Here is a 57,671-nt window from a genome sequence, read left to right as displayed (position 1 = left end):
ATTTGTATCTTAATTAAAAACACCGCGCTTTAAAACAAAAAACCAGCAAATTGCTGGTTTTTTTATAAGTTTAATTATTAACTCATAGCCATCATCATTGCCGATGGACTTTCTAGGTACGATTTCCACAAGTTATTAAAGCGCGCAATTGTACCGCCATCAATAACGCGGTGATCGCCTGACCAACTCACTTGCATAATAGCTTTACTCACAACTTGCCCGCTTTCATCAAAGCGCGGTAAGTGTTGTAACTTCCCTAATGCTACAATTGCAACTTCTGGCTTATTAATAATCGGGGTCGCAATAGTGCCGCCAATTGCCCCAATATTTGAAATGCTAATGGTGCCCCCTTTTAAGTCATCTGGTGCTACGCGTCCCTCGCGTGCTGCATCAGTTAAGCGTGTTAAACTGTTTGCAACTTCAACAATACTCTTAGATTGGCACGATTTAATATTAGGCACTAGCAAACCCACTTTTGAATCCACTGCTACCCCAATATTATGATCGTCAAAGTAGGTAAGCTCAGTGCAATCATCATTTACTTTAGAATTAAGCACTGGGTACTCTTTCATCGCAAGCGATAACGCTTTGATAAAAAATGGCATCATAGTGAGCTTTACACCTTGCGCTTTATATTGCTCTTTTAAACTCGCTCGCAGGGCAATTAATTGCGTTAAGTCTATCTCGTCACTAAAGGTAAAGTGAGGGATTGTAGAGACCGAGGCCATCATTTGCTTCGCCATAGCCGCTTTAATGCCTTTAATTGGCTCTGCACGCATACCACCGCTTTGTGTTTGTGGCGATTGTGGCTCTTTACTTTGAGTAACGCTGCTTTTAGTAGTAGCACTACTAAGTGGTGATGTATCTATTGTGTTAGGTACCTCACCTTTAATAAATTCTTCTATGTCTTGTTTATAAATGCGGCCATTTTTACCGCTGCCCGGTACGCACGTTAAATCAACATCAAGCTCTCGCGCTTTGCGCCTTACAGCCGGTGAGGCAACCGCTTTTTTATTAACAACTTTATTTGCTGTTGTTTGCTGCGTTGCTATAGATTTATCTGCCGCTTTACTTTGTGCTTTTACAACGGCGTCGTTTACATCTACATTGGGTTTTGCTGTACTGCCGGCTATGCTCATTTGAAATAACGGGCTATGTACCTGAGCAATTTCACCTTTTTGATAGTAAAGCTTTTGCACTGTCCCTGTGTATTTAGCCGGAATTTGTACCAGCGCTTTGTCGGTCATTACATCACACACAGCCTGATCTTCTTGTATTTCATCGCCTTCGGCCACTAGCCAATCAACAATTTCACACTCAACAATCCCCTCGCCAATATCTGGAAGAATAAAATCTTCTAAATGCTCTGACGATGCGTTGTCGCTTTGTGTATTTTGCACTTGCTCTGTGTGTGTTTCATCGCTTTGGCTTTGCTCATCGGCTACATTCATAGCAAACAAGGGTGCATGAACCTGCGCTATCTCCCCTTTTTGATAATACAATTTAGTGATTACGCCATCGTGCACAGCCGGTATTTGCACTAGGGCTTTATCGGTCATCACGTCACAAATGGGTTGATCTTCTTTTACTGTGTCACCCTCTTGTATTAGCCATTCAACCACTTCGCACTCAACAATGCCTTCACCAATATCGGGTAATATAAAATCTTTAGCCATGGTATCCCCTAAAAATCCATTGATTGTTTAATTGCGGCCATTACTTTTAGCGCATCAGGCACATATTCTTTTTCAAGTGCTAATGGGTAAGGTGTATCTAACCCACATACTCGCATAATAGGTGACTCAAGGTGTAAAAAGCACTCTTGCTGAATAGTCGCCGCAATTTCTGCACCAAAGCCATTGGTAATAGGCGCTTCGTGGCTTATCACTAAACGTCCTGTTTTAGTAACCGACTTAGCAATTGTCTCAACATCCCAAGGTAATATGCTTCTAAGGTCAATCACCTCACAACTAATGCCTTGTTCATTGGCTTGTTTTGCTGCGTTTTCAACAATTTCCATTTGCGCGCCCCACGCAAGTACAGTGATATCTTTACCTTCTTGTACTACTTCTGCTTTACCCAGCTCAATGCTGTAATCACCCTCTGGTACTTCGCCGGTAGAAGCGCGGTATAAACGTTTAGGCTCGAAGAAAATAACGGGGTTATCGTCTTTAATACTTGCTCGTAGTAACCCTTTTGCTTGGTACGGGTTACGCGGTACCACTATTTTTAACCCTGGCGTATGGGCAAAATATGCCTCTGGCGATTGTGAGTGATATAAGCCCCCCGCAATACCGCCACCATACGGTGTTCGTATCGTTAAATTGCCCACGTTAAATTCATTACCACTGCGGTATCTAAACTTGGCAGACTCATTAACTATTTGATCAAATGCCGGAAAAATATAATCAGCAAATTGTATTTCAGCAAGTGCAGGCGCGCCAAACGCGGCTAAGCCATTGGCAAAACCTAAAATACCTTGCTCTGTAAGCGGTGTGTTAAATACGCGGTGTTTACCGTACTTTTCTTGCAAACCTGAGGTCGCCCTAAAAACACCACCAAAATAGCCAACATCTTCACCAAAAATACACGCCTGAGGGTGCTCATTCATGGTGATATCGAGCGCAGAATTAATTGCGTGTAGCATGTTCATTTTAGCCATTACTTAATTCTCCCTGCTGTGATTGGGTACGCATCTGGGTGCTGCTTTATATGTGCTTTTAAATCGTTATATTGACGCTCAAGTGAAGGAATTGGCGTATCGTAAACATCTGATATTAGCTCTTCAAGCGCTGGCTTTTGCACTTTTTCAGCACGTTTAAGGGCGGCTAAAATATCTTCACGAATAGTGTCTTTCGCTTTAGCATCGTCCTCTTCGTTTAACCACTCTTGCTTGATCAACCATTTTTTAAATTTATCAATTGGGCAAACTTTATGCGTGGCCTCTTCATCTTTTGAGCGATAACCACTTGGGTCATCTGAGGTTGAGTGAGCGCCTAATCTGTACGCTATTGACTCAATTAATACCGGCTCGCCCTGCGTTGCTGCAATTTCGCGGGCCTTTTGTGTTGCTGCAAACACGGCTAATGCATCTGAGCCATCAACACGTATGGTTTTAATGCCATACCCTACGCCTCGCGACGCTATACCATCGCCTTTAAATTGCTCATCTGCAGGCGTTGATATTGCATACCCGTTATTACGTGCAAAAAATATAACAGGGGCTTTGTGTACCGCAGCCATATTTAAACCCGCATGAAAGTCACCTTCAGATGCTGCGCCCTCACCAAAGTAACAAATCGTCACATTATCTATGGTGCTTGCAAGCTCGCCGGTTTTTGCGTCAATGTGTTTTACTTTTTGCCCGTAGGCATAACCCGTAGCTTGAGGAATTTGCGTACCAAGGGGCGATGATATGGTCATATAATTTAATTCTTTTGAACCATAATGAATCGGCATTTGGCGCCCTTTTCCTAAATCTAACTCATTAGAAAACATTTGATTCATAAATTGGTCAAGCGTAAATCCGCGGTAATGCAAAGCGGCTTGCTCGCGGTATTGCGCCATAATCATGTCATCTTGATCAAGTGCAGCAGCAGAGGCAGTAACAGCGGCTTCTTCACCTAAACATTGCATATAAAAGCTTACGCGGCCTTGGCGCTGCGCCCCTTGCATCCGCTCATCAAGTAGGCGAATAAAACGCATTGTTTCGTATAGTTTAATCGCTGTGTGTTTAGAAATAGTCGGTGCGGTAGCACTAGGATGAATGTCGCCGTCCTCAGTTAAAATACTAAGGGTTGGAATAGTTAGCGCATGACCGTCTATAAACTCGAGGTCGTGGTTAATATTCAGCGATACGTTATTTGGATTACTCATAACCTACCTTCTCTTGTTGTCTGTGATACAGCACCCCTTTTAAGTTTTTATTATGGGTGAGGCTTGCGAATAAACTTTGCAGCATCTGCGCTGTATTTAATTAAAGCTGCCACCACCTTACGTTAACGTAAGATGTTATTCAACAAGTGTAAGACGAAACAAAAGTAAAATACGATTAAAAATATGGAAAGTTAACTGTACGCATTTATTAAACTAATAAAAACATACAGTTAAATATTTAAGGTGAGTGGTCTGATGAGTTTTATTAGACGAAATTACTATCTACTTGCATAGGAATAACGGTAAGCAATGCCCTTTGCCCAAGCGCAACGTGCGCATTTGGAAAAATAATAGCTTCCCCTTCCACATCGGCATAATAAGGGGTATCGCCGTCTGTTGCTAGCAACTCACCTTTAGCAAACCCTGTGAAATTTTCTGCATCATCAGAAAACGGAAAGCTAAAGTCCTGCTGCGTTCTATTAATTGTGCGATGCACGGCAAACAGCTCAAAGTCACTTGCATTAAATTGAGGGTATTGCACTTCTTTTTGGCTAATTAATGCAGTTAGCGTTTGCTTGGTTTTTGCAAAGCGAGCCATGTCGTTTTCACCAAACGGTTTAACTTGACCCAGTTCAACGGTAAATGAATCAGCGCCATGAACAAACGAAGAATAGTAACTGAATGTGGTTGCCGGTGATTTCATCATCAATACGGTATTTACACCGCAGCTAAGTAAAAATTGTAACTGCGATTTTTTCCATGGTTTACCATGAAGATAAGGATACACAGCAAATTTTTCATTTTTTGAGCCACGTATAGCGGTATGCAAATCATAATGATAACGTGCACTGCCTTGCTCGCCCCGTGCAAAAAAGTCAGTTACATACTCTTCTAGGTTTGCAGCGCGTTTGCGCTCATCGTTCATTGGCACACCCTCAACAGTGTGGTGGCCGTTAAACAAACGGTTTAGGTTTTCTTCTACAAAACGCAGGCCAATATTTATTGATTTTGGATTACCAAATATAAAGAGCACACGCTGATTTAATGCAAGCTCACCTTTTATTATGGTTTTTATTAGCTCGTCACAAATTTCTATAGGTGCTGTTTCGTTACCGTGTACAGCGCTTGAAAGCACAACATCTTTTGTTGTTGTACCCTGAGGTTGAAATTCAATAACGCCTGTATCGTGAACGGTTACGCGCGTGCCATTTTCTAAAGCAAATTCACTTGCCTCTAAATGCCATTCATTGTCGCGACTGAGTGTTAAAAAATCGCCGCTATTTATTAGTTCATTTAAATAATCTGGTTTGGCTAACATGATAAGCCCTTTTATAGTGTGAGAGATACAAACAAAAACGGCTGAATAAATCAGCCGTTTTTAAATAGTGTAAGCCGTGTTAGCTGATCACAGAATCAACTAATTGCTTCGCTTCTTTTTCTAGTAGTGCTAAATGCTCTTCACCCTTGAAAGACTCAAGATAAATTTTATAAATATCTTCAGTACCAGAAGGACGTGCTGCAAACCAGCCGTTTTCAGTCACTACTTTTAAGCCGCCAATGGCCGCATCATTGCCAGGTGCATGCGTCAGTTTTTGTAAAATAGGTTCGCCAGCTAATGTATCGGCTTTAACATCGCTTGCACTAAGTGCTTTTAAACGTGACTTTTGCGCACTGCTAGCAGGGGCATCTAAACGCTTATATAGTGGAGAGCCAAATTCTTGCTCTAGCTCTTTATAAAGTGCTGATGGTGTTTTACCTGTTACTGCGAGTATTTCAGCTGCAAGTAACCCCATAATAAAGCCGTCTTTGTCGGTACACCATACGCTGCCATCAAATCGTAAAAACGCAGCACCCGCACTTTCTTCGCCACCAAAGGCAAGCTTGCCTTTGTTTAAGCCATCTACAAACCATTTAAAGCCAACCGGCACTTCTTTAACTTTACGCTCATTACGAGCTACTACGCGGTCAATCATTGAGCTAGAAACCAGCGTTTTGCCAATTTCTACACTGCTGTCCCAGTCGCGGTGTTTTAATAAATAATCAATCGCTACAGCTAAAAAGTGATTAGGATTCATTAATCCATCTGGGGTAACAATACCGTGGCGGTCGTAATCTGGGTCGTTGCCAATAGCAATATCAAAGTCGTCTTTTAATTTAATTAAATTAGCCATTGAGTAAGGTGATGAGCAGTCCATACGGATTTTGCCATCTTTATCAAGGGGCATAAATGCAAAACGCGGATCAACACTGTCGTTTACTACGGTTAAATCTAAATTATATTTTTGCGCTATTAATGGCCAAAAGTTAATACCAGAGCCACCAAGCGGGTCAATACCTACTTTAATACCCGCATCGCTAACGGCTTTTAAATTAACTATATTTTCTAAGTCGTTAATGTATGGCGTCATTAGGTCTTCGTATTTAATAAACCCTGAACGCGATGCTTTAGCAAATGGAAACAGCTCCACTTCTACTAAATCTTCTAATAGTAATTGATTTGCTCTGTCTTCAATCCATTTAGTTACGTCGGTATCTGCTGGGCCGCCGTTAGGTGGATTGTATTTAAAGCCACCGTCTTCTGGCGGGTTATGTGAAGGCGTTACCACAATACCGTCGGCTAATTCGTTAGGATTTAATTTGTTATGGCAAACAATAGCATGGCTAATGACAGGAGTTGGCGTGTAGTCGTGATTTTGCTGGGTGATTACTTGCACCTCATTAGCCACTAATACTTCTATGGCAGAGTTAAAAGCAGCTTCACTTAATGCATGTGTATCTTTACCTAAAAAAAGCGGACCAAAAATGTCGTTTTGCTTTCTGTAGTCACAAATAGCTTGTGTAATGGCTAAAATATGAGATTCGTTAAACTTAACATCGTAAGAGCAACCACGGTGACCCGACGTACCAAAAGCAACACAATGCTCTGGGTTTTGCTCTAAGTCTGGCTCATTTAAGTAATAAGCCGATACCAGTTTTGGTACGTTAACTAAAGTTGAATGTGGCGCAGTTTTCCCAGCACCTGAATGAATAGCCATGTTTATTTCCTTACAAGTAATCGCGAATTTCTTCTGCTTGCTCTGCTGAATAACCTAAGCACAGCGCAACCTCGTGTAGCATCATTTTTTTACGTGTCGTGTTCGAATTTGTCATTACCCAGTACTCACTGTCGGTAATGTTTTTAGGGTTCATACTACTGCCGCTATTAACTAAGTCTTCTTTGCTGGTTGCAAAGTAAACGCGGTCGCGCCCTTTTATATCAAGCACAGCACTAAACTCTTTTTTATGCGTTCTATAAAAAGCACTTAAAATAAATAAAAACCTGCCTACCACCCCTTTTTGCATTGCTAGTTCTTCTTTATTTAGAATATTAAATACATTAGCGTTTGTTTGCTTCACGGGTGTGACAGCCTCTTGCTCTTGGCTGTCGTTAGTAGCTGGCGTGTCGTCAATTGGGGCTTGAGTAGCTGTTTGATTGTTTTGATTGTTCTTAGCAACGGGAGTGTTGTCATCACCGTTTAGATTTAATAAACGACGTAAAATAGTGGATGCGCTTTCGCCAATACTTTGTGTATTGCTAGCAATATACTGATATAACTCGTCGTCTATGTCGATTTGTTTCATGTTGTTCCTGTCATTACGGGCCACATTTTTTCTTTCCCCGTGATTATACCCAAACCAAATATAAATGCGAGTTACAACAAGCACTCGCACAAACATATCCTATAAACACGCTAATAAAGGTGTGTTGATTATTTGCCTATAAACCCAATGTAGTAATTAACAGCTTTTAAAAATACTACCCATATTTTTATCTCCATTAGGCTGGTAACACCAAATAGCCCACAGCTGGCGTAAAAATAAACGGTGTTACCCCATAAAAGGCGCGTGCAGAGCAGTTAACCGTTATATCTTTTGCTTTTTAGGGCAATGCTCGGCAAACTAAGCCAAAATTTTAGGAGGCGGTCATGCTATTAAACTATAAACAATACGGTGAAGGTCCGGATGTAGTGATCATTCATGGTTTATTTGGCTCTTTAGAAAACCTAAATGTTATTGCAAAACCTTTGAGCGAGCACTTTAGGGTAACGAATGTAGATTTGCGTAACCATGGCGCTTCACCGCACAGTAATGAAATGAACTACCCTGCAATGGCCGCAGATATTGTTGAGCTAATGAACGCGTTAAATATTAACAATGCGCACCTGATTGGCCATTCAATGGGCGGTAAAGTGGCTATGGAAGTGGCGCTAATGCATAGCCAAAAAGTAAATAAGCTGGTGGTACTAGATATTGCCCCTGTGAGTTACCCTGCCCGCCACACACAAATTATTAATGCACTAAAAAAAGTGGCAACTAGCCAGGTTACTGATAGAAAACAAGCTGATGCTATTATGAGCGAGTACATTAATGAGCGAGGTGTTAGGCAGTTTTTACTAAAAAGCTTAGCTAAAAACGACGATGGACAGTACAAATGGCGATTTAATTTAGATGTACTTGATGAAAAATATTCGACAATCACCGCCAATGTTAATGAAAACAATTCTTGTTTGTGCGATACTTTATTTATCAAAGGAAACGATTCTGATTACATACTGCCAGAATACCGCGATGAAATAACAAAGCGCTTTAAAAATACACGAGCAAAAATTATACACGGTGCAGGACATTGGCTTCATGCACAAAAACCCGCTGCAGTTAATAAAGCAATAAATGACTTTTTAACAGGGCTTTAATGCAATTTTAATCATGTGTTTTTGGTTATCCGTACTAAATTAATGCATATTTATATGCTATAGTACGCGCCGTTTAATTTAAAGGTTATACGTTGATGGTCAGTCAGTTTATTAACGAATTTGATACCCTAGGGTTGTACTTTGGCTTAGCCGGTATTTTTGTATTCATCGGCCTGGCAATTAAAGACGTACTTAATAGTGGTAACGTACCTAAGTTTGGTCGCTACATTGTGTGGGGCGTCCTCTTTTTAGGGTGTTCTGGCTTTATTGCGAAAGGACTTATACAAGTTTTTTGGCAAGGTGCAGGTGTAGGTTAGGCATGGCGAAGTCAGAAACAGATAGAACAACTCCCGATTTATTTGAATACGAAAAGCGCCCAGGCAGGCCTAAAACGAACCCTTTACCAAGGGATATGCAGTTAAAGGTTAATAAACGTAATCAAATAAAACGAGATAAAGCACGCGGTTTAAAGCGTGTAGAATTTAAAGTTTCATCACAGTTATATCAGGCACTGAGTGATATGGCAGATGCACAAAATATTAGCCGTAGTGCGCTGATTGAAACAATTTTACAAGAAAGATTGGCTATTGATAGATAAAAGGTTTGAAGTCCATGGCAAGTGTAGGCATTTTTTTCGGAAGTGACACAGGTAATACAGAACACGTAGCAAAAATGATCCAAAAAGAATTGGGTAAAAAGCTTGTGGCTGTACACGACATTGCAAAAAGCTCTAAAGAAGAGATTGCAGAGTTCGATTTAATCTTATTCGGTATTCCTACTTGGTACTACGGTGAAGCACAATGTGATTGGGATGACTTTTTCCCTGAGCTTGAAGAAGTAGACTTTGAAGGTAAGTTAGTGGCTATTTTTGGTTGTGGAGACCAAGAAGACTACGCAGAATACTTTTTAGACGCTATGGGTATGATCAACGATATCGTTACCGAGCGCGGTGCTATTGTGGTTGGCCATTGGTCTAGTGAAGGCTACGACTTTGAAGCATCTAAAGGTATGGCTGATGACACGCACTTTGTAGGCTTAGGTATTGATGAAGACCGCCAACCTGAATTAACAGAGCAACGTGTTAAAGCATGGTGCGCACAAGTATATGATGAAATGTGCTTAAGCGAACTAGCAGACTAACCTCCCCCCCCCCCTTTTATCGCTAACTGTTTAAATAATTATCAAACAGTTAGCGACTTTAGAATTAATAGCAAAATTGATCAATTGTTCTTTGCACTCAGTGCTTAGGCGCGTTATCCTTGTTATTGCTAATGTGTCGTGTGCATCTGTAAGAGATGTCTAGTATAACCAAACAAATTTGAGACAGATTTAATGACTGATCATAACTTGGAACTTAAAAAAGCCGGTTTAAAAGTAACTTTACCGCGTATTAAAATCTTAGAAATTCTACAATCTCCAGATAACCAACACATCAGCGCTGAAGATGTATACAAAATTCTTTTAGATTTAGGTGAAGAAATTGGTCTTGCGACTGTTTACCGCGTATTAAACCAATTTGATGACGCAGGTATTGTAAGCCGTCACCATTTTGAAGGCGGAAAGTCAGTATTTGAACTTTCTGGCAGCACTCACCACGACCACCTAGTGTGTTTAAAATGTGGCAAAGTTGTTGAATTTGAAGATGACTTAATTGAACGTCGCCAGTTAGAAATAGCCGAAGAAAACGGTATTACACTAACAAATCACTCTTTATACCTATACGGTGAGTGTCAAGACAAAGCAGCGTGTAAAGCATTTAGCGATTCAAATAGCTAATAACGCGCTATAGTAATAAAAAAACCTGCTATTGCAGGTTTTTTTGTTTTTAAAATTAAGCATTTAAACTGTGTTTAATACCAATTTGCAATAATAATATATTATGCAAATTGGTATTTTAAAGCGTTACTGCTTCTCGATTTTAGCCCATGAATCTCTAAGACCAACCGTTTGGTTGAATACTAAATTTTCTGACTTTGTATCACGTGAGAAATAGCCAGTACGCTCAAACTGGAAGCCTTGTGCTGGTTCAGCTTTAGCAAGCGATGCTTCTAGTTTTGCATTTTCTAATACAACTAACGAATCTGGATTAAGTGTCGATTCGAACTCTTCAGCTGCACCTGGGTTTGGTACATTAAATAAACGGTCATACAATCTAACTTCTGCATTAACCGACTCAGGCGCAGAAACCCAATGAATAACCCCTTTTACTTTACGACCGTCACTTGGGTTTTTACCTAGTGTTTCGTTGTCGTAAGTACAGTAAATAGTGGTAATTTCACCATTTTCATCTTTTTCTACACGCTGGGCTTTAATTACATAAGCACCACGTAAGCGTACTTCTTTATCAAGTACTAAGCGTTTAAATTTATTATTCGCTTCTTCGCGGAAGTCTTCACGCTCAATGAAAAGCTCACGAGTAAACGGTACTTCACGACGCCCCATTTCTTCTTTATTAGGGTGATTAGCTACCGACAATGTTTCTACTTTATCTGCATCAAAGTTTTCTATTACCACTTTAACTGGGTCGAGTACTGCCATTGCACGTGGTGCGTTTTCATTTAAGTCTTCACGGATACACGCTTCAAGCATGCCCATTTCAACCATATTTTCTTGCTTAGTCACACCGATACGTAAACAGAACTCACGTATTGAAGCCGGTGTATAACCACGACGACGTAAACCAGCAATAGTTGGCATACGTGGGTCATCCCACCCTTCTACATAGTTATTTACAACTAAGTCGTTTAGCTTACGCTTAGACATAATTGTGTATTCAAGATTTAAGCGCGAAAACTCAATTTGCTGTGGGTGGCATTCAAGGCTGATGTTATCAAGTACCCAGTCGTATAAACGGCGGTTATCTTGAAACTCAAGTGTACACAATGAATGGGTTATGCCCTCAAGCGCATCAGAAATACAATGTGTGAAGTCATACATTGGGTAAATGCACCACTTGTCACCTGTTTGATGGTGATGAGCAAAACGAACGCGATAAATAATTGGATCGCGAAGCACCATAAATGAGCTTGCCATATCAATTTTAGCGCGTAGAACACACTCACCTTCTTTGAATTCACCCGCGCGCATTTTTTCAAACAATGCGAGGTTTTCTTCTACAGAGGTGTCTCTGTATGGGCTGTTTTTACCCGGCTCTTTTAACGTACCGCGATACTCGCGTGCTTGATCGGCCGTTAAAAAACAAACGTACGCTAAGCCTTTTTCAATAAGCTCTACTGCATAGCCGTATAGGGTATCAAAATAGTTTGACGAATATTTTATCTCACCACTCCAGTTGAAGCCTAACCACTGCACGTCTTCTTTGATTGAATTAACGTAGTTAATATCTTCTTTTTCTGGGTTTGTATCATCAAAACGTAGGTTACATAAACCATCGTAATCTTTTGCAATGCCAAAATTCAAACAAATTGATTTTGCATGGCCAATATGTAAAAAGCCATTTGGTTCAGGTGGAAAACGTGTATGCGTAGTTGCATGTTTGCCACTTGCTAAATCTTCATCAATTCGAGTTCTTATAAAGTTACTTGGGCGATTCTCAATTTCCGCCATAGGAGTGCGATCCTCTGAATATTCGTGATAACAAAACTAATGCATTATTACAAAAACAAACACTAACATACAGCACTAGATGCGGGTTTATTCTAGTTATTATGGCAATGGTGCATTAGTTTATTACTTAAATTTGTTTTAGCGCAATATTTGAGTCATGAAAGGCATTTATAGTACCTAAACTTAAGCTCCTTAAAAGGATTCAAAGATGGCCAGTTCTACACAACACAGAGTTTATATACCAACAAATGCGCGAGCTAATCACTATTTACTCGCTGAAATTACACCCACTGATGACTTTTACACTAGTTTTAGCGATATCGATAGTTGCTATACCCGCATTGCCAAGCAACTATTTGCAAGCTGTGATGAATACGAGCTACATAATGTACATCTACTCGCTAACGACAAATTACCCGTCGTCAGATTTCATGATGAGTCGTATCAATTAGAAACAGCAAAGCAAATGTTGTTTTTTTACAACCCGCGTTACCACGAAGCGCACAAACTACACTACACCCCTACTTTTAAAAGTAAAAAAATTCGCTTGTTATTTTTAGCTACCGGTGATGATTTACGCGCAAGCTCGGCACAATTTCACAGCAGGGTGCAAAAAGTGTTAGATAATTTACAAACACAATTATTTATTGAACAACCCCAGTTTAAGCTTCGCGATCATCAGCATTTAACCTATGACTTATTTGCCAAGAGCAAAGGCTGTAACCAAAGTTACGGCTACAAACTTAGAAGCCTATACCCTCGTTATTTAGCTCGCCAATGTAAAATACCCGCCGAGCATGCAGAAATGACCTATGCAACGTTTTCTATACCGGTTTCACGCGGCATTAAAACGCAATTTCAAAGCTTAATAAATAAAAATAATTACACTGAGTTTTATAACTACTTCGCCCAATCATTTAAAGGGTGCTGCGAGCGATACGAATTATCTCACGGCGCTATGGTTGCTAATGGTGCAAGGCCCATAGTGCGTAATAGCCAAATAGATAAAAATGATGGGAATGCAGAATTACAAAAAATAAGTTTTGATGTGAATGGCACAGCCACGCAAATACATTTTTTTTTCAATGCTGAAAAGTTAGTTGAGTCACTACATTTTGTGATTATTGCCACCCATAAAGATAAACATGAAATGGGCTACGGCCGCTTTATGAATCAAGTAGAAAAAACAATACACGCTATGTGCTCAGAGCTGGCAATAAATAAAGAACGACAAGATTTATCAGTACGGTTTTTTCAACACATTAGTTACCCATACTAATTTTTAAGCCAATAACAAAAAGGCTCGCAAATGCGAGCCTTTTTAAAGATTAAGCAAACTGATTACCAGCCTGTTTTCTCTTTAAGTGCTTTACCGATATCAGCAAGTGAACGTACAGTTTGTACGCCAGCAGCTTCTAGTGCAGCAAATTTCTCATCAGCAGTACCTTTACCGCCTGCGATGATTGCGCCAGCGTGACCCATGCGCTTACCTTCTGGTGCAGTTACACCAGCAATGTAAGAAACAACAGGCTTAGTTACGTTAGCTTTAATGTACTCTGCAGCTTCTTCTTCTGCAGTACCACCAATTTCACCAATCATTACGATTGCTTCAGTTTGTGGATCTTTTTCGAACATTTCTAGCACGTCGATAAAGTTAGTACCTGGGATTGGGTCGCCACCAATACCAACACACGTAGACTGACCAAAACCAGCGTCTGTAGTTTGTTTAACCGCTTCGTACGTTAAAGTACCAGAGCGAGAAACAATACCTACTTTACCAGGCTTGTGGATGTGACCAGGCATGATACCAATCTTAGTCTCACCAGGAGTGATAACACCTGGACAGTTAGGACCGATCATACGAACACCAGAGTTATCAAGCTTAACTTTAACGTCAACCATGTCTAGTGTTGGGATACCTTCAGTGATACAAACAATTAGCTCGATGCCCGCATCGATAGCTTCTAAGATTGCATCTTTACAGAACGGTGCTGGTACGTAAATAACTGACGCTGTTGCGCCTGTTTCTTTAACTGCATCGCGTACTGTGTTGAATACTGGAAGACCAAGGTGCGTTTGACCGCCTTTACCTGGGCTTACACCACCAACCATTTGTGTACCGTACTCAAGCGCTTGCTCAGAGTGGAAAGTACCTTGGCCACCAGTGAAACCTTGACAGATAACTTTTGTATCTTTATTGATTAATACAGACATTATTTGCCCTCCGCAGCAGCTACAACTTTCTCAGCAGCGTCTGTTAGTGATTCAGCAGCGATGATATCTAGGCCAGAGTTCTTAAGAACGTCACGACCTAATTCAGCGTTAGTACCTTCTAAACGTACAACTACAGGCACGTTTACACCTACTTCTTTAACTGCGCCAATGATACCTTCAGCAATCATGTCACAACGTACGATACCACCAAAGATGTTAACTAAAACAGCTTTTACGTTATCGTCAGAAAGGATGATTTTGAATGCTTCAGAAACACGCTCTTTAGTCGCGCCGCCACCAACATCTAGGAAGTTAGCTGGCTTGCCGCCGTGTAGGTTTACGATGTCCATAGTACCCATCGCTAGGCCTGCACCGTTAACCATACAACCTACGTTACCATCTAGTGCTACGTAGTTAAGCTCGAAGCTTGCTGCGTGAGCTTCACGTGCATCTTCTTGAGATGGATCGTGCATTTCACGGATTTTTGGTTGACGGTAAAGTGCATTACCATCGATACCGATTTTGCCGTCAAGACAGTGAAGGTTACCTTCGTCTGTGATTACTAACGGGTTGATTTCAAGAAGAGCGAAATCAAAATCGTTGAACATGTTGCCAAGACCCATAAAGATCTTAACGAACTGCTTCATTTGTGTAGGGTTAAGACCCAGTTTAAAACCTAACTCACGTGCTTGGTAAGCTTGAGGACCCACTAATGGATCGATCTCTGCTTTGTGGATAAGCTCTGGAGTTTCTTCAGCAACAGTTTCAATTTCAACACCGCCTTCAGTAGACGCCATGAAAACAACTTTGCGAGAAGCACGGTCAACAACTGCACCTAAGTACAATTCGTTAGCGATATCTGTACAGCTTTCTACTAAAATTTTAGCAACAGGCTGACCATTTTCGTCTGTTTGGTAAGTAACTAAGTTTTTACCTAACCAGTTTGCAGCGAATTCTTTTACTTCTTCGATTGTTTTAACTAGCTTAACACCGCCAGCTTTACCACGGCCACCTGCGTGAACCTGAGTTTTAACAACCCACATATCACCGCCAATTTTTTCGGCAGCTGCTGCAGCTTCTTCAGGTGTATCGCAAGCGAAACCTTGAGAAACTGGTAAACCATATTCGGCAAAAAGTTGTTTTGCCTGATACTCATGCAAATTCATGATGCTTTATCCAATTTTTTATACTAAAAGAGCTGAATATTTATGCAAATAAACAGCTATCCCAAATTGCGCACCTAGTATAGATCCCAAGGCTTAACATGAAAACCCCAGTAACACCAAAGGCGCAAAAAAAAAGCTGTGAATTGTCATTCACAGCTTATATTTCATACTACTCGATTAAACATCCAGTAATAAGCGAGTTGGATCTTCAAGTAACTCTTTAATAGTCACTAAGAAACCAACAGATTCTTTACCATCGATTTGGCGGTGATCGTAAGATAGTGCCAAATACATCATAGGAAGAATTTCAACTTTACCATTTACAGCCATAGGACGCTCTTGGATTTTGTGCATACCCAAGATTGATGACTGTGGTAAGTTAATAATAGGCGTAGAAAGTAACGAACCAAATACACCACCGTTAGTAATGGTAAAGTTACCACCTGTCATATCGTCAAGTGTTAGTTTACCGTCACGGCCTTTAAGGGCTAATTCACGAATACCTTTCTCGATTTCAGCAACAGATAGTTTGTCGCAATCTTTAAGTACTGGTGTAACTAAACCACGTGGTGTAGATACAGCGATGCTGATATCAAAGTAATTGTGGTAAACAATATCGTCACCATCAATTGATGCATTTACGTCAGGGAAACGCTTAAGTGCTTCAGTTACGGCTTTCACGTAGAAAGACATAAAGCCTAAACGAATACCGTGACGCTTCTCGAATACTTCTTGGTATTGCTTACGAAGGTCCATGATAGGTTTCATGTTTACTTCGTTAAATGTAGTTAACATTGCTGTTGAGTTTTTCGCTTCTAATAAACGATTAGCAATGGTTTTACGTAAGCGCGTCATTGGTACACGTTTTTGTGTACGGTCACCCATCGGTGCAGCAGGTGCTGAAGCGGCTTCTTTTTTAGCAGCTGGAGCAGGTGCTTTTAAGAAAGTATCAACGTCTTCTTTAGTTACACGGCCATTTTTACCTGTGCCTTTAATTTTAGACGCATCAAGCCCTTTTTCAGCGATTAAACGACGTACAGACGGCGTTAACACATCTGAGCTATCGTTAGACTCACTTGCAGCAGGCGCTTCTTCTGCTTTAGCTGCAGGTGCTGCTGGAGCGCCGCCCGCTTTAACGTTACCAATAACTTGTTCGCCAAGTACAGTATCGCCTTCTGCGTTTAGTTGCTCGCCCATGATACCGTCTTCTTGAGCTACTACTTCAAGAACAACTTTATCAGTTTCAATATCTACCAAGTTTTGGTCGCGAGTTACCGCTTCACCTGGTTGTACATGCCATGTAGCAATTGTTGCGTCTGCAACTGATTCTGGAAGTACAGGTACTTTAATGTCCACTTCTTTACCTTCTGATGCTGGAGCTGATTGCGCCGCAGGCGCGTCTTCTGATTTTTCAGGTGCGGCTTCTTCTTTAGCCGGAGCACTGTCACTTGCTGGTGCTGCATCAGCATCACCAAGTAAACCGATAACTTGGTCGCCAAGTACCGTTGCACCTTCTTCTTGTGATATTTCAGTAATTACACCGTCATTTTGTGCAACCACTTCTAAAACCACTTTATCTGTTTCAATGTCTACTAAGTTTTGGTCACGGCTTACTTTGTCGCCTACACTTACATGCCATGTAGCAACGGTAGCATCTGCAACCGACTCAGGAAGAACAGGAACTTTAATTTCTGTGCTCATTGCTTATCCTTTCTTTTGTATAGTAAGCGCGTCTGCAACGAGCGCTTGTTGTTCTTTAGTATGTACTGACATGTAACCACACGCTGGAGATGCCGACGCCTTACGACCTGCGTAAGTCAATTTAGCACCCTGTGGGATTGCATCAATAAAGTGATGTTGCGAACAGTACCAAGCACCTTGGTTTTGTGGCTCTTCTTGACACCAAACAAAATCAGTAACGTGTTGGTAACGTTCCATAATCGTGTCCATTTCTGCATGTGGGAACGGGTATAACTGCTCCACACGTACAATAGCAATGTTGTCTTGCTCAAGCTTACGACGCTCTTGTAATAGTTCGTAGTAAACTTTACCACTACAAAATACTACGCGTTCTACTTTCTCAGGGTTAATATCATCGATTTCGTCGATCATATTATGGAATACACCTTGTGAAAGTTCTTCAAGTGAAGATACCGCAAGTGGGTGACGAAGTAGTGATTTTGGTGTCATTACAATCAATGGGCGACGAAGTGGTCTAACTGATTGACGACGTAGCATAGCGTAAACTTGTGCAGGTGTTGAAGGAACACACACTTGCATGTTGTGATCGGCACAAAGCTGTAAAAAACGCTCTAAACGTGCAGAACTATGCTCTGGGCCTTGACCTTCATAACCATGCGGAAGCAAACATGTTAAGCCACATAAACGGCCCCACTTTTGCTCACCAGAGCTTAAGAACTGATCAAATACGACTTGAGCACCATTTGCGAAGTCACCAAACTGGGCTTCCCAAAGGACTAATGATGTAGGTTCAGCTGTTGCATAACCATATTCAAAAGCAAGTACCGCTTCTTCTGATAAAACCGAATCAAATACTTCAAAAGTACCTTGGTCTTCACTTAAATTTTGAAGAGGGAGGTAAGTTGAACCATCCGACTGGCTATGTACTACAGCATGGCGGTGGAAGAAAGTACCACGCCCTGAGTCTTGGCCAGTTAAACGTATATCTGTGCCTTCAGAGGCAATTGTTGCATAAGCAAGTGTTTCTGCCATACCCCAATCTAGTGGTTTTTCGCCACTTGCCATAAGCTTACGGTCATCGTAAATCTTTTTAACACGAGACTGTGCTTTATATTGCTCAGGGAACTGCGCAACTTGTTCGCCAAGTGCTTTTAGCTTATCTACCGGTACGCTTGCGTCGTACTCAACATTCCACTCATGGCCAACATATTTTGCCCAATCAGATGAGTGCGAAGTTTCTGGCTGAATTTCTTCAACAACACAGTTACCTTCATCTAAACCGTTACGGTATTCATCAGCTAATGCTTTAATTTCACTCTCAGTGAATGAGCCTTCAGACATAAGTTGATCAGCGTAAATTAAACGCGGAACCGCATGCTTTTTAATTTTTTGGTACATAAGAGGCTGTGTTGCATTAGGCTCATCAGCTTCGTTATGACCATGGCGGCGATAACATACTAAATCGATTACTACGTCACGTTTAAACTGGTTTCTAAAATCAAGTGCAAGTTGTGTAACAAATGCAACGGCTTCAGGGTCATCAGAGTTAACGTGGAAGATTGGTGACTGAACCATTTTAGCAATGTCAGTACAGTAATCTGTAGAACGTACGTCGTCTTGTTTTGAGGTTGTAAAACCAACTTGGTTATTTACAACAATACGGATACTACCACCACATGAGAAGGCATTTGTTTGCGACAAGTTAAATGTTTCTTGTACAACACCTTGGCCTGTAATCGCAGAGTCACCGTGGATAGTAATAGGTAATGCTTTGCTACCTGAACTGTCACCTAAACGGTCTAAACGCGCTCTTACCGAGCCCATAACAACAGGGTTAACAATTTCTAGGTGAGAAGGGTTAAACGCAAGTGCCATATGAACATTGCCACCTTTGGTCGCAAAGTCAGATGAATAACCCATATGGTATTTAACGTCACCAGAGCTTAACGTGTCTTTGTGTTTACCAGCAAACTCATCGAATAACTCAGACGGGTTTTTACCTAACACATTAACTAGGACGTTTAAGCGACCACGGTGGGCCATACCAATAACTGCTTCTTTTTGCCCGCTTTCGCCGGCACGGTGAATAAGTTCTTTAAGCATAGGAACTAACGCATCGCCACCTTCAAGTGAGAAACGCTTAGCACCAGGGAACTTTGCACCTAAATATTTTTCAAGACCATCTGCTGCGGTTAATCCTTTAAGGATACGCAGTTTTTCTTCTTTAGAAAAAGTAGGTCGTGATTGAACAGATTCTAAACGCTGTTGTAACCAACGTTTTTCTTCTGTTGATGTGATGTGCATATACTCAGCACCAATAGAACCACAATAGGTGGTTTTAAGTGCCTGGTATAGTTCACCTAAAGGCATAGTATCGCGGCCTACGGCAAACGATCCTACGTTAAATTCGCGGTCAAAATCAGCTTTAGATAAGTCGTGGTATTCTAGCTCTAAATCTCGAACACGCTCTCGTTGCCAAATGCCTAATGGATCTAGGTTAGCATTTTGGTGTCCTCGAAAGCGGAAAGCATTAATAAGTTGTAGTACTTTAACCTGTTTAAGGTCACCGCCACTACCCTCTGCTACCACTACCTCTCTATGCTTGTTTTTAGCAAGCGCCGCAAACTGTGAACGAACTTCTGAATGCTTTACTTCAACATCCACACCATCTACTTTAGGTAATTGTTCGAACACTTCTCGCCATTCTTCTGGCACAGAAGTCGCATCATCTAAATACGCTTCATAAAGCTCTTCTACATAAGCAACGTTGCCGCCGTTTAAATGTGAAGATTCTAGCCATGCCTTCATCACACCTTCGTGCATTTATAAGCCCTTTTCTTTAGCGCAGAAATTAATAGTTGTCATAACAAGATGGCTAATAAAAATATTAGCCATCTTACGTTACTAAGTGATTAAACCGCGCGGTTTAATAACATAGATTTAATTTGTCCAATTGCTTTGGTCGGGTTAAGACCTTTAGGACAAACGCTAACACAGTTCATGATACTGTGGCAACGGAACACACTGAACGCATCGTCTAAGTCTGCTAAACGTTCTTCAGTTGCCGTATCGCGGCTATCAGCCAAGAAACGGTAAGCATGAAGAAGGCCTGCTGGACCAATGAACTTGTCTGGATTCCACCAGAACGAAGGACACGATGTAGAACAACATGCACATAAAATACACTCGTAAAGTCCATCTAATTTATCACGTTCTTCAATAGATTGAAGACGCTCACCAGCCGCTGGCTGATCGTTAATTAGGTATGGTTTAACTTTTTCGTACTGAGTGTAGAACTGACTCATGTCAATAACAAGGTCACGTACCACAGGTAAGCCAGGTAAAGGACGAATTACAATAGTACCTTTGCCGCCTTTTTGCAGCGTAGATAATGGTGTAATACATGCTAAACCATTTTTACCATTCATGTTAACGCCATCAGAGCCACACACGCCTTCACGACATGAGCGACGGAATGATAATGTTGGATCTTGCTCTTTTAATAATAAAAGTGCATCCAATACCATCATGTCCTGACCTTCCTCTGTTTGCAAAGTATATTCTTGCATACGAGGTGCGTTATCAACATCAGGATTGTAACGATAAACTGAAAATTGTACTTGTGCCATCGTCTCGCTCCTAGTAGGTACGTGCTTTAGGTGGGAACGCTTCACGCGTCTTAGGCGCGTAGTTTACGTCACGCTTGCTCATTTCATCCGTTACCGGATTGAATACTGAGTGACATAACCAGTTTTCGTCATCACGATCTGGGTAGTCAAAGCGAGAGTGTGCACCACGGCTTTCAGTACGGAAGTTTGCAGCTACTGCAGTTGAGTAAGCTGTTTCCATTAAGTTGTCTAGTTCAAGACATTCGATACGCTGCGTGTTGAAGTCTGATGATTTATCATCAAGACGTGCATGCTGCAGACGTTCACGAATTTCTTTAAGCTCTTTAAGACCTGTCGCCATAGACTCACCTTCACGGAATACCGAGAAGTTAAGCTGCATACATTGTTGTAGGTCTTTTTTGATTTGAACTGGGTCTTCACCTTGGCCAGCCGTTGAATTTTCCCAACGGTTAAAGCGTGCAAGAGACGCGTCAATATCAGATGCTGTCGGTGCTTTAGTAATTTCAACTTCGTTTAGGTATTTACCTAGGAAGTTACCCGCAGCACGGCCAAATACAACTAAATCAAGTAATGAGTTACCACCTAGGCGGTTTGCACCATGTACAGATACACAGGCAATTTCACCTACTGCAAATAACCCTTCTACTACTTTTTCGTTGCCGTTAGCATCGATTTGTAGCGCTTGACCATTTACGTTAGTTGGAACACCACCCATCATGTAGTGACAAGTTGGTATTACTGGAATTGGCTCTTTAGCAGGGTCTACGTGTGCGAAAGTTTTAGCAAGGTCACATACGCCTGGTAGACGTAAGTTAAGCGTTTCTTCACCTAAGTGGTCAAGTTTCAGCTTAAGGTGTGGACCCCAAGGACCATCACAGCCACGGCCTTCACGGATTTCAGTCATCATTGAACGTGCTACAACGTCACGAGACGCTAGGTCTTTAGCGTTTGGTGCATAACGTTCCATGAAGCGTTCGCCATCTTTATTTAAAAGATAACCACCTTCACCACGACAACCTTCCGTTACAAGTGTACCAGCGCCTGCAATACCCGTTGGGTGGAATTGCCACATTTCCATATCTTGCATAGCAACGCCTGCACGGGCTGCCATACCAACACCATCACCCGTATTAATGTGAGCATTGGTTGTTGATGCGAAAATACGACCAGCACCGCCGGTTGCAAGTACAACAGCTTTTGATTTGAAAAAAGTGATTTCACCTGTTTCAATCTCAATTGCTGTACAGCCTACTACATCGCCATTGTCGTTTTTAACTAAATCTAGTGCATACCACTCAGAGAATACATTAGTTTGGTTTTTAACGTTTTGTTGATATAGAAGGTGTAATAAAGCGTGACCAGTACGGTCAGCTGCTGCTGCAGTACGTGCAGCTTGTTCACCACCAAAGTTTTTCGATTGACCACCGAAAGGACGTTGGTAAACACGGCCATTTTCAAAACGAGAGAATGGTAAACCCATGTTTTCTAATTCAGTAATAGCTTCTGGGCCTGTTTGACACATGTATTCGATAGCGTCTTGGTCACCGATAAAATCGGAACCTTTAACGGTATCGTACATATGCCATTCCCAGTTGTCTTCGTGTGAATTACCTAGCGCTACTGTAATACCACCCTGTGCAGATACAGTGTGTGAGCGTGTTGGGAATACTTTAGATATTAATGCACACGTTTTGCCAGATTCGGTAATGGCAAGAGCGGCGCGCATACCAGCACCACCTGCACCAATTACTACGGCGTCAAATTCACGAACAGAATATTTCACTTAAACACCCCATAAAACGATTAGACCAATAGCTACGTAAGCAACGGCCATCAGGTTTAATACAAAGCCTAAAACAGCGCGTAGTTTAGCGTTTTTAACGTAATCCGTTAAAACTTGCCAAAGGCCAATGCGGGTATGAACCATCATGCATACAAGAGTAATAAGTGTAAAACCCTTCATTGCTAGATTAGAGAATAGGCCTGTCCAGGCTTCGAAAGTGACTTCTGGCGTTGCTAAAAAATAGCCGATAATAAAAATCGCGTATGCGGTGATTACTAGTGCCGTGGTACGTAAAGATACGAAATCTTGTACACCATCACGTTTAAGAGTTGCTTGATTTAAGACCATATCCACACCCCTGCCAGTACGGCAAATACAACGCCAAGTGCCATTGCAATTTTAGCGCTAAGGTTACCTGATTCAAGTTCTTCCCAGTGGCCCATATCCATAATGATGTGACGGATACCACCAATAAGGTGATAACCCAATACAGAAAGTGTGCCCCAAGCTATGAATTTGGCAATGAATCCGCTAAACAGACCCTTGACGAATTCAAAACCTTCAGCTGAAGAAAGAGACTCAGACCAAGCCCAAATGACAAACGTTAAAGCAAAAAATAATGCAACACCGGTGACGCGGTGAAAGATTGATGCTTTAGCCGTTGCCGGCATAGATATAGTTGTTAGATCTAGATTTACAGGTCTTTGCTTTTTCACAGTTACTTGCCCATCTTGCTCACATTGGAGCTCATCTACTTGTTTTTCTAAAACCCACCAAAATTTCTGGTGGAACTATCAAAGTAAACGTGTCAATACAGCAAAAGTTCACAAATCTGCAAAAATTACGCTGTAAAAATATGTTTACCTAAATACAAAGCGGTTTAAAACCTCCGATAGTATATATACCCAAAGGTTGTTTTACAATTCTTGTTTAGTTAGAGACGTTTGCGAATTAGCCGATAGTATAATATTTAATTAATACCGAATATTTATTATACATATATGCATAATGTTTATAAAAATTGACTTTAACCCCCTCTTTCACGTTAAAATGCGAAGATGTGCTTAAAACAAGATTTCAGAACTTTAAAAATCTAAAAATCAGAATAGATATCTTAATAGGAGATACATAGATGGCAGATAAAAAAGCCACAGTCCATATTGATGGACTAGATCCAATCGAACTTCCAATTTATCAAGGCACTGCTGGCCAAGATGTGATCGACGTACGTACGTTAGGTTCACACGGTCACTTTACTTATGACCCAGGTTTCATGTCGACTGGCTCTTGTGAATCTGCAATCACCTACATTGATGGTGGTAAAGGTGTATTACTTCACCGTGGTTACCCAATTGAGCAATTAGCTGAAGACTCTAACTACATCGAGCTTTGTTACTTACTATTAAACGGTGAGTTACCAACTAAAGAGCAATACGATGCATTTGCAAAAGAAATCACGCATAACACCATGCTTGATGAGAAAATTGCTAACTTTTTCCAAGGTTTCCGCTTCGATGCTCACCCAATGGCAATGCTATGTGGTGTAGTAGGCGCATTATCTTCTTTTTACCACGAAGATCTTGATATTACTGATGCAAGCCAACGTAAAACAAGCGCTATTAAACTTGTCGCTAAATTACCGACTATTGCAGCTATGGCGTACAAAACAAACATTGGTCAACCGTTTGTTTACCCACGTAACGATTTAAGCTACGCAGAAAACTTCTTACACATGATGTTCTCTGTACCGGCTGAAGAATACAAAGTTAACCCTGTGACAGCTAAAGCAATGGATAAAATCTTCATGCTTCATGCTGATCATGAGCAAAACGCTTCAACGTCAACAGTACGTTTAGCAGGTTCTTCAGGCGCTAACCCATATGCATGTATTGCAGCGGGTATCGCATCTCTTTGGGGCCCTGCTCACGGCGGTGCTAACGAAGCATGTTTAAACATGTTAGAAGAGATTGGTTCTGTTGACCGTATTGATGAGTACGTAGCAAAAGCAAAAGATAAGTCTGATCCGTTCCGTCTTATGGGCTTTGGTCACCGTGTTTACAAAAACTTCGACCCACGCGCTACAGTAATGCGTCAAACGTGTCACGAAGTATTAGAAGAGCTTAACATTCAAGATCCGCTTCTTGATATTGCAATGAAGCTTGAACAGATTGCCCTTGAAGACCCATACTTTGTAGAGAAGAAACTCTACCCTAACGTTGATTTCTACTCAGGTATTATCTTAAAAGCGATTGGTATTCCAACAAGCATGTTCACTGTAATTTTTGCAATGGCACGTACTGTTGGTTGGATCACTCACTGGGATGAGATGCTATCTCAACCTGGTCATAAGATCAGCCGCCCTCGTCAAATGTATACTGGTTACACGCAACGTGACTTCGTATCAACTGACAAGCGCTAAGCTTAGTTAGTTAAAAAAGGCCGCTTTTGCGGCCTTTTTTGTGTGCTTTGCTTGTCAATTTTATGAAACCGATTACAATTCCTGCCTAAATTTATAGATGTTGAATAGCCATGCCTTCTCAAGAGTTTGATATAACAAAAATCCGCAACGACTTCCCTACTCTAAACCAACCCCTTAATGGCAACCCTTTAGTATATTTAGACTCTGGCGCAACGTCGCAAAAGCCACAAAGCGTTATTGATGCAACGACTCGTTTTTATAATTTAGGCAACGCAAACGTTCACAGAGGCCGCCATACTTTAAGCGAGCGCGCTACAGAACAATATGAAGAGGCAAGATTAAAAACAGCGGATTACTTTAACGTAAATGCTAAAGAAATCGTCTGGACAAAAGGCGCGACAGAGGCGCTAAATTTACTTGCTCATGGTCTACAAAGGCAAATTACTGGTGAAGATACGGTTTTAATTACACCCCTTGAGCACCACGCTAATATTGTTCCTTGGCAGGTATTAACGCAAAATACAGGGGCTACGCTATCTGCACTCCCCCTTGAGCAAAACGCGACGTTTAATATAGCCCGCTGTGTAGACATGATCACGCGCACTAAAGCAAAGGTGCTGTGTATCAGCCAAGCGTCTAACGCATTAGGTAATATTACCAATTTAGCGCCATTAATAGCTGCAGCGAAAGCAGTCGGCACGTTAGTTGTTGTTGATGGCGCACAAGGAGCCATGCATTTACGCCCTAATTTAAAGCAGCTTGGATGTGATTTTTATGTATTCTCAGCGCATAAAATGCTTGGGCCTACGGGTGTAGGGGGCTTATATGGTCGCTATGAATTACTTAATGCGCTTACCCCGTATCAAACGGGTGGTGAGATGATAGATACTGTAACGCTTGAAAAAAGCAGCTACAGAGACGCTCCTGCTAAATTTGAGACCGGCACCCCAAATATAGCCGGCGTCATTGGCTTTAGTGCAGCAATTGATTATTTATCGGCCCTAAACATAGAACAGTTACAGCGCCATGAGCAGGCTATTTTTAATTATGCAGCCACACAGTTGAGTAAAATTGACGGTATTACTATTTATAGCGACCTGAACAATAATATTGGCACCCTCAGTTTTAATTATAAAAGTGAACACCCCTACGATTTGGCAACTTTGCTTGACGGATTTGGTATTGCAGTGCGCAGTGGACACCATTGTACGCAACCATTAATGCACCATTTAGGGGTAAAAGGCACTGTTCGAGCAAGCTTTGCATTTTATAATACCCATCAAGATGTTGATAATTTCATCAATGCTTTGAAAGAATCGATTGAATTATTAGACTAATTTAGGATAACTCATGACAAATACGTTTAAAAACGTAGTAAAACCTATACAGCAGGCGCAATCTTGGCAGCAAAAATATCGCGAAATAATGCTTCTGGGCAAAACACTTCCCGCTTTAGCGGATGTACTTAAAACCGATGACGCGCTTGTGCCAGGGTGTGAGAGCAAAGTGTGGATGTTTATGGAGTTTGACGATAGCGAGAATCGTTTAGTGGTTATTGGCGATTCAGACACTCGCATTGTAAAAGGCTTATTAGCGATAATTTTAGCGCTTTATAATGGCTTAACACCTGAAGAGGTCGTGAATATTAATGCGTATGACGAATTTGAAAAGTTAGGCTTAATTAAACACCTTAGTGCATCTCGAGGGAACGGAATAAAAGCCATGGTCGAGGCAATTCAAAGCATGGCAACTAACAAGCTCAATTAAACTATTGAGCTTGTTGTAAACGCTGTTTTTTATCTAAATATTTACGTACCGCTTTAGCCGCTACAAAAAAGCCAAAACTTCCGGTGATCATAGTTACCGAGCCAAACCCGTTATTACAATCCATATTCATTGTACCATCAGCATTTTGTTTAGCATGGCATACACTGCCATCACTGCCTGGGTAAACAAGTTGCTCAGTTGAGTACACACAATCAATATTAAATTTGCGTTTAGGGTTGTTACTAAAATTATATTGTTTGCGTAAAATATAACGCACTTTAGCAAGTAGCGGATCTTGCGTGGTTTTAGCCACATCACCAAATGTTATTTGGCTAGGATCAGTTTGCCCACCCGCGCCGCCAGTAGTAATAATAGGCATTTTATTACGCTTACAATGAGCAATAAGCGCTGCTTTTTCTTTAACTGCATCGATACAGTCAATAACGTAATCAAAACCTTGAATATGCTCACGAATATTTTCAAGAGTAATAAAGTCATCTATCACAGTTACTTTACACTCTGGGTTTATCAGTTCGCAGCGGCTTTTCATTGCATCTACTTTGGCTTCGCCAATACTGCCGCTAAGTGCATGAATTTGCCTATTTACGTTCGTCGCGCAAATATCATCTAAATCAATTAAAGTGATTTTACCCACGCCTGTACGTGCTAAAGCTTCGGCGGCCCAACTTCCTACACCGCCTATTCCCACTACACAAAAATGGGCTTGTTGTAGCCAGTCAAATTGTTGGTTACCGTATAGGCGTTTGATCCCGCCAAAACGAATATCTGTTACTTTTTCGCTCATTTACCAATCCAGTTGCCACGGCGATTGCCATGCTTGAAATTCTTGATGATTAATTAATTGCTTGTACTCATCACCCGTAGTAGGTAGCAAAGAGCAATTAATTTGCTCCCCATGCCATAAAAAACTTAACGCATAGGCATGAAGATACGCCCGCTCAGCTGCGCTGCCACTATAAAGTGTATCGCCTAAAATTGGCGCCCCTAAACTTTTTAATGCCACTCTAAGTTGGTGGGTTTTACCCGAATACGGCTTTAAAATATACGCCCTAAACCCCGGCTTATAACTAAAAGAATAAAAGCGGGTAATGGCCGGGTTTTGCAGGGTAGGTAAAAGCTTAAACATGCCCCTGCGAGACTTAGCCATATCACCTTTTATCCACCCTTGCTTTTTTTTAGGTTTAGCATTGCTTATAGCTAAATAAAACTTGTTTATTGCGTGCTCAGTAAAAAGAGACGTAAATTTGGCAGCGGCTTCTTTATTGCGACTAAGAATAATAAGGCCAGATGTCACTTTATCAAGGCGATGAACAGCAAATAATTTTTCGCCAGTTTGCTGCTCAGCTAATACCACAAACCCTTTTTCACCTTCTGAGTGAAAATTAAGCCCCGCTGGTTTTTCAAATATATAAAAATCAGCGTGGCTAAACACTATGAGTAATTCACTTTTAACCATTATTAGGCTTGCTTAGCTTTTAGGTAGGCAATCACTTTTTCTAAATCCTCGGCCGTATCAACCCCAGCATGTGGTGTTACTTTGGCCTGCTCAATTTTGATAGCGTAACCATGGTACAACACCCTAAGTTGCTCTAGCGACTCAAGTACTTCAAGTGGCGATACACTTAGCTCAATATACTGCTTAATGAAGCCCGCGCGATAAGCATATATACCCACATGGCGCTGAAAAGGCGTTATATCTAACACACTATCGTTATTTAACATTGCGCTTCTGTCAAACGGAATACTGGCCCGCGAAAAGTACAACGCATTTTTATTAATATCACTAACAACCTTCACAGCATTAGGATTAAATACTTCGTCTTGCTCTTCAATGGCTACACTTAATGTTGCCATTGGCGCACTTGAATTATTTAGTAAAGTGGCAACTTGCGATACGTTTTCGCTTGCAAGTAATGGCTCATCGCCTTGTACATTTACCACCAGGGTTTCTGCGTCTAGCTTAAGTAAGTCAACAGCTTCTGCTAAACGTTCGGTACCCGATTGATGATCTTCTCGCGTCATCAGTACATCGTTTGTGAACAACTTAACAGCATCAAAAACTTTTTGATGATCGGTTACAATAACCACTTTACTTGCACCTGACAAACACGCTTTTTCATACACGTGTTGAATCATAGGTTTACCGCATATGTCAGCTAATGGTTTGCCAGGCAAACGGGTAGACGCGTAACGTGCAGGTATAACAACTACGAATTCCACTTATCAACCTCATCTTGAGATAGCTCACGCGCCTCATTTTCTAAAAGTACCGGTATATCATCGCGTACTGGGTATGCAAGTTTAGCTGCAGTACTAATAAGTTCTGCATTTTCTTTATCAAAACGAAGCTTTCCTTTACACACAGGGCAAGCAATTATTTCAAGTAATTTTGTATCAAAGGCCATTGAGGATCCCTTTTTGTTTTAATAATAAATCTAATTTATGTATTACAGCGTCTGTAGGTTTTGCATTTACGGGTAGGTAATACCAAGTATCTTTTGCAAAGTCTCTACATTTTACTGCATCTTTTTCTGTCATTAATACGTTATCATCATTAAATTGAGTAAAATCAGCCATGCTATAAGCATAGTGATCTCTATAATGATGAGTCGAAAGCAGCTGAATATTTTGCCCCTTTAATGAATCTTCAAAACGTTGTGGGTTACCAATGGCACTTACCGCATGGCCTTTTTCAATGGTTTTATTCACAGGGGTATTGTTAGCAACGTGTTTAAGTGCACCAGTTTGCAAAACGTAGCTAAGGGATTCATCTCCCCCGTTTTCAATCACTAAATCAACGCTATTTAATCTGTTTGTGGTTTCACGTAGTGGCCCTGCAGGCATAACAAAGCCATTACCAAATCGCCTTTGGCTATCAACAATGCAGCACTCTATATCGCGCGCCATTTTATAATGCTGCATACCATCATCTGAGATTATGACATCCACACAAAATTGCTGCTCTAATAATGTAATGTTGGCTTTTCTATCGGGTCCGACAACAAGTGGACATTTTAAACGATTAAATAAAAGTATTGGCTCATCACCGGCTTGTGCACTAGTTACGCCGCGCTCTACCACCAGCGGGTAGCTGTTGGCTTTACCGCCGTAACCTCGGCTGATAATGCCCACTTTTAGGCCTTGCTCTGACAAGTATTCGTAAAGCCATAACACAAATGGCGTTTTGCCATTTCCACCTACACTTATATTGCCCACCACAATCACTTTAGATTTAGCTTTAAAAGGCGTGGCAAAGCCAACCTTAAAAAACCATTTCCTAATGCTTGAAATTAACCAAAAAAGCGCAGCTAATGGCAGTAAAAGTAGCGTTATAAAACTAAATGGTTTATACCAGCTTTGCTCTATTTTACTCACCCGTGCTCACCAAACTGCATTTTACATAGAGCTGAATAAGTACCATCTTTAGCTAGTAAACTCTGATGATCGCCACTTTCAATCACCCGACCACCATCAATAACGTATATTTTGTCGCTGTTCTCAATGGTTGAAAGACGATGGGCAATGACTATAGACGTTTTGTCTTGCATTAGGGTATCAAGAGCTTGCTGAATTAGTTTTTCAGACTCTGTGTCTAAGGCTGAAGTTGCTTCATCTAAAATTAAAATAGGTGCATCTTTTAATATAGCGCGAGCAATTGCTATACGTTGACGTTGACCACCAGAGAGCATTACCCCGTTTTCACCGACCATGGTATTGAGTTGCTCAGGTAGGTCTTTAACAAATTCCCACACGTGGGCTTGTTTAACCACCTCTTCTAATTGCTGCGGTGTTATTTCGCGGCTTATGCCATAACAAATATTATTAGCAATTGTGTCGTTAAATAACACAACTTGCTGAGATACTAAGGCAAACTGGCGGCGTAAATCAGCCAGTTTATATTTATCAATCGCAACGCCATCTAATAAAATTTCACTTGGTGCTTCTAAATCATAATAACGCGGTAATAAATTAGAAATAGTCGATTTACCCGAGCCTGAACGCCCTACAAGCGCGATGCTTTCACCGGCCTTTATACTTATTGATAGGTTATTTAAAACAGCTTCATCTTTAGTTGGGTATTTAAAGGTAACATTTTTAACCTCAATTTCGCCCTTCACTTTATCTACGGTGTAAGTACCTTTGTCTTTTTCAATTTCTTCATCTAAAACTAAAAAAATACTTTGCGCTGCAGAAATACCGCGCTGCATATCACTGTTCACGTTTGCTAATTGTTTAAGCGGGCGTAAAAGCATCATCATAGAAGAAATGAGTACCATAAAATCGCCAGAGCTGATCGTATCTATCATTGAAGGCATAGATACAACCCACAAAATAACAGCCATTGCACTTGCTGCAAGCACTTGAATTACCGACACGCTTAACGCTTTAGTGGCATCCATTTTAATACGTTGCTGGCGATTATGATTATTGATTTTTGAAAACTGATCGATTTCTTGTTTTTGCCCACCAAAACCATGAATAACTTTGTGTCCACTTAGCATTTGCTCAGAGCTACGGGTGACCTGCCCCATTGCAGACTGTATATTTTTTGAAATATGGCGAAAGCGTTTAGACACAAACGTTACAATAATTGCCACTAATGGAATGATCACTAAAAAAATCAGCGAAAGCTGCCAGCTGGTATAAAACATAAGGGCAAGTAGAAAAACGACAAAAGCGCCTTCTCTTACAACAATTAACAGTGCTTTGGTGATTGCTTGCTGAACTTGTTCTGTATCAAAAGTAATTTTTGAAATTAAATCACCTGTTGAGTTTTTATCATGAAACGAAACAGGCAAATGTAATATGTGTTCAAATAACTGCTGGCGTAACGAACGAACTACTTGCGAGCCTACATAGCTTAGGCAATACGAAGACATAAAATTAAACAGGCCACGCCCTATTACCAGCGCAATTACAACAAATGGGGCATAAGCTAGCACTTCGTTATTACGTTGGTTTAGACCTTCATCAATAAAGGGTTTCATTAATTGAATAAATAAAGCATCCATACCCGAATAGCCGATCATTCCAATAATAGCGACGAAGGCAACGCTTTTATAATCACCAACGTAAGAAATCAACCGTTTATAAATTTGTGTAGTACTTTGACTCATATTACTCTCGTTATACAATTACAGCCCTTATTGTATCCTTCAAACCGTTAAAACTAAACGTCAATCTTCTATAAACCAATAACTTTCGTGTTTGCGCGCCGTTGTCACTTTAAAGCTATCTTGATAAATACTTACCGTAATTTGCCCATCATGTGCCGTAACATATTGTTTAGCATTTATTGCTTTGTAGCGCGAAACCACTTTTTCACTGGGAAATTGCCATTGGCCTTGAAAAGCTGTTGAGTGAATAACCGTATGCGGATTTACATGGTTGATAAATTCTATGCTTGAAGACGTATCGCTGCCATGATGAGGGCTTAAAATCACATCGGCTTGTAATGAGTGAGTTTTAATAAGGCTCAGCTCACGTGCTTTAGAAATATCACCCGTTAATAACATAGTAAGTTGGGGTGATTTGATTAAAAGCACACACGAATTATCGTTTTCGTTATTAAATGTGCTATCAGCAAAGCTGCTAATGCGCAATCCATTAAAGTTATAATCTAAAGACATACACTGTGTGGTTGTGCCGTGTGGGTGAAAACGCTTAAAACTTTCACCAAATCCTGCATTAATAAAATGTGCTGCGCCCCCTGCATGGTCGTTGTCTTGATGGCTTATTATTGCATCACTGACGGTTAAGTTATGTGTTTTCAAATAAGGAATTAACACACTGTATGTACGGCTAAAACGGTTAAAATAACTCGGGCCAAAATCGTAAACCAGCGCTTGATTGTCTTTTTCGAGTAACGTCATTAATCCGTGCCCAACATCAAACACATGCAATTGCCAAAGAGGTTTTGGTAAATACAGATAATCTATTAATGTAACGCATAGAGGAATGAGTGCTAAACGTTTAAATGGGCTAAACCAGGCGATTAATATGCATAGATAAGCTGCGACTAAGTACAATGTACGCGGTTTAGCTATATCTAACCATCTGTAATGCCAAGGGATTGCATCCATATACTTAAACAATGTTATAAGTACACTATCGAATAATAAAATGACGGGCGTTATATCTACCACACCACTTATTATCGTAAATAGCAGCAAAAGTGGCATGATTGCCACGCTTAATAATGGAATTGCCAATAAATTAATAACCAACCCAGCAATACTTACCCCACTAAAATAAATAAGGGTAATGGGCAAAAGCCCAATGAATAAAGCAAGCTGAATAATACACAGCGCCATAAACACGCCAAGCCAATTATATTTAGTTTTAGGAAGGGGCTTTATAACAAGGAAAATAATTGCAACCGCAATAAAAGAAAAATATAAACCTGGGTTTAAAACATTAAAAGGATTGATGAGTAATACAGCGACTAAAGCATATAAAATGCTTCGCCAGCGCAGTGGCTGTTTGGCAATAAAGTAAAGACCTAATACGCAACTTAACATAATAAATGCGCGAGTCGCTGAGAGTAAAAATTCACTTAAATACACATAGATAAATGCCGCTAACCACCCGATAAAACAATAAACAATAGTTAAATTAATAGACTGCAATACTTTAATTTTAAGGAGGTATGCTGTGTACTTACTTAGTAAATAAAAACAGCTGAATATAAGCCCTATGTGCAACCCTGAAATAGCTAATAAATGGCTGAGCCCTAAACTTTGCATTGTTTGTTTATTTTCAAACGACATCAGTGATTTATCACCACTAAGCAATGCATAATAAAGCCAATTAAGCGTTGTTTTTTGATAAGTGTGTTTTAAAAACGACCTGTATTTATAAATTATTGAAGGTGAAGCCGCGCTAGTAATGCGCAATTGTTTATTAAGTACTTTGCCTTTAAATAGTATGCGTTGTTTAAAGGCATGCACATTATTATCAAACACACCGATATTTTTAATTGTTCTGAATTTTTTCAGCGCTATTGTTGCCTCAAAAGTATCGCCCTGCTTAATAAGCTGTGCAGAATCGACACTTAACATGGCTTTAGGTGCTTTAAATTTGTGTATTTCATCCCCATTTAACTTTAATAACGTTGCTTTTATATACTGTGGTTGCTTTGCAGAGATAACGTCATCAATAAGAATTGTGGCAGGGTAAGCATAGTTATTTTCATCATTTGGCAATGTATAGCTATAAAACAGGTAAAAGTGCACAACAATGCAGCAAATAGCTAAAATAAACCCTAACAAAACATTCAAAAACGGCTTAAAATAGGCGCTCGCAATAAGGACAGATATTGTGATGACTGTAAATTCATGGGTTTGATAATAAAATACGGTTGAAATACAACCTATTACAAATCCAAGACTAATCCACACTGAAGTAAATGGTTGCTTGAAATGCCTAAGAAAACGATCCAACGATTTTTACCTGATCCTAATAAAATTAGGCATCATAAAACACTTAGAATATTCGGCCGCCTATTACAAGACGCCAACCTATGGCATTTAAACAGACGCTCTGCAAGGGGCGCATTTGCAGTTGGTTTATTTTTTGCGTTCATCCCTGTTCCTTTTCAAATGGTTTTAGCCGCTGCGGCAGCTATTGTATTTAGAGTTAACTTACCTATTTCTGTGGCATTGGTGTGGCTTACCAACCCATTGACTATGCCGCCAATATTTTACGGCTCATACCTTGTAGGTACGCTTGTTTTAAATCAACCAGAGCAGCATTTTGCATTTGAAGCCAGTTGGGCATGGTTCTTAGAAAGCCTTTCTACCATCGGTCCTGCATTTTTAATTGGCTCACTGGTGTGTGCTTCTGTTGCCGCTATTATTGCTTATTTAGGTATTGATATTATTTGGCGACGCTCTGTGCGCAAAGCTTGGTTAGCACGAAATACTAATACGTAATAAAGCCAACTATTAAAGTACTCAAATAGAATGACTTAATGAAGCAAATTGAGATAACTAATTAACGCCAAGCACTTTATTATAGACGAAAAAAAACCAACTTTTATACGTTGGTTTTTTTATGAAAAGCGTTAAGCTTAAAATCTAAATACTCTGCGTAAGCCCACTAGCGGCAATAATAACAGTGTGTACCAAGGGAAGCTTGCTGAGCTTCTTTCATAAAGCTCTTCTTCTATTGGTGTACAGTCTTCTACTTCACCATCAATAGGTGTCAGTTTTACTGCAACAGCAACACTCTCGTACTCAATATTACCTTCAATATCGGTTTCTACATTACCAAAGGTATCGCGCTTTTCAACGGTTTTGGTAGCTACACCAAAAATTTCATTGTCTTCATTAATGACTTTCGCTTCAGCCATTGTGTAGGCGTAGTCTGTTTCACCATCTGTTTCATAACAAGGTAGTAAATCGTTTAAGTTGGTAATTTTATCGTCACCAATTTTATATATAAACGCTTCTTTACGACGGCTGTTTTCAGATGTACCAACCTCGCCTTCACCAACAACATAACCTTGGTTATTAATATCATTACCATAAGCGCTTGAGCTATTAAAGTAACCGGTAGGGAAAACGGTATTGCCAGTACTTATATCATGATAGAAAAACTGATCACGGATCGTGGTTTCAATACGCTTTGATGCATAACCAACAATTACATCGTTGTCGTTGACAGCAAGCGCTTTACCAGAAAGCCAATCATCTTCTTGGTCTATAAAATTAAACACGTCACCATTTTTAAAATAAACAGGCATTGTTAAAATAGTGTCGTCATTTTTATAGTAACGAGCATTTGAAGAGCCCACCACTGTGCCATTATTATTTAGCGCAAGAGCGGTACTTGTAAAAGCAAAGTCATCATCTTCTTCTGGCGTTAAGGCAAGGCCTAGTATTTCAGTAGAAGTGATATTAAATGCTTCATCAAGCTCCCATTTTACCGCGCGCTCATCAAATACGCCGGTGGTTACACTTGAATTTAATAATTCCACACAGGTATTGGTTGGCTCGTCTTCGTTATCACAGTTATCTTCAATATTATCAAGCCTGTCCTCAGGAATACCTGTTGAAACATAACCAACAACAGTGTACCCGTCATTTGTTTTAACAATATCGTTTGCTCGGCTAGTACCGCCGTAATCGTCAAAGTCTGGAACTAACTCAACCTTTTGCGTTCCATCTTCAGAAATAACTATTCCGCGCTCAATAAAGTCATGGGTAAACCATGTTTCTTCTTCATCTTCATCATCTGGCGTAAATAAAACTTTATCATATGGAGCTGCACTCCAACCAACGCTCACGCCATCTTCGCTTACCGCATTATAAAAGTTACTAACCGAACGCGTTAAACCATCGTAATCTACCGACTCTTCATCAAACAGTATTTGCTCAGTAACTATGCCATCGTCAAACTTAATACCAACTACCGAGCTTAACTTTTGGTACTCGTAATCCGTTGGTCTGCCAGCTAAAAAACTAACCATAAATGAATGCGCATCGGCGTTATTAAAAACCGCATCGTTATTTTCTATATCATCAAGTGTAAAAGTAATTTCTTTATCACTTAGCTCAAAGTTGTACTCTTCACTATCGTACGCATTTTCAATAACGCTTTCGGTAAAGTCGATATAGCTAATATCGATTGGTAAATTATACAATCCGTTGGCAGTACCAATAATGTGCCCGCTTTCGCTTACGTCAGTCACGTAAGAATGTTTAGCGCCGTCAAGAGTACCTAGTTCTGTTAATTCATAGGTTGCACTTAATGCAGATGTACTCAATGTCGCTAAAATACTGGCAGCGAGTAATTTATATTTCATTTTAATCCTTACTACTGATTCTGTAATTCTTCAAGTTCTTCCCAGCGCTCAAACGCGGCTTCAAGGTCAGACTCAAGTTTTGCTAAATGGTTCAATGCATTAGTGGTTACGTCGCTATCTTGTTTGAAAAAGTCAGGATCGCTCACTACAGCTTGCTGCGCTTCTACAGCGGCTTCAAGTTGTTCCATTTTATTGGGTAGTTGCTCTAATTCAAGTTTTAATTTGTAAGAAAGCTTAGTGCTTTTGTTTTCAGGCTTTGTCGCGGCTACAGGCGCAGGTTTAACGTCTTTTTTTGGTGCTTGTTGCTGTTTTTCCTGCTCGGCTAAATAGCTTAAATAAGCTTGGTAATCGGTGTAACCCCCTACCATATCAGTTATTTTGCCATCACCTTCAAACGCCCATACACTACTACACGTATTATCAATAAATTCACGGTCATGGCTTACTATAAGCACAGTACCCTGATACTGATTAATAATTTCTTCGAGTAACTCTAATGTTTCAATATCCAAGTCATTAGTTGGCTCATCGAGTACTAAAATATTTGAGGGTTTCAAAAATAGTTTTGCAAGTAAAAGCCTGTTTTTCTCACCACCAGAGAGTGCTTTTACAGGTGTACGCGCACGTGCCGGTGGAAACAAAAAGTCTTGCAGGTAACCAAGTACATGACGAGAACGCCCGCCCATCATTACCTCTTGTTTACCTTCGGCAACGTTATCTTGAACAGTGGCCTCTTCATCAAGCTTTTGCCTATATTGGTCAAAGTAAGCAAATTCTAAATTAACGCCTTGTTTAACATGGCCGCTATCGGCTTCTAAATCACCAAACAGCAATTTAAGTAAGGTAGTTTTACCAATACCATTTGGGCCGACTAAGCCAATTCGGTCACCGCGCATAACAAGGGTAGAAAAATCATTAGCAATCACTTTATCTTTAAATGCATGACTAAGGTGTTTTGCCTCAAACACTAACTTGCCCGATCTATCAGCCGTTTCAATATTAAAATCGGTTTTACCTACTTGCTCTACACGGGCTTTGCGCTCAACACGTAACTGTTTAAGTTCACGAACACGGCCTTCGTTACGAGTACGACGGGCTTTAACCCCTTGGCGTATCCAGGCTTCTTCCTCTGCTAAACGCTTATCAAAGAGTGCATTTTGTGATTCTTCTACTTTTAAGTCATGCGCTTTTTGTTCAAGGTAGGTCGCGTAATCGCCAGGGTAAGAGATAAGTTTACCGCGGTCTAAATCTAAAATACGCGTTGCAACAGCACGGATAAACGCACGGTCATGCGATATAAATACAATACCGCCTTTAAATTCTTTTAAAAACTGTTCTAGCCATTTAACACTGTCTACGTCTAAATGGTTTGTTGGCTCATCAAGTAACAATAAGTCAGGCTCACTCACAAGAGCACGTGCTAAGGCAACTTTACGCAACCAACCACCTGAGAGCGATTCTAATTTAGCATCTGGGCTAAGCTCTAAACGCGTGAGTACTAATTGAATACGCGAATCAAAACGCCAACCGTCACACGCTTCTAAATCGTTAGATAAACGCTCAAGCTTATTTAGCAGTTTGTCGGTACAATCGGTTTGTAACTGTGTGCTTACATGATGATAATCAATCAGCAAATTAGCAATATCAGGCATACCCTGTGCTACATAGTCGAATACTGAGCCATTTGCTCCTTTAGGAGGATCTTGCTCTAAGCGAGATATTTTAATGCCACCTAATTGGTTAATTTCACCATCATCTAAAATAACTTGGCCATCTAGTACTTTTAAAAGTGTAGATTTACCCGCCCCATTTCGCCCTACAATACAGACGCGCTCACCGCTTTCTATCACTGCATCAGCATCATCAAGTAATGGGTGCGTACCATAAGCTAACTGCGCTTTTTGTATTCTAATTAAATCCATAAATACTGCTCTTTTATTCTTGCGCTAAAAATTCATGCACTGTTTGTGCATCAAACGGCCAGTACAAATGGTGGCCGCTTTTGCTCTCAAATACGGGAATACTTAACTGAAAACGCGCTATTAGCTGCTCATCAGTGAGTATATCAATTAATTTAAGCTCACTACTTTTATCCAAAACCGATAATAAAACCTGCTCGGCTTGCTCACATAAATGACAGCCATCGGTGTGGTATAAAACATAATTAGCCATGGGTAATTAACCAACTGTTGTGTATTTTTTTATTACGTTTGAAATCAGGTGATAACGTTTTTTCTGAAATATTTTCAGCTTTAAACCCTAAGCCCATCAAACCTACTTCATCCATTACAAAACCACGTTTGTTATTAGAAAAAATTAATGTACCCGACGGACTCAAGATTTTTTTAACCCAAGTAAGTAATTTTATATGATCGGTTTGCACATCAAACGCGTCTTTCATTCGTTTAGAATTAGAAAACGTAGGCGGGTCTAAAAAGATTAAATCGTATTGCCCTTGTGCGTATTCTAGCCATTTTAAACAATCAGCTTGCTCAAAACGGTAGCGGGTATTGCTAATATCATTTAACGCAAAGTTATCTTGGCCCCACTTAAGGTAGGTTTTTGATAAATCAACGGTGGTAATTGCTTTTGCACCACCTAATGCCGCGTGCACAGAGGCTGTACCAGTGTAGGCAAATAAGTTTAAAAAGCGTTTGTCTTTTGCATTTTGCTGAATATAACGACGCGCTAAACGATGATCTAAAAACAGCCCTGTATCGAGGTAATCAAACAAGTTTACTTTAAACTTAGCGCCAAATTCTTCCACCACCATTGTACGGTTTTGTTTAGCCATTGGGGTGTACTGCTCTTCCCCTTTTTGTTTTTTACGCACTTTAACGGCTATGTTTTCAGGTGCTATGTTTAGCTGCTGTGCAGTTAAGCTAATCACATCTTGAAGACGCTTTTCTGATGTTTTTTCGTCAATTTCTTTAGGTGCTGCGTATTCAAAAATAACAGCAGAATCGCCGTAAATATCAACCGCTACGTTGTACTCAGGAATATCAGCATCGTATACGCGATAAGCTTGTACTTCGTTTTGTTTAAGCCAATTTTTTAGGCCTTGTTTGTTCTTTTTCAAACGATTAGCAAACGACATTGAGCCTTCAAAATTCAGAGCCGGTTTGTCATCGCTTGTCAGGCTTACCTGTTTATCATCTAACTGATATAAATTTAGCTCTACATCTAATGGGCCGTTTTTAAATTTATAACGCTTTTGTTTAACCAGTTTTAACAGCTTAAATAGGCTTTCATCCATGCCTAGTAACGCAAGCTTCCAATGATTAAAGTGCTTTTTAAAACCCACGCCCATGCTGCGGTGTAGATTTACCAGCTCAGCCATAGAGCCAATACGTTCGCCGTACGGTAAGTTAGAAATAACCACCCCGGGTAATTTAGCAACAGAGGTAAGCTTAGTTGCATCACTTTGCTTAAACTTAATAACATTACCCAGCTCTGCTCGCTCGGCATTGGCAATGGCTTTATCAAGAACTTGCGCATCGTAATCGTGGCCAATTAACCACAATTTAGGATCGGTAATTTGCTCAATTAATTCTTCACGCAGTTGTTTAAATTTGGCCGCCCTAAAACTAGGTAAACGCTCAAAAGCAAACCCTTCTCTAAATAAACCAGGTGCTTCGTTACGCGCCATGCCCGCCGCTTCAATTAAAATAGTGCCGGCACCACAACATGGGTCAAATAAAGGTTGATTTACATTTTCAAGCCAACCACTGCGTTTAATAATCGCGGCCGCTAAGTGCTCTTTAATAGGCGCTTTACCTTGGCCTTGGCGATAACCGCGCTCAGACAAACGAGGTCCCGAGTAATCAATGTACAAAGCCACACCGTGGCGGTTTAAACGCGCCACAACACGCACATTGGCATCTTGCTTATCTACATTTGGGCGCTGTTCGTATAAATCGTTAAAGTAGTCAACAATTGCATCTTTAATTACCAAGCCTGAAAACTGGGTATTTTTTAAAGAGTCGTTGGTACCATTAAAATCAACGGCAAATGTTTGTGTAGGGCCAAACCATTCTTGCCATGGCTGAAAACGAGCAAATTTATACAGGCTATCTTTATCATTAACGCCTTCTTTTTCTTCAATAAGCATCAGCACACGTGTTGCGTAACGAGTTGATAGACAAACCTTTTGCGCCAATGTTGAATCTGCCTCAAAGCGAACAGAACCCACAGTTTGTTTAGACACGACGGCGCCTAACTCTGTTAGTTCATCAACAAGTAAATTTTCGATTCCGATAGAAGTAAGTGCGATAAATTGCAAAGTAATAACCCTTAATAGCTAATTGCGCAGGATTATAACATAGGTTGGCTGACAAACACTTGATAAACGCAGCTCGATTTGTAAATTTGCTAAGCTGATTTAGTGTGATATTGCTCAAGTAATAGCGGGTGAACACGATTGTTTAAAACGCGGATAACTTCAAACTGTTCAAGGGACAAATTATCATCAAGTTTGAATGTTTCGTTAAGGTTTAGGCAAATTGAAGCATCAGGGCAATGTTCAACAATTAAAAACTCACCGGTTTGCGCTTTTGAGGTAAGTTTAACGATGGCTTCTGTACTTGGCTGGGTGCCAGTGTACTCTTCAAAAAACCAACTTTTAGCCAGTACCGGTTTTAAATGAAATTTTACAGCGGTGGCATTGAGCGCAATTTGGCAAATTTGTGCAGGCTTATACAGCTCAAAACCATCTAAGTAGTTATATACCTGTTCATAAAAAGCAGCATCTTCTAAGCTAAAACGCGGGTTTTCAAATACACAGTCGGTGAGTTGTCTTAATTTATACGGTGTGCATAGTTGCATATCGTCATTTAAATCAAGTAGTAAGCGGTTTTTATTTGCACATGCAATCCACTGCCATTGTTTTGTTGCTTGTAACATTTGCCTCCTCCTTGTTTAAAAATTTATTTTTAATTAAGACATTAATATTAGATTATAACGGCTTTTGACCATTTTTAAAACATTTGTTTAGAACATTTATTGAACGATCAAAAGCTTACATAACTGATCCTTATAAGGAATCAACGATCGATTTTACCAATTGTGGCCCTTTGTAGATGAACCCAGTATAAACCTGCACTAAATTTGCGCCTGCATTTAGCTTTTCTTGAGCTGATTGCGCATCATCAATACCGCCTACACCAATAATTGGTAATTTACCTTGTGTTAAACGTTTAAGTTCGCTAACAACGTGTGTAGAGCGCTCTCTTACAGGGCTGCCAGATAAACCACCCGCCTCATCGGCGTATTGCTGACCCATTACTGCACTACGTTCAAGCGTAGTATTTGTTGCGATTACGCCATCAATTTGATTCGTTAATAGTGACTCGCTAACCTGCTCAATTTGGATTTGATCAAGATCTGGCGCTATTTTAACCAGCATAGGTACTTGCTTATTATGCTTGGCAATTAAATCGAGCTGTTCATTCTTTAAACTTTGCAGTAAATCATCTAACGCGGCGCCATATTGTAAATCGCGCAGCCCTGGTGTATTTGGAGATGAAATATTGACCGTAATATACGAAGCATGCTCGAACACTTTACGCATACAATGGATATAGTCGTCTTTACCTTGCTCATTTGGGGTATCTTTATTTTTACCAATATTAATACCTAAAATACCGGTGTACTTGGCATTTTTTACGTTATTAACTAAATTATCGACCCCTTTATTATTAAAGCCCATTCGGTTAATAATGGCATTTGACTGCGGTAATCTAAAAATGCGCGGCTTATCATTACCTGCTTGCGGGCGCGGGGTAACCGTGCCAACTTCTACAAAACCAAAGCCCATTTGGCTAAAGGCATCAATACACTCAGCGTTTTTATCTAAACCTGCAGCCAAACCCACAGGGTTTTTAAACTCAAGGCCTAAAAAATTAACGGGTTTGTTTTGTAGTTGCTGTGACCAAGCTGCGTTTAAAGGGGTGTGTGCAAAACGGCGTAAATTATTAAGCGCAAACTCATGTGCCCATTCAGCATCTCGGGTGAACATAAAACGGCGGGCTAAATCGTAAAACATGAATTGTTCCTCTTTAAATTACAGACAAAAAAATACCTCAGACTAGGCTGAGGTATTGTATAACAATTTTAACAATTAACTGATTATTTACTGAATAAATAACCAATTAAAGCTAAATTATTTTCCTGATGTATCACAGTTATGGCTTAACAACATTAATTCGCGCAGTGCAACTGAGAACTTAGCAAAGTCGTGACTTTGCGAGGTTTTAAATTCAGCTAACATTTGCTTCCAACGCTGTAGCAGCAGATCTTGGCTGGCCATCCACTGATCGATTTGATTATCAACATCGTTTTCGTCACCTTCAAAGCTGTTTAGCACAACATGAGAAAGCGTACGTTGTTGCCAATCAAGCTCTTCACGGTACGACGCACGGGCAAGTGCTTGCCAATGGTTAGAAACAGGCTGGTTAGTAATTTGATCTAAGAACCAGTGTAAGCCCATACGCGAGCCAAGTTTAAAGTAGGTATTAGATACCATCGCCACACTGCGGCCTGAATTATGCGCTATTTCAGCAATATCCATTACAGAGAACAGGCTAGAAAGGTCAATAATACGCTTAGCAATTTGCTTAGGTACACCTTTTTCAACTAACTCATTTGCTTTGCCAGTCAAACATTCGTGTTCTTTGTCTTGCATGTACGTATTTAAGTTTTCGCTTAAATCTTTAAACGTTGGCGCAAAGAACTCGATAGCTTGTTCAATTGTTTGTGCTTTATTACGATGACGTAAGAACCAGCGTGTTGCACGGCGAACAGTACGACGTAATTGGTACAGCATTTCGGTTTGAACTGCTGCTGGGATTTTATTATCTAGCGCGCTGATTGATGACCAGGTTTCACGCATTTCAAAAATCTCACTCGCAATTGAGTAGCACATTGCGATTTCAGCTTCGTTAGCACCTGTCTCTTCGTTCATGCGTACCATGAAGTTTAAGCCCATGTCATTAACGATATTGTTCGCCAGTTTTGTTGCAATAATTTCTTTGCGCAGTGGGTGATTATCCATCGCGTCGTTAAATTTTTCACGCAGTGGACGCGGGAAAGACTTAACTAGTAGCTGACGGTAGTAAGGGTTTTCAGTAATTTCATCTGTTACTAAAGACTCTTTAAGCACCATTTTAGCGTACGAAACTAATACTGAAAGCTCTGGACGTGTTAGGTCTTTACCTGCTGCAGCGCGCTCTGCCAACTCTTCATCCGTTGGTAAAAACTCAATTGCACGGTTTAGCTTGCCTTCTTTTTCAAGGGCATGAATAAAGCGGATCTTCTCTTTAAGAGTTGATGCACCTTTAGACTGTGTAATCGACAATGTATGTGTTTGACGGTAACAATCTTTAAGTACAAGCTCAGACACTTCGTCGGTCATAGAGTAAAGTAACTCATCACGTTGTTTACGTGTTAAATCCCCTTCTGAAACTAAGCCGTTAAGTAAAATTTTAATATTTACTTCGTTATCTGAACACGCAACACCGCCTACGTTATCAATAAAGTCGGTATTTACACGCCCGCCTTTGGCTGCAAACTCGATACGCCCTAATTGGGTTGCACCTAAGTTACCACCCTCACCTAATATTTTAGCGCCAAGGTCTTTACCGTTTATGCGCAGCGCATCGTTTGCACGATCCCCTACATCAGCGTCTGTTTCGTGGCTGTTTTTAATGTAAGTACCAATACCACCGTTCCATAGTAAATCAAATTCCATCATTAATGAGGCTTTGATTAACTCGTTCGGTGTCATGCTTGCTTTTTTAGTGCCAAGCATTTTTTTCATTTCTGGGCTTAAAGAAATCGATTTAGCTGCGCGCGAGAAAATCCCACCACCCGCTGAAATCAGATCTTTATTGTAATCTTCCCATGATGAACGTGGCAGGTTAAACAAGCGCTCACGCTCTGGGTAAGAGGTCGCTGCATCTGGTGTAGGGTCTACAAATATGTGCATATGGTTAAACGCGACTTGTAAGCGAATGTGCTTAGACAATAACATGCCGTTACCAAATACGTCGCCGGCCATATCACCAATAGCAACCACAGTGAAATCGGTAGTTTGACAGTCAATATCCATTTCACGGAAATGACGTTTAACAGACTCCCATGCACCTTTTGCTGTTATGCCCATTTTCTTATGGTCATATCCTACTGAACCACCTGATGCAAACGCATCACCTAGCCAGAAGTTGTATTCGTTAGCAATACCGTTAGCAATATCAGAGAAGGTAGCTGTACCTTTATCGGCTGCAACTACTAAGTATGGGTCGTCTTCATCGTGACGCGTTACATTAGCTGGCGGTACAATTTCACCACGCTCAATGTTATCGGTAATGTCTAATAAACCACGGATGAAAATTTTGTAACACTCTTGACCTTCTTTAATAAAGGCTTCGCGTTCACTCGGTAGCTGCTTACATACAAAACCACCTTTAGAACCTACCGGAACAATTACGGTGTTTTTAACTTGTTGTGCTTTTACTAAGCCCAATACCTCAGTACGGAAATCTTCACGACGGTCTGACCAACGAAGGCCACCACGAGCAACTTTACCACCGCGTAAATGCACACCTTCTACACGCGGAGAGTATACAAAAATCTCAAATGCTGGCAGCGGAAGCGGCATATCAGGAATTAAGCTAGGCTGTACTTTAAACGACACGTAAGATTTAAACTGACCTGTTTCATCTTTTTGGAAGTAGTTAGTACGCAGTGTTGCCACAATCATATCTACGTATAAACGTATAATACGGTCATCATCAAGGTTCGCTACGTTTTCAAGCTCTAAGTAAATTTGTGCACTTAATTTCTCAAGTGTTTTAGGGCTTGCAGGGCTTTTTACTGAGAATTTTTTAGCAAATAAGTTAACTATTTGCGCAGCAATATGCGGGTAATTTGCAAACGTGCTCTCAATGTAGGTCTGTGAGAAAGTAACCCCAATTTGGCGCATGTATTTTGCATAGGCACGTAATATAGAGGCTTCACGACCTGTTAAACCACCCATTAATACTAAGCGGTTAAAGCCGTCGTTTTCAAGGCGGTTGCCCCATACATTAGTTAATGCAGCGCGAAAACGAGCAGAAATCTTATCAAAGTCGGCCATTCCTTTGCTGTCAATCAGCATAGAGAAGTCCATGATCCAATTGATACGACCATCACTTGTTTTAACAGAATATGGCGTTTCACCTACAACGCGTAAACCAAAGTTTTCTAGCATTGGCATAACATCAGATAAGTGAATGGGCTCATCTTTATGGAACAAGCTTAGGCGTACAATATTGCTGTTAGCTTCTTCTTGCGGACGGTAGAACAGCATTTCTAGCTTGTTCTCGTCGTTTAATAATTCTAGTTTTTCAATATCTACAACCGCAGCACTCGGTAGTACTTCATCTTTGTAAGAGCGTGCAAACGCGTTGCAATATTTACGATTTAGCTCATTACCGCGGGCTTCCCCTGCTGACTCTAACAGTGCAGATTGTAATTTATCTTCCCATGTACGAGCAGCTTCTACTAGGTTGTTTTCGATGTCTTTCACGTTATATTCGATATTGTTATCGGTCACACGAACGGTGTAATGTGTACGCGCCAGTGTTGACTCAGAGAAATAGGTAGTAAATTCGACTTTTTCGTCAGAATTAAAGGCGTTAGCTAAAATGTCTTGTGTTTCTCGGCGCAGCGCTGTGTTATATCGCTCACGAGGAACGTACACCATGCAAGAGAAGAAACGTCCGTAGGCGTCTTTACGAACAAACAAGCGACACATGTCACGCTCTTGAATTTGTAAAACACCCATTGCTACTTCAAGTAACTCGCTCTCGCGAGCTTGAACTAATTCATCACGTGGGTACGTTTCTAAAATATTAAGTACCGCTTTGTATGCATGGGTGCCTTTTGCAAAGTCACACATATCCATGATGCGGTTAATTTTAGTTTTTAGAACAGGCACATCTGCTGCGCTGTTGTTGTAAAAGCTTGATGAAAATAGGCCGATAAAACGGTCTTCACCAACCACATTGCCTTCATCATCAAAGCGTTTAATACCAACGTAATCTATGTACGCTGGGCGATGAACGCGCGATACAGAGTTCGTTTTTGTTAATACTAATAAGTTACTGCTGAGGGCTTCTTGGCGAGCAAATTCAGGTAATTCAGATAATAAACGTGTGTGCTCATCGGTTGAATTTTTCATCAGGCCAAGGCTTGTGTCCATTTTACCTTTTAACTGGTAATCACCTTGTACAGGGGTAAGCTCGTACTCGCGATAACCCATTAAAGTAAAGTTATCTTTAGCCAGCCAATCTAAAAACTCTACGGCTTCAGATACTTCGTTCTTATTTTTATTGTGCTTACGTTTTGGTACTTCTTTAGTAACAGAGACTAATTTTTCGCGAATTGGCTGCCAATCATCTACCGCAATAGAAACATCAACCAATACTGATTCGAGCTCTTTTTTGAAAGACGCAATAACAGATGCATCGGTTTGGCGGTCAATCTCAATAAAGAACACTGTTTTAGTAGAGGTCGATTCTTGCTCTGCTTTTAAATTTGATAAACCAGAAATTTTAGCGTTATCGTCACGCTGAATTTTTAGTGGGCAGTGAAGTAATAAGTGAGAAGCTATATTTTCACGGGTCATAGCCATACGAACAGAATCGACTAAAAATGGCATATCTTTAGCAATAATTTCTACAATTGTATGTGATGACTGCCAGCCATCTTTTGCTACTTCAGGGTTGAAAACGCGAATTACTGCGTCGTCCGTGGTGTTTTTTTCTAGTGCATTCCAAAGGCTGAGTGCAGCACCGTATAGGTCACTATCATTGCGATTTGCCAAATCCTCTTTAGACATATTGCTGTACAAGGCTTTGGCGAATTTCTCAACGAGTAACACATTATCAGCGTGAACTTTTTTCTGGATAAGCTTACAGACATTATCTAGGATAACCGAGGCTTGGCCTTCATTTCGTGTCATTGTATGTTCCTTAATCTATTACTGCTTTTAGTTAAGCAGAATATTTGTACAGCCATTTATTAGCGTGGAGTCAGTTAAATTCTAACCCTTTTAGCGCTAATAAACAGCCTTTTCGATGAAAACATTTTAAGCATTTCAGCTATTTGGTCATCTATTCACAAAATATAGATATAAATGACCATTACAGGTCATTTAGGAGCACAATTATTCACTTTATTTTTTCTGGTCGGTCCACAGCAGACTACCAATTGCGGGTAATAGCAGTACCGCACCTAACATATTTACTAAAAACATGAAGGTAAGCAGTATTCCCATATCTACTTGAAACTTAAGATCAGAGAATATCCACGTACTAACACCTATCGCAAGGGTGATACCGGTAAACAATACAGCACTGCCACGCTCAACAAGGGCATTACGGTACGCCACGCTCAGCGGTACGTTTTGCTTAAGTTGGCCCATCATCGAAGAAAGTATATAAATACCGTAATCCACACCAATACCTACACCTAAGGCTATAACAGGTAAAGTAGATACCGTTAAGCCAATTTCTAATTGCACCATAAGTGCTTGTGCAAGAGTTGATACAATATACAGAGGTAATACCACTGCGATTGTCGCCTTCACACTCTTAAAGCTTAACAAACACAAAATAATAACTGCGCCGTAAACGTAAAGCATCATCGGAATTTGCGCCGCAGAAACAGACTCGTTTGTTGCCGCCATAACCCCTACAGGCCCAGACGCTAACTTAAAGGCTAACTTATCTGTGCCTTCTTCTTGTGCAAATTGCTTAACACGTTGAATAACGGTATCGATTGTATTTGCTTTGTGATCATCTAAAAATATAATCACCGGCATGACTGAGCAATCGCCATTGAGTAATCCTGTGCTTGTTTCTACACGGGCTGTTGATTGCACTAAGCTGGCTGAGTTACGCGGTAAGCTTTGCCATTTTAAGTTACCTTCGTTGTAACCTGCGTTAACCGACTGCGCCACAGAGCTTAAACTAACCGCCGATTGTACGCCTGGCACGTTTTCTACCTTGTACTGAAAACGGCTAATGCGCGCCATCACATCGTGCTCTGTACACGCCGCAGGGTAAGCCTCAACAATCACTTTTAAAATATCCGACGAAATGGTGTATTTGTCCGATATTAAAAAAGTATCTTGATTGTAGCGAGCATCTTGATGCAACGAAGGCGCACCTGCATGTAAATCACCAATTCGCATTTTATCTGCTTGCCAGTAACCTAAGGCAAATAACACCAGCGTAAAACCAATAATCATTTTTGCGGTTTTAGGGTCTGTGGCTTTTACTAATAAATCGCGTATCGCATCTAGCATATTTGGCTTTTGCGCATCGCCTGATTGAATATGCACAGTGTTGGCAAAATTCATATACGAGGCCCACACTGGCAATAAAATTAAATTAGTAAATATAATAACCGCAACACCTAAACTTGCTGTGATTGCAAGTTCACGAATAATACCTATATCAATAGTCAGCAGGGTTAAAAAGCCCACCGTGTCTGAAAGCAGCGCAATACCACCAGGTACAAGTAATGCTCTAAAGCTTGATTGACAACAAATGCGGGTACTTTTGCCCTCACCTACTTTTTTACCAATGGCGTTGATCATCTGCACGCCGTGGCTTACACCAATCGCAAATACTAAAAACGGCACCAATATAGACATAGGGTCGAGTCCAAAACCTAAACTCGACAGCAAACCCATTTGCCAGATTACGGCAATAATTGAACACGCTATAGGTAAAATGGTGAGCTTTAAACTGCCACAAAATAGCCAAACCATAATAAAGGTAAAACCAATGGCAATAGCAAAAAATAGCACCACACCTTTTGCCCCCAGAGCGATATCGCCGGCCATTTTGGCAAATCCAATAATATGAATACTGACTTTATCTGTACTTAAAGGCTCTCTTACTTGCGTTTCTAACTTATCTGCAAATGCCAGTGTATCTAGCTTTTGCTGAGTTTGCGGGTCGGTTTCTAGTAGCTGCGCGGTCACCATGGCACATGAGTAATCGCTGGCAATCATTCGCCCTACTACTTTTGCTTTTTCAATGTTTTCTTTAACTACTGCTAAACCTTTTTGGTCAGCTTTAAAGTTTGCAGGAATAATCGGGCCGCCAGCAAAACCATCTTCAACCACTTCGACAAAGCGCGCACTGGGCGCAAAAATAGAGTTAACTAATGGGCGGTTTACACCAGGAATAAAATACAGTTGATCGTGTACTGCTTTTAATTGGGTGAAAAATTCGGGGTTAAAAATGTTGCCACTGTCATCACACACCGAAATTAAAATGCTATTTGCGCCACCAAATTGTTTTTCGTGTTTGGTGTACACTTTCATGTATTCATGATTTAGCGGAATATTTTTGTTAAACGAGGCGTCTAGTTCAATGTGAGTGGCTTTATAGCCTAAAAAACATGTGATTAGCGCAAAAGCGATCAACATGATAGTACGGTGTCTAAACACCGCCTTTTCTAAAAAATCTAAAAACGTATGCATTAAGGGTTTAACTCCTTCACTTTAATGCCATCTTCTGTTGCCATGACTAATTTATTATTAATTATTACGCCATCAAGAATAGCTTTACCATCGGGGCGTTGTTCATGTGTAAGTAAGCCGTCTTTTAAATGAAAGATCACACCACTATTTGCCAGCAGTAACCAATGCTCATTATTATAATTTATAATGTTATTAACCGTGGCCGTTTTAACATTTTCAAAATGCTGCCATTGTTGTTCATTTTTATTTTTAGCAAATACATTTCCTCTGAGCCCTGCCACAATTTCTTGCTGCGCATCTGATGCTACCGCAAAAAAAGAACCTGGGTAAATTTCATCAAGGCGTTGCCATGTTTGACCATTATCACTGCTTTTGGCCATTAACCCCATTTCACCGACTAACATCAAACCACTGTCTGTTTTTTCAATACGGTTAAAATGAGGCAGTATAGATGTTGTTTCGGCCTCGTAGCCTTGAGGATCATTTTCTTTTAAATCATTCAAATACTCTCTGTCTTCACTAAACAGTAAAGAGTCTAAAAAGCGTTTATGCCAGTGCTTGCCGCCGTCACTGGTTTGATAAAACATGCCATAAGCGCCCACAGCAAAACCATTTGACTCATCTTCAAAGTAAATATCTAAACACGGCTTATCAAGCTCTGGCTTTGCTTGTTGTAATTGCCAATTTAAACCACCATCGGTGGTATTAATTATGGTGGCATCGTGCCCGCACGCCCACCCGTGGGTGTCATTAGAAAAATCGACAGCCGTTAACAATACCTGTGTAGGGACGCTTTGCGCTTGCTGCCATTGCTCAGCGTTTTTGCTTGTTATTACCGTACCGTGCTTACCTACAGCCACTAAAGCAGCACCTGTATTAGTAATATCAGTTAGTAGGGTTTTATTTGCGTTGATTGCGCTAATAGCATACTGAGGTGCATCTTGTGCAATACTCGCACCGCTTATGATCAGGCTGGCATATACCAAATACTTCATAAATTTTAATCGCCTTGAACTGAAGAATTGTTTGTCTGTTTGCTGAGGAAAATCCTGCGTGTCGTATAGACAAACGCGATGAGAAAGAAAAAAGCAGCTAACGGGCTGTTAGCTGCATATTACGTTGTTATCTACCTTCACGGCGTAAAGCGCTTGAAGTAAATTCGTTATCGTTAAACGACTCTGAAAAGTCGTACATTTTTTCTTGGTTATCTAAACCAATAGCTAAGTAACGGCGCGAATTTAAATCATGATACACTTCTAAGGTACTCCACTGCGTAGGTACTTCGTAGTAGTTTAAGCCATATGCCATTGCTACACGATAAAGCTGGTCGCGATTATCATAAATATCGGTCACTTGTACTTGCCAGCTATCTTCATCAATATAAAACACGCGTTTTTTATAAATATGGCGTGTATCATCTTTTAAGTTAGCTTCAACCACCCATACACGGTGCTTTTCATAACGCGTATGCTCTGGATTAATGTGGCCTGGTTTTAAAATATCGTCGTACTCTAGTTTATCACTGTGTAACTTGTAGCTATTGTACGGAATATATAGCTCTTGCTTACCTTTTAACGTCCAGTTGTAACGGTTAGGTGAGCCATTAAACATATCAAAATCATCGGTAGTACGTAAGCTATCTGCGGCTGTACCTGGTGCGTCATATGCAACATTTGGTGCACGACGAACACGACGCTGACCCGAGTTATATGTCCACGCTTGGCGAGGTGTTAAAATTTGATCCATGGTTTCGTGTACAAGTAGCGCTGTACCGGCAAGGCGTGCTGGCTCTGTCACCTTTTGCTTAAATTTAAACAAAATGTTTGAGTCTTGAAGCTCTGCAGGGGTCGCTTTAGGATCTGAATATTTAACCAATAGTTGTTCATCAAAGCCTACATAATTGTACGAACCCGATGCGGTGGGTGCAGCTTGTCCACCAAAACGCTCTATTGATTGTCCACGATAGCGTAATAAGTGATTCCAAATAGCTTCTAAGCCAGATTTAGGAATAGGAAATGGAATACCAATTGCGGTATTTTTTATTCCGTTGCCACCTTCAATAAGCTCAGCCGTTGCAGCAAACTCTTTTGTTGCATCGTATACAAACTGTGGGTAAGACGCAGAGCGGCGCGTTTCATAAACAGGCATTTTAAACGTATCTGGGTATGCTTCAAATAAAGCAATTTGACCAGGGCTTAAGTTAGCTTTGTACTTATCAAGGTTTGTTTTATCAATGGTAAACAACACTTTGTCCGCAGAATACGGGTCTAAATGGTGCATGCCTGGCTCATAACCTTCTGGTGCAGATGTAATACCGCCATTCCACGCTGGAATTGACCCATCAGCATTGGCTGCTTTTTCTGCGCCAAATGGCGTTAAGTCTTGTCCTAAACGTGCAACTTCTTCAGCGCTCATTTTTGCCATTGCCGCTGAACTTAAAAACATGCTACACAAAGCGGTAGCGATGAGGGTAGGTTTTTTAATCATACTAATATTACCCCTAAATTGAATATTTTAAATTGAAAGAAACGTAGTCACGATCTGAGAAAGTATTGATATCGCCACCACCCCAAAATGAGTTGTAGCTCACATCAAGTGACCATGCATTTTGGTAATTAAAGTTCATCGTTACACCCAACGATTTACGGTCTTCAATAAACAAGAACATAGGATCAGGTGTGTTACCGTTTACATCATGAGAAAATACAAATCGTGGAGAGAAGTTAATGCCATTGTAAAGGTTAAAGTAATCACCTTTAGCAATTAGGCGGTAACCCCAAGATGATGCCGTTGCAAACGACTTTTCTTCTGGGCCATTAGAAAGGCCTAGTTGTAATGTTGTGTAGTCAGTAGTGCCTGGGCCTGTGATCACACCGCTTCGACCTGTACCCGACACATTTAAACGCATTTCGTCGTAATCAGGCATATCATGAATTTTCACAGCACCTACTTCACCTACTACAGCCCAGCTATCAGCACCTAATGACGGGCCAAATAAATGTGTTGCAGTAAACTGAATTTGTGATGTGTCGCGTTCAATATAACCTTGTGCAACTTCACCTGCCGCTACAGAGCTAATCGCATCACCAAAACTCATTTGCGAAATACCCGCAAAATCTGGGCGAATACCGGCAAGCGCCAATTGTTCAGGCATGGCGGTATAAAGTAGCTCTACATCGTCTATTTGTAATGGTTCGTCTTTACGAAATGTAAACTCACCAGCAAACGCGGTTTCGCCAATTGTGGTGTTAAAGCTTAAACCGTAAAGTTTAATATCTTCTGGGTAATCATTTTCTGCTTTTGAAAACGCAACTAAATCTGCCACGTTGTCATCTGTAATTTCTGTTGTTGCAATCATCGCTAAATCTTGTGCGATGGCAGCTTGCGAAAAGTTAGATACACGACCAGAAATTAGCGGACGTCGACTATGGTAGTTAACGTGGTATAACGCCACTTCTGTGTCGTTCCACTCTGGTAAAAATACACCTAAACGTAAACCATATTGGCCGCCATCATCTGGCTCTGTTTTACCGTTATCGCCTTTACCTTTAAGCGCAACTTTAGTTGGATGAGCTAAATACATGTTTGCAAGCAGGGCTTGGCCTTCAGCACTTGTTGGGTCAATACCCTGTGCTGCGGCTACCTGAGCAAAATTAGTATAAAGGTTATTAAGGCTGTCGGTTAAAAAGGCCATATCAATGTCAGGGTTTGAAGTAAAACCTAACTGTACATTTTGCTGATAGCCGTTTTCTGCTGCAAAGTCATTGGTAGAAAAATAAGTACCCGCAGCCGGTAAGCGTGTTTCATGCCATTGGTACTGATAAAAACCTTCTAAAGTAATATTTTCAGTGATCCCTAATGACGCCCAAAGCATACCTACAGGAATAAATGCTTCTTTAAGCTCAGCACCTGGCGCTTTTAAGCGGTCAATATCGACCGGGTTTACGTTAATACCATGAGAGATAAGTGTACTCTCACCCCAGTTAACTACTTGTTGACCAAGGCGAATTGACAGCGGGTTATTGCCATCGTTTAAGTCAAAATTTGCCCAAACGTAGGCATCTAATAAACGAATGTCGGCACAGCTTTGCTCTTTTGTGTCGTCATCATCACATGGATCTACGCCTTGTCCTGAGGTTGGGTTAACGTAGGCTCTATCACCATCCATTAACTCAAAATCGTAAAAGTACATAAAACGTGTGAATAAGCCGTAGTTATCTTTACTAATTGAAAGGTCGTGTGTTCCTTTCAATAATTTTGAAAACGAATCACCGCTATCAAAATTAAGATTACCTGCATCGCCATTATTAGAGTAAGAGCCTGGTTGAGCCCAAACATCTTGAGAAGAATAAATTGTATTTAATGAAGGATTATACCCAGTCCAATCAAATGCAGGATTATTGCTTTTACCAATAATGTCGAAATCTCTGTCTTCAACACGGACGCTTTGACCATAGGAAAAAGTTGAGTCGAAGGCGACATCAAAGCCCCCTACCTCAAAATTTGCTGCATTCGCTGCTGCAGATAAACCTAAGCTTGCGGCTGCTAAACCTATAGCTATTTTGTTTTTAACAAAAAGCGATCTTCTTATCATTGTGTATCCCCCCTGTCGTGGGTAATTATGTGTGATCAAGTTATTGTTTTTAGTGTAATCTTAACGATAGAAGCGATTATAAAAAATTACAAATGGTCGCGTTCAATCAATTATTATATTTTTTGAGCTGACGTTTACGTATTGGTAAGACGTCATACCAGATAATTTATACACGTAAATTAACAATAGAACAAATTGAAATTAACAAAAAGATAATATTTTTATGTATCTATAACATAAAAACAGCAGGTTAGGCGATACGTTCGAGGCGAATAAATTTATTCTCGGGGGTAAGTAAAAGTCTAAAACGCCCTCTTAATCCTATAGATGAAATGTAAGGGCGTAAGTGCGAGGCGGCAAAACGTATTGTTTTACCGTTATCCTCAACCACTTGTACTGAGCTAAAACGACCATGGTAGTAGTCCATGCATTTGTTATAGCTCAGGTGTAAAGAGAAGTAATACTCAATCATTTAATTAAGCGCTTTTTCAACCTTTTCATATAAATCAGTACTTAATCCTTCAAGGTTTGCTAAGCGTTGCAACTGTGCTTTCATTGCTTGAGCACGGGTTGTGTCAAAGCGTTTCCACGACATGAAAGGCGTTAACATTCTAGAGGCATTTTGCGGATTAATCGCGTTTAGCTTAATAAGTAAATCACCTAATAATGCGTAACCTTCACCATCTTTTCTGTGAAATTGTGCGGTATTAAAATGACTAAAGCTGCCCACTAATGCCCGTACACGATTTGGATTTGAAAAATCAAAGCTAGGATGCGCGTACAACGCTTTTATATTCTCAATAGCATCATCACCAGATTGCATAGCCTGCAGCGCAAACCATTTGTCCATAACTAAAACATCATGACGCCACTGGCTATCAAAATGATCTAACAACGTTGTTCTTAACGGGTGTGATGCTTTTACTACCGCACTCAATGAGGCTAAAACATTGGTCATATTCGGTGAATCTGCCGATTCTTTGATAAAGCGGTCAACTTGCTCAGAAGGTATTTTAGCTAAGTAATGTAAACAAACACCTTTAAGCGCTCTTATAGCCACTGCATCTGGATTTATACTGCCATCATCTACTAACGAACTGTAACAATGTAAAAGCTCATCAGATAATTGCTCGGCAATCTGTTGCTCAAACAATCTTGTGATTGTAATGATTTCGTCAACAGGAATTATGTCAAACTCAGCGGCAAACGTGTCAAAGCTTGGCAGTTTTATAAGTTCTGCTACCAGTGCTAAATCGCCACTTTGTGCGCTTATTAACACACGGAGTGCATTAATAACGTTTTCACTTAATGTTGCGTGTTCAGGTGCATTAACTGCTTGCTTAACTGCATTAATAAATAATTGCTGCTGCGCATCCCAACGCGAAAAATCGCTGCGCGCAAAACGCATAATATGCAGTAAATCAGGTTCTGAATTTTGCTGGCTTAAAATACAGGGCGCAGAAAAATCTTCAAGTAGTACAGCCACTGGGCGAGCAGGTATTTGATCAAAGTAAAACGTTTGCGTTGGCGCAGTTACGTTAAGCACGTGGTCGCGTTTTTCACCTTGATAAGTAAGTGCAATACTTTGCCCATTTTCATCTAATAATTCGATGGCAAATGGAATGTGAAGGCTCTTATTATCTGGCTGATTTAGCGGAGCTGATTGCTCAATTGTTAAAGTATAAAGTTGCTTATCGTGATCATAGTGCTGTGTTGCATTTAATCGTGGTGTACCAGATTGGCTATACCAACGCTTAAATTGCGTTAAATCTATGCCTGAAGCATCACTCATTGCAGCAACAAAATCATCACAGGTAACCGCTTGACCATCATGGCGTTCAAAGTAAAGCTGCATCCCTTTTTGAAAGTTAACCTCACCTAACAGGGTGTGCATCATTCGGATAACTTCAGCCCCTTTATCGTAAACCGTTACGGTATAAAAGTTATTCATTTCGATAACTTTTTCAGGGCGAATTGGGTGCGCCATTGGCCCCGCATCTTCACTAAACTGATGTGTGCGCATTACTTTAACGGCATCAATGCGGTTAAGTGCGCGTGAGCCTAAATCGCTACTAAATTCTTGGTCTCTGAATACTGTGAGCCCTTCTTTTAATGATAGCTGAAACCAGTCTCTACAGGTAACACGGTTACCCGTCCAGTTATGAAAATACTCATGACCAACAATCGACTCTATCGTGTGATAATCTTTATCGGTGGCGGTTTCTTGGTTAGCCAATACGCATTTACTATTAAATACATTTAGCCCTTTGTTTTCCATTGCTCCCATATTGAAAAAATCTACGGCAACAATCATGTAAATATCTAAGTCATATTCTAGGTTAAAGCGTGTCTCATCCCAATGCATGGCTTTTTTTAATGAGTTAATTGCATGTGGTGTTTTAGATAAATTGCCTTTATCAACAAATAACGCAAGCTCAATTTCGCGACCACTTTTTGTTGTGTAAGTGTCTTTTAGTACATCAAAATCACCCGCTACTAAGGCAAATAAGTAACTTGGCTTTTTAAATGGGTCTTGCCATTTAGCAAAATGGCGGCCATCAGCTGTTTCACCACTGTCAATTTGGTTACCATTTGACAGTAAATGCTTAAAGCTTTTATCAGCAATAATCGTCACATCGTACGTGCTTAGTACGTCAGGGCGGTCTAAAAAGTAGGTTATTTTTCTAAAACCTTGCGCTTCACATTGCGTGCAATACGCTCCACCAGATAAATACAAGCCTTCTAAAGAGGTATTTGTATCAGGAGAAATTTCAGTAACAATTTTAAGCTGGCATGTGTGAGGTAAATCATTAATGATTAGGTGCTCACCTTCAATCTTATAATTAGTATAAGCAA

45 protein-coding genes are annotated in these 57,671 nt (G+C 40.5%); 10 read left to right on the top strand and 35 right to left on the bottom strand.

Going from position 1 to position 57,671, the window contains the following annotated elements; all coding sequences use genetic code 11:
* Positions 1-77: 77 nt before the first annotated feature.
* The 6 genes from B2R65_RS11550 to seqA form a co-directional block, all read right to left on the bottom strand.
* The gene (locus B2R65_RS11550; protein ID WP_286742789.1) at positions 78-1,676 is read right to left on the bottom strand and encodes a dihydrolipoyllysine-residue acetyltransferase; all 1,599 of its coding nucleotides are present in this window, start codon (positions 1,674-1,676) and stop codon (positions 78-80) included.
* A gap of 8 nt (positions 1,677-1,684) precedes the next feature.
* On the bottom strand, positions 1,685-2,662 hold the full coding sequence (locus B2R65_RS11545) for an alpha-ketoacid dehydrogenase subunit beta (protein WP_286742786.1): 978 nt from the start codon (positions 2,660-2,662) through the stop codon (positions 1,685-1,687).
* Positions 2,662-3,876, bottom strand: coding sequence for a thiamine pyrophosphate-dependent dehydrogenase E1 component subunit alpha (locus tag B2R65_RS11540; protein WP_004586667.1), 1,215 nt, complete (start codon positions 3,874-3,876; stop codon positions 2,662-2,664). The genes B2R65_RS11545 and B2R65_RS11540 overlap by 1 nt, the downstream gene beginning before the upstream one ends.
* Positions 3,877-4,141: 265 nt before the next feature.
* Positions 4,142-5,194 (bottom strand): succinylglutamate desuccinylase, encoded by a 1,053-nt coding sequence (astE, locus tag B2R65_RS11535; RefSeq protein ID WP_286742782.1) that lies wholly within the window; start codon positions 5,192-5,194, stop codon positions 4,142-4,144.
* 79 nt (positions 5,195-5,273) lie between these two features.
* Positions 5,274-6,911 carry a phosphoglucomutase (alpha-D-glucose-1,6-bisphosphate-dependent) gene (gene pgm, locus B2R65_RS11530; RefSeq protein ID WP_004586669.1) on the bottom strand — a complete coding sequence of 546 codons (1,638 nt, stop codon included), beginning with the start codon at positions 6,909-6,911 and terminating at the stop codon, positions 5,274-5,276.
* 10 nt (positions 6,912-6,921) lie between these two features.
* A complete protein-coding gene (gene seqA / locus B2R65_RS11525) occupies positions 6,922-7,497 on the bottom strand; it encodes a replication initiation negative regulator SeqA (RefSeq protein WP_286742778.1) in 576 nt (191 codons plus the stop codon).
* 344 nt (positions 7,498-7,841) lie between these two features.
* Here seqA and B2R65_RS11520 point away from each other — a divergent pair, with 344 nt between their 5' ends.
* The 5 genes from B2R65_RS11520 to fur all read left to right on the top strand — a co-directional run bounded on the left by B2R65_RS11520 (position 7,842) and on the right by fur (position 10,385).
* Positions 7,842-8,609: an alpha/beta fold hydrolase gene (locus tag B2R65_RS11520; RefSeq protein WP_286742775.1), complete on the top strand. Its 768-nt coding sequence runs from the start codon at positions 7,842-7,844 to the stop codon at positions 8,607-8,609.
* Between the two features lie 95 nt (positions 8,610-8,704).
* On the top strand, positions 8,705-8,926 hold the full coding sequence (locus tag B2R65_RS11515; protein WP_004586672.1) for a DUF2788 domain-containing protein: 222 nt from the start codon (positions 8,705-8,707) through the stop codon (positions 8,924-8,926).
* 2 nt (positions 8,927-8,928) lie between these two features.
* Positions 8,929-9,207 carry a LexA regulated protein gene (ybfE, locus tag B2R65_RS11510; RefSeq protein ID WP_004586673.1) on the top strand — a complete coding sequence of 93 codons (279 nt, stop codon included), beginning with the start codon at positions 8,929-8,931 and terminating at the stop codon, positions 9,205-9,207.
* Between the two features lie 14 nt (positions 9,208-9,221).
* Positions 9,222-9,749 carry a flavodoxin FldA gene (gene fldA, locus B2R65_RS11505; RefSeq protein WP_004586674.1) on the top strand — a complete coding sequence of 176 codons (528 nt, stop codon included), beginning with the start codon at positions 9,222-9,224 and terminating at the stop codon, positions 9,747-9,749.
* A gap of 192 nt (positions 9,750-9,941) precedes the next feature.
* On the top strand, positions 9,942-10,385 hold the full coding sequence (gene fur / locus B2R65_RS11500) for a ferric iron uptake transcriptional regulator (protein WP_004586675.1): 444 nt from the start codon (positions 9,942-9,944) through the stop codon (positions 10,383-10,385).
* 126 nt (positions 10,386-10,511) lie between these two features.
* On the opposite strand, the gene glnS is transcribed toward fur, so the two are convergent.
* The gene (gene glnS, locus B2R65_RS11495; RefSeq protein WP_054982561.1) at positions 10,512-12,176 is read right to left on the bottom strand and encodes a glutamine--tRNA ligase; all 1,665 of its coding nucleotides are present in this window, start codon (positions 12,174-12,176) and stop codon (positions 10,512-10,514) included.
* Positions 12,177-12,384: 208 nt separating this feature from the next.
* On the opposite strand from glnS, the gene B2R65_RS11490 reads away from it, so the two are divergent.
* On the top strand, positions 12,385-13,455 hold the full coding sequence (locus B2R65_RS11490) for a DUF3083 family protein (RefSeq protein ID WP_286742757.1): 1,071 nt from the start codon (positions 12,385-12,387) through the stop codon (positions 13,453-13,455).
* Positions 13,456-13,517: 62 nt separating this feature from the next.
* Here the strand turns inward: B2R65_RS11490 and sucD are convergent, their stop codons facing one another.
* From sucD to sdhC, 8 genes are all read right to left on the bottom strand, one after another.
* Positions 13,518-14,390, bottom strand: coding sequence for a succinate--CoA ligase subunit alpha (sucD, locus tag B2R65_RS11485; protein ID WP_004586678.1), 873 nt, complete (start codon positions 14,388-14,390; stop codon positions 13,518-13,520).
* Positions 14,390-15,556, bottom strand: a complete 1,167-nt coding sequence (gene sucC, locus B2R65_RS11480) for an ADP-forming succinate--CoA ligase subunit beta (protein WP_004586679.1) — start codon at positions 15,554-15,556, stop codon at positions 14,390-14,392. The genes sucD and sucC overlap by 1 nt, the downstream gene beginning before the upstream one ends.
* Before the next feature lie 177 nt (positions 15,557-15,733).
* The gene (odhB, locus tag B2R65_RS11475; RefSeq protein ID WP_024033546.1) at positions 15,734-17,257 is read right to left on the bottom strand and encodes a 2-oxoglutarate dehydrogenase complex dihydrolipoyllysine-residue succinyltransferase; all 1,524 of its coding nucleotides are present in this window, start codon (positions 17,255-17,257) and stop codon (positions 15,734-15,736) included.
* Positions 17,258-17,260: 3 nt separating this feature from the next.
* Positions 17,261-20,080 carry a 2-oxoglutarate dehydrogenase E1 component gene (locus B2R65_RS11470; protein ID WP_004586681.1) on the bottom strand — a complete coding sequence of 940 codons (2,820 nt, stop codon included), beginning with the start codon at positions 20,078-20,080 and terminating at the stop codon, positions 17,261-17,263.
* A gap of 89 nt (positions 20,081-20,169) precedes the next feature.
* Entirely contained in the window at positions 20,170-20,886 is a 717-nt protein-coding gene (locus tag B2R65_RS11465; protein WP_004586682.1) for a succinate dehydrogenase iron-sulfur subunit, read from the bottom strand.
* Positions 20,887-20,896: 10 nt separating this feature from the next.
* The gene (sdhA, locus tag B2R65_RS11460; protein WP_004586683.1) at positions 20,897-22,669 is read right to left on the bottom strand and encodes a succinate dehydrogenase flavoprotein subunit; all 1,773 of its coding nucleotides are present in this window, start codon (positions 22,667-22,669) and stop codon (positions 20,897-20,899) included.
* The gene (gene sdhD, locus B2R65_RS11455) at positions 22,670-23,017 is read right to left on the bottom strand and encodes a succinate dehydrogenase, hydrophobic membrane anchor protein (RefSeq protein ID WP_004586684.1); all 348 of its coding nucleotides are present in this window, start codon (positions 23,015-23,017) and stop codon (positions 22,670-22,672) included.
* Positions 23,008-23,385: a succinate dehydrogenase, cytochrome b556 subunit gene (sdhC, locus tag B2R65_RS11450; protein WP_084554498.1), complete on the bottom strand. Its 378-nt coding sequence runs from the start codon at positions 23,383-23,385 to the stop codon at positions 23,008-23,010. The genes sdhD and sdhC overlap by 10 nt, the downstream gene beginning before the upstream one ends.
* A gap of 416 nt (positions 23,386-23,801) precedes the next feature.
* Between sdhC and B2R65_RS11445 the strand changes: the two genes are divergently transcribed.
* The 3 genes from B2R65_RS11445 (at position 23,802) to B2R65_RS11435 (ending at position 26,855) form a co-directional block, all read left to right on the top strand.
* Complete coding sequence (locus B2R65_RS11445) at positions 23,802-25,088, top strand: citrate synthase (protein WP_004586686.1); 1,287 nt, start codon at positions 23,802-23,804, stop codon at positions 25,086-25,088.
* Positions 25,089-25,198: 110 nt separating this feature from the next.
* Positions 25,199-26,425: an aminotransferase class V-fold PLP-dependent enzyme gene (locus tag B2R65_RS11440; protein ID WP_286742746.1), complete on the top strand. Its 1,227-nt coding sequence runs from the start codon at positions 25,199-25,201 to the stop codon at positions 26,423-26,425.
* A gap of 13 nt (positions 26,426-26,438) precedes the next feature.
* Positions 26,439-26,855: a SufE family protein gene (locus B2R65_RS11435; RefSeq protein WP_004586688.1), complete on the top strand. Its 417-nt coding sequence runs from the start codon at positions 26,439-26,441 to the stop codon at positions 26,853-26,855.
* Position 26,856: 1 nt separating this feature from the next.
* Here B2R65_RS11435 and tcdA read toward each other — a convergent pair whose 3' ends face one another.
* The 7 genes from tcdA to B2R65_RS11400 are packed head-to-tail and all read right to left on the bottom strand — an operon-like array spanning position 26,857 to position 34,318.
* Positions 26,857-27,660, bottom strand: coding sequence for a tRNA cyclic N6-threonylcarbamoyladenosine(37) synthase TcdA (gene tcdA / locus B2R65_RS11430; RefSeq protein ID WP_286742744.1), 804 nt, complete (start codon positions 27,658-27,660; stop codon positions 26,857-26,859).
* Positions 27,661-28,332 (bottom strand): TIGR01621 family pseudouridine synthase, encoded by a 672-nt coding sequence (locus B2R65_RS11425; protein ID WP_286742742.1) that lies wholly within the window; start codon positions 28,330-28,332, stop codon positions 27,661-27,663. It abuts the gene before it with no gap.
* A gap of 2 nt (positions 28,333-28,334) precedes the next feature.
* Positions 28,335-29,096 (bottom strand): 3-deoxy-manno-octulosonate cytidylyltransferase, encoded by a 762-nt coding sequence (gene kdsB / locus B2R65_RS11420; RefSeq protein WP_286742739.1) that lies wholly within the window; start codon positions 29,094-29,096, stop codon positions 28,335-28,337.
* Positions 29,084-29,281: a Trm112 family protein gene (locus B2R65_RS11415; protein ID WP_004586692.1), complete on the bottom strand. Its 198-nt coding sequence runs from the start codon at positions 29,279-29,281 to the stop codon at positions 29,084-29,086. The genes kdsB and B2R65_RS11415 overlap by 13 nt, the downstream gene beginning before the upstream one ends.
* Positions 29,271-30,251, bottom strand: a complete 981-nt coding sequence (gene lpxK / locus B2R65_RS11410) for a tetraacyldisaccharide 4'-kinase (RefSeq protein ID WP_264389445.1) — start codon at positions 30,249-30,251, stop codon at positions 29,271-29,273. The genes B2R65_RS11415 and lpxK overlap by 11 nt, the downstream gene beginning before the upstream one ends.
* Entirely contained in the window at positions 30,248-31,993 is a 1,746-nt protein-coding gene (msbA, locus tag B2R65_RS11405; protein ID WP_286742732.1) for a lipid A export permease/ATP-binding protein MsbA, read from the bottom strand. The genes lpxK and msbA overlap by 4 nt, the downstream gene beginning before the upstream one ends.
* A 60-nt stretch (positions 31,994-32,053) precedes the next feature.
* Positions 32,054-34,318, bottom strand: a complete 2,265-nt coding sequence (locus B2R65_RS11400; RefSeq protein ID WP_286742729.1) for a DNA internalization-related competence protein ComEC/Rec2 — start codon at positions 34,316-34,318, stop codon at positions 32,054-32,056.
* Between B2R65_RS11400 and B2R65_RS11395 the strand changes: the two genes are divergently transcribed.
* Positions 34,298-34,810: a DUF2062 domain-containing protein gene (locus B2R65_RS11395; RefSeq protein ID WP_024033538.1), complete on the top strand. Its 513-nt coding sequence runs from the start codon at positions 34,298-34,300 to the stop codon at positions 34,808-34,810. The two genes, B2R65_RS11400 and B2R65_RS11395, sit on opposite strands and share 21 nt — an antisense overlap.
* A 137-nt stretch (positions 34,811-34,947) precedes the next feature.
* On the opposite strand, the gene B2R65_RS11390 is transcribed toward B2R65_RS11395, so the two are convergent.
* The 13 genes from B2R65_RS11390 to pepN all read right to left on the bottom strand — a co-directional run.
* A complete protein-coding gene (locus B2R65_RS11390; RefSeq protein WP_004586697.1) occupies positions 34,948-36,684 on the bottom strand; it encodes a DUF3466 family protein in 1,737 nt (578 codons plus the stop codon).
* An 11-nt stretch (positions 36,685-36,695) separates the two neighbouring features.
* On the bottom strand, positions 36,696-38,606 hold the full coding sequence (uup, locus tag B2R65_RS11385) for an ATP-binding cassette ATPase Uup (protein WP_029772627.1): 1,911 nt from the start codon (positions 38,604-38,606) through the stop codon (positions 36,696-36,698).
* 13 nt (positions 38,607-38,619) lie between these two features.
* Positions 38,620-38,856 (bottom strand): glutaredoxin family protein, encoded by a 237-nt coding sequence (locus tag B2R65_RS11380; RefSeq protein WP_024033535.1) that lies wholly within the window; start codon positions 38,854-38,856, stop codon positions 38,620-38,622.
* Positions 38,849-40,966, bottom strand: a complete 2,118-nt coding sequence (gene rlmKL / locus B2R65_RS11375; protein ID WP_286742719.1) for a bifunctional 23S rRNA (guanine(2069)-N(7))-methyltransferase RlmK/23S rRNA (guanine(2445)-N(2))-methyltransferase RlmL — start codon at positions 40,964-40,966, stop codon at positions 38,849-38,851. Before rlmKL ends, B2R65_RS11380 begins: the two co-directional genes overlap by 8 nt.
* 89 nt (positions 40,967-41,055) lie before the next feature.
* Positions 41,056-41,586, bottom strand: a complete 531-nt coding sequence (locus tag B2R65_RS11370; RefSeq protein ID WP_024033533.1) for a cell division protein ZapC — start codon at positions 41,584-41,586, stop codon at positions 41,056-41,058.
* A 130-nt stretch (positions 41,587-41,716) separates the two neighbouring features.
* Entirely contained in the window at positions 41,717-42,727 is a 1,011-nt protein-coding gene (pyrD, locus tag B2R65_RS11365) for a quinone-dependent dihydroorotate dehydrogenase (protein WP_004586702.1), read from the bottom strand.
* Between the two features lie 117 nt (positions 42,728-42,844).
* Positions 42,845-47,686 (bottom strand): NAD-glutamate dehydrogenase, encoded by a 4,842-nt coding sequence (locus B2R65_RS11360; RefSeq protein WP_054982573.1) that lies wholly within the window; start codon positions 47,684-47,686, stop codon positions 42,845-42,847.
* 213 nt (positions 47,687-47,899) lie between these two features.
* On the bottom strand, positions 47,900-50,221 hold the full coding sequence (locus tag B2R65_RS11355) for an efflux RND transporter permease subunit (protein WP_286742715.1): 2,322 nt from the start codon (positions 50,219-50,221) through the stop codon (positions 47,900-47,902).
* Positions 50,221-51,216, bottom strand: a complete 996-nt coding sequence (locus B2R65_RS11350; protein ID WP_286742714.1) for a WD40/YVTN/BNR-like repeat-containing protein — start codon at positions 51,214-51,216, stop codon at positions 50,221-50,223. The genes B2R65_RS11355 and B2R65_RS11350 overlap by 1 nt, the downstream gene beginning before the upstream one ends.
* Before the next feature lie 127 nt (positions 51,217-51,343).
* The gene (locus tag B2R65_RS11345; protein WP_024033529.1) at positions 51,344-52,708 is read right to left on the bottom strand and encodes a DUF1329 domain-containing protein; all 1,365 of its coding nucleotides are present in this window, start codon (positions 52,706-52,708) and stop codon (positions 51,344-51,346) included.
* Between the two features lie 13 nt (positions 52,709-52,721).
* A complete protein-coding gene (locus B2R65_RS11340) occupies positions 52,722-54,815 on the bottom strand; it encodes a DUF1302 domain-containing protein (RefSeq protein WP_286742711.1) in 2,094 nt (697 codons plus the stop codon).
* Positions 54,816-55,065: 250 nt separating this feature from the next.
* Entirely contained in the window at positions 55,066-55,287 is a 222-nt protein-coding gene (locus B2R65_RS11335) for a DUF2835 domain-containing protein (protein WP_286742708.1), read from the bottom strand.
* On the bottom strand, positions 55,288-57,671 hold a 2,384-nt coding region (pepN, locus tag B2R65_RS11330; RefSeq protein ID WP_286742707.1), incomplete at its 5' end, for an aminopeptidase N.

The organism is Pseudoalteromonas sp. UBA2102 (genome assembly GCF_002331165.1).
Lineage (GTDB): Bacteria > Pseudomonadota > Gammaproteobacteria > Enterobacterales > Alteromonadaceae > Pseudoalteromonas > Pseudoalteromonas atlantica.
This window is presented reverse-complemented; position numbering and strand designations above follow the sequence as displayed.

What these genes read in the sequence shown, in the direction of transcription:
- fldA (WP_004586674.1), top strand. Translation starts at nt 9,222, where the DNA reads ATGGCAAGTGTAGGCATTTTTTTCGGAAGTGACACAGGTAATACAGAA.
- tcdA (WP_286742744.1), bottom strand. Translation starts at nt 27,660, where the DNA reads ATGAGCGAAAAAGTAACAGATATTCGTTTTGGCGGGATCAAACGCCTA.
- B2R65_RS11355 (WP_286742715.1), bottom strand. Translation starts at nt 50,221, where the DNA reads ATGCATACGTTTTTAGATTTTTTAGAAAAGGCGGTGTTTAGACACCGT.
- B2R65_RS11425 (WP_286742742.1), bottom strand. Translation starts at nt 28,332, where the DNA reads ATGGTTAAAAGTGAATTACTCATAGTGTTTAGCCACGCTGATTTTTAT.
- sucC (WP_004586679.1), bottom strand. Translation starts at nt 15,556, where the DNA reads ATGAATTTGCATGAGTATCAGGCAAAACAACTTTTTGCCGAATATGGT.
- B2R65_RS11490 (WP_286742757.1), top strand. Translation starts at nt 12,385, where the DNA reads ATGGCCAGTTCTACACAACACAGAGTTTATATACCAACAAATGCGCGA.
- msbA (WP_286742732.1), bottom strand. Translation starts at nt 31,993, where the DNA reads ATGAGTCAAAGTACTACACAAATTTATAAACGGTTGATTTCTTACGTT.
- B2R65_RS11360 (WP_054982573.1), bottom strand. Translation starts at nt 47,686, where the DNA reads ATGACACGAAATGAAGGCCAAGCCTCGGTTATCCTAGATAATGTCTGT.
- uup (WP_029772627.1), bottom strand. Translation starts at nt 38,606, where the DNA reads ATGGATTTAATTAGAATACAAAAAGCGCAGTTAGCTTATGGTACGCAC.
- B2R65_RS11345 (WP_024033529.1), bottom strand. Translation starts at nt 52,708, where the DNA reads ATGATTAAAAAACCTACCCTCATCGCTACCGCTTTGTGTAGCATGTTT.
- B2R65_RS11335 (WP_286742708.1), bottom strand. Translation starts at nt 55,287, where the DNA reads ATGATTGAGTATTACTTCTCTTTACACCTGAGCTATAACAAATGCATG.
- sdhD (WP_004586684.1), bottom strand. Translation starts at nt 23,017, where the DNA reads ATGGTCTTAAATCAAGCAACTCTTAAACGTGATGGTGTACAAGATTTC.
- fur (WP_004586675.1), top strand. Translation starts at nt 9,942, where the DNA reads ATGACTGATCATAACTTGGAACTTAAAAAAGCCGGTTTAAAAGTAACT.
- B2R65_RS11435 (WP_004586688.1), top strand. Translation starts at nt 26,439, where the DNA reads ATGACAAATACGTTTAAAAACGTAGTAAAACCTATACAGCAGGCGCAA.
- B2R65_RS11540 (WP_004586667.1), bottom strand. Translation starts at nt 3,876, where the DNA reads ATGAGTAATCCAAATAACGTATCGCTGAATATTAACCACGACCTCGAG.
- sucD (WP_004586678.1), bottom strand. Translation starts at nt 14,390, where the DNA reads ATGTCTGTATTAATCAATAAAGATACAAAAGTTATCTGTCAAGGTTTC.
- odhB (WP_024033546.1), bottom strand. Translation starts at nt 17,257, where the DNA reads ATGAGCACAGAAATTAAAGTTCCTGTTCTTCCTGAGTCGGTTGCAGAT.
- B2R65_RS11340 (WP_286742711.1), bottom strand. Translation starts at nt 54,815, where the DNA reads ATGATAAGAAGATCGCTTTTTGTTAAAAACAAAATAGCTATAGGTTTA.
- B2R65_RS11550 (WP_286742789.1), bottom strand. Translation starts at nt 1,676, where the DNA reads ATGGCTAAAGATTTTATATTACCCGATATTGGTGAAGGCATTGTTGAG.
- B2R65_RS11390 (WP_004586697.1), bottom strand. Translation starts at nt 36,684, where the DNA reads ATGAAATATAAATTACTCGCTGCCAGTATTTTAGCGACATTGAGTACA.
- pyrD (WP_004586702.1), bottom strand. Translation starts at nt 42,727, where the DNA reads ATGTTTTACGATTTAGCCCGCCGTTTTATGTTCACCCGAGATGCTGAA.
- B2R65_RS11545 (WP_286742786.1), bottom strand. Translation starts at nt 2,662, where the DNA reads ATGGCTAAAATGAACATGCTACACGCAATTAATTCTGCGCTCGATATC.
- B2R65_RS11350 (WP_286742714.1), bottom strand. Translation starts at nt 51,216, where the DNA reads ATGAAGTATTTGGTATATGCCAGCCTGATCATAAGCGGTGCGAGTATT.
- B2R65_RS11440 (WP_286742746.1), top strand. Translation starts at nt 25,199, where the DNA reads ATGCCTTCTCAAGAGTTTGATATAACAAAAATCCGCAACGACTTCCCT.
- B2R65_RS11380 (WP_024033535.1), bottom strand. Translation starts at nt 38,856, where the DNA reads ATGGCTAATTATGTTTTATACCACACCGATGGCTGTCATTTATGTGAG.
- B2R65_RS11445 (WP_004586686.1), top strand. Translation starts at nt 23,802, where the DNA reads ATGGCAGATAAAAAAGCCACAGTCCATATTGATGGACTAGATCCAATC.
- B2R65_RS11520 (WP_286742775.1), top strand. Translation starts at nt 7,842, where the DNA reads ATGCTATTAAACTATAAACAATACGGTGAAGGTCCGGATGTAGTGATC.
- B2R65_RS11395 (WP_024033538.1), top strand. Translation starts at nt 34,298, where the DNA reads ATGCCTAAGAAAACGATCCAACGATTTTTACCTGATCCTAATAAAATT.
- seqA (WP_286742778.1), bottom strand. Translation starts at nt 7,497, where the DNA reads ATGAAACAAATCGACATAGACGACGAGTTATATCAGTATATTGCTAGC.
- pgm (WP_004586669.1), bottom strand. Translation starts at nt 6,911, where the DNA reads ATGGCTATTCATTCAGGTGCTGGGAAAACTGCGCCACATTCAACTTTA.
- B2R65_RS11415 (WP_004586692.1), bottom strand. Translation starts at nt 29,281, where the DNA reads ATGGCCTTTGATACAAAATTACTTGAAATAATTGCTTGCCCTGTGTGT.
- ybfE (WP_004586673.1), top strand. Translation starts at nt 8,929, where the DNA reads ATGGCGAAGTCAGAAACAGATAGAACAACTCCCGATTTATTTGAATAC.
- B2R65_RS11515 (WP_004586672.1), top strand. Translation starts at nt 8,705, where the DNA reads ATGGTCAGTCAGTTTATTAACGAATTTGATACCCTAGGGTTGTACTTT.
- astE (WP_286742782.1), bottom strand. Translation starts at nt 5,194, where the DNA reads ATGTTAGCCAAACCAGATTATTTAAATGAACTAATAAATAGCGGCGAT.
- glnS (WP_054982561.1), bottom strand. Translation starts at nt 12,176, where the DNA reads ATGGCGGAAATTGAGAATCGCCCAAGTAACTTTATAAGAACTCGAATT.
- B2R65_RS11370 (WP_024033533.1), bottom strand. Translation starts at nt 41,586, where the DNA reads ATGTTACAAGCAACAAAACAATGGCAGTGGATTGCATGTGCAAATAAA.
- B2R65_RS11470 (WP_004586681.1), bottom strand. Translation starts at nt 20,080, where the DNA reads ATGCACGAAGGTGTGATGAAGGCATGGCTAGAATCTTCACATTTAAAC.
- B2R65_RS11465 (WP_004586682.1), bottom strand. Translation starts at nt 20,886, where the DNA reads ATGGCACAAGTACAATTTTCAGTTTATCGTTACAATCCTGATGTTGAT.